Source organism: Mesorhizobium sp. M0139, from assembly GCF_040322455.1.
Lineage (GTDB): Bacteria > Pseudomonadota > Alphaproteobacteria > Rhizobiales > Rhizobiaceae > Mesorhizobium.
The window spans coordinates 447,259-504,929 of sequence record NZ_JAMYTN010000001.1 but is presented as its reverse complement, the minus strand read 5'-3'; the positions used below and the strand labels follow the sequence as shown (position 1 = coordinate 504,929).

Below are 57,671 nucleotides of genomic sequence, written 5' to 3'. Positions count from 1 at the left end.
GAGAGCGAACTCACTTCGGCTGCCCTCTCATTTCGGCTCTCTTGTCAGCCACAGCTGCACCAGCGTGATGGCGATGGCCAGCCCCGCCATGGTGTAGGCGACGGCCGAGGCGTAGCCGAAATTGAGCGAGCGAAAACCCTGGCGGTAGAGCAGCAGGCCGAGCGTCTCGGTGCCGCCGCCGGGACCGCCGCGCTCGGTGATCAGGAACGGCTCGGTGAAAAGCTGCATGGTGCCGATGATCGACAGCACGGCGCAAAACACGATGACCGGCTTGAGCAGCGGCAGCGTTATGTAGAAGAACTGCTTGAGCTTGCTGACGCGGTCGAGCGTCGCTGCTTCATAGACATCCTCGGGGATCGACTGCAGGCCGGCGAGCAGGATGATGGCGTTGTAGCCGGCCCAGCGCCAGGTCACCGCGATCATGATCAGCGCCATGGCCGGGGTGACGTTGGAGAACCAGTCGATCTTGGCCAGGCCGATGCCGGTGAGCAGCTTGTTGATGATGCCGAAATCGAGATTGAACATCAGCCGGAACACGGCGGAATAGGCGACCTCGCCGACCACCACCGGAGCGAAGAAGGCGAAGCGGTAGAGGCCACGTGCTTTCAGCAGCGGCGAGTTCAGCAGCACCGCCATGATGATCGCCAGCGAGATCATCACCGGCACCTGGATGACGAGGATGAGCAGCGTGTTCTTCAGCGCGTTGAAGAAAGCGGGGTCGCCGATCAGGCGGCCCCAGTTGAATGTCGGCGCAAAGCGCCAGGGCACCGTGCGCGTCGCCTGGAAGGAAATCATGAACGAGGAGATGATCGGCCACACCCAGAAGATGGCGAAGATCAGGAGGTAGGGCGTGAGGAAGCGATAGGCCGTGGCGTTCTGGTAGCGCATGGTTCCTCCTCCTTCCTCTTTCCCGGCTGATATCCGGCGTGTTGTTAGCCGGCGGACGCCGCCGGCAATTGGCGATCTGTTGGGCGAGAGCGTCCCTTTCCCCGCCACTATACGGGGAGAGGATGCCAGGCAGGTGAGGGGCAGCGCCAACGGTCCGGCAAATTGCCCTATATCTGGCCCGCCAGCATCACCGCCTTGGTCACTTGATCGGCAGTCCCGTCGCCGAAGCGATCTGGCTGGCGGCGTCGTCGAGGGCGGCCTTGGCATCGGGATAGCCGCCGCCGAGATATTTGGTCTGCACGGCGCGCATGATGATTTCGGCGTCGCTCTGGAACGGCGTGCCGCGGCTCGGCACCACCTTGGGCAGCGTGGCGAGAATGTCCTTCCACACTGCCTGGCCGCCCCAATAGGGCAGGCCCTGCGAGACGTAGGGGTCGTCGAGGGCCGAGATCAGTGACGGCACCAGGCCGAAATCCCTGAGCATGGTGATCTGGCCTTCATTGGTCTCGAGCGTGTATTTCAGATAGGCGTAGGCGGCCTCCTTGTTCTTCGAGGCTGAGGTGATGGCGAGCGACGAGCCGCCGAGATTGGCCGCGCGCGGGCCGTCGGCGGTCAGGCTCGGCATTAGGTAGACACCCCATTTGCCGTTTTCGCCGGCGGATTCGGTGCGGATGGTGCCCTCATACCAGCCGCCATAGACCTGGGTGGCGACGGTGCCGGCGGTGTTGTTGGTGATCTTGGTGCCCCAGTCGGCCGACGAGATGATGCCGGCGTCCTTCATGTCCTTGATCTTGGCCAGCGTGTCGACGCATTTCGGCTGGTTGACGGTGATCGACTGCCCATCGGCGGCGAAATAGCCGCAGCCCTGTTCGTTGGAAATCATGCGGAAGAATTCGGTGTCGCCGTTGAAATCGGCATTGGTCATGGTGACGCCGGGATTGGCGGCCTGGACCTTCTTGCCGGCGGCGATGAAATCGTCCCAGGTCTTGATCGAGGCCGGATCGACGCCGGCCTTCTCGTAGAAGTCGCGGCGGTAGAAGGCGGCGACCGGGCCGGAATCCCACGGCATGGCATAGGCCTTGTCGCCGACCTCCAGTTCGGTGCGCTTGAAATCCGGGAATTTCTTCTGGTCGTCGGCGGTGTAGCCCAGCGTGTGCAAATCGACGAAGCAATCGGGGAACTGGCTCCAGTAGTTCTCGGCCTCGCCGTTTTCGATCGAGACGATATCGGGCAGGCCGACGCCGCCGGCCGCGCAGCCGGCGATCGACTTGTCATAGGTCGGCTGGTTGCCGAGATCCTGAACGGTGACCTTGACGTCGGGATGCTGCTTGTTGAAGCCGGCCACCGTCGCCTTCAGCGACGAAGCGGCGATATTCCAGCTCCAGATCGTGATTTCGCCGGACTGCGCCAAAGCCGGGGCTGAGCCCAGGCCAAGCGCCAGCGCGGCACAGATCAGTGTCGTGCGCATTGAAATCCTCCCATTTCATTTGCTCTCTCTTCGCGAGCATGGCTAGACTAGGCGGCGCGGAAGGCTTGTCCCTGACAACGGGAATAAAAGATGGGCGGAAAGTAAGATGCCGGAACGGCCGTTTTACCAGCCTGGCGCCAGCAGCGTCGAAGGCCTGCCGATGGCTTTGCAGATGTTTCACAACCATCCGCTGGTGATGCTGAAGCCGCACTGGCATGCCCAGGTCGAGGTCAATTTCATCGTCCGCGGCAGCGTGCACTACCGCATGAACGAGCACGAGATCGCGCTCACGGCGGGCGACATGTGCCTGTTCTGGGGCGGGCTGCCGCACCAGATGGACGATCTCTCCGACGACGCCATCTATGCCGGCGCGCATCTGCCGCTGGTGCATTTCTTCCGCCTGCACCTGCCGACGGATGTCCGCCACCGGCTGATGACCGGCGCCACGCTGGTGACATCGGCGACCGACCAGGCCGACCATCACAATTTCGAACGCTGGAACCGCTATTTCCGCTCGGGCGATCCGGCGATAACCGAGCACGCCGTGAACGAGCTGCTGCTGCGGTTGGAGCGGGTGCGCTTCGAGCCCTACCGGCTGGTGCCGGAAACCGCCATCGGCCAGGAACCCGGCGGCCCGTTCGACCAGCAATCGCTGCGCAATGTCGGGCGCATGTGCGACTTCATCGCCGAGAATTTCCTCTACGACATAGACTGCGTCGACATTGCCGCTGCCGCCGACATCCACCCCAAATACGCCATGAGCATTTTCAAGAAATCGACCGGCATGACGCTCAACGAATATATGAATCTGCTGCGGCTGAGCTACGCGCAGGCGCTGCTGATGCATGAAGACGCCAATGTGCTGCGCGTCGCCATGGATTCAGGCTTTGGCTCGCTCAGCGCCTTCAACAAATCCTTCCGCAAGCTGGCAGGGATGTCGCCCTCGGATTTTCGCCGGGGTGCGGTGGGCCGATAGGTTCAACGGTCATCTTGATCAACCCGCAGCCGTTCCGGGTGGAAACATGTGCAAGGCTAATCGCGACCGCCTTTGTCGGATGCGATCATCAACTTGGAGAAAGTTGTCAGCGACTTGGCGTTTCATGAGCGCCTTCCCCCACTCCGTCGCTGCTTCGCTCGACGGAGTGGGGTCGACCTGGCTCTGGCGTTGTCATTTCAAGCCGGGACCGGTGCCCTCCGCCCGAGGAAACCCGACAATTACCGCCAGCCCAGGCCGGCGATCCTCCAGCGCAATCGTTGCACCATGCAGGTCGGCGATGGCCCGCACAAGGCTGAGGCCCAGGCCGCTGCCGGGCGTGGTGCGGCTGGAGTCCAGCCGGTAGAGCCGCTGGAACACTTTTTCGCGCTCCTGCGCCGGGATGCCGGGGCCATTGTCGGCGACCTCAGCCAGAATGCGGTCGCCTTGCCGCCGCACCGATAGAAGGATTGCCGTGCCATCGGGGCAATGCCGCAGCGCGTTCTCAACCAGATTGGCAAACAATTGCGTCAGCAGGTCGCGGTCGCCGTGGACCAGGCATGGGGTGCCGTGGACGATCGTGGCCGACAGCGACTTGCCGTCATCCTCGGCGACACCGGCGTAGATTTCGGCAATGGCATCGATGACGCCGGTGAGGTCGAGATCGACAAAGCGCGCCTTGCGAGCGCCGGCCTCGATCTGGGCAATACGCAACAGCGCATCGAAAGTATCGTTGATCTGCAGGCTTTCCCCACGTGCCTCCGCCAGCTCATCGGCAACGGCCTCACCCCGCGCGGTTCTGTCGGCCGCAGCTTCCAAAATCATCTGCAGCCGGTTGAGCGGCGTCTTCAGATCATGCGCGATGTCGGCGCTGACCTGGCGCATGCCGTCCACCAGCGCCGCCAGCCGCTCCAGCGCGGCGTTGACCTGGCGCGAGACGCCGTCAATGTCGTCGCCATTGCCGAGCAGTGGAATGCGGGCGTCGAGCCGGCCGTTGGAGACATCGTCCATGGTGGTGGCAATGCCGTCGAGGCGACGCTGCACACGCGACGCCAGCAAGGCGCCGCCAGCCACCGCCAGCCCTGAAATGATCAGGGTGGCCCAGCCGAAGCTCATCAAAACGATGCGTTCCAGCTCCTCGGTTTCGGAGAGCGAGAAGGCGATTGTCAGGCTGTTGGGCCCGACCGAACCGGTCCAGGCGCGGTACATAGTGTCCGGCGCAACGCCTGGCAGGGAAGCGGCAAAATCCGAAAAGCCATCGGGAAGGTCGGCGGCGGTGAAATTCCCGGCCAGGCGATTGCCGGCGGGATCGGTGAGCGAGAACAGCTGTTCCTTGCTCGGGCTGAGCGCGGCGTGGCTGTCGACTGCCGAAACCAGATCCTCCCGGTCGTTTCCGGCATAGGTCACCGCCACGACCGAATAGGTCTCCTTGACCGACTGGTCGAGCTGCTCGGCAAGATCCGCGCTCATCAGCTGGTAGACGATGGCGCCTGACAGGATGAAGGCGAGCACGAACAGCAAGGCGAAGGTCAGGGCCAGCCGAAACGGCGTGCTGCGCAGCAGGCGAGAGCCTGTCTCAGTCATAGTGCGTTTCAGTCATGGCAAGCTTCAGTCATGGCAAGTTTCTGTCATGCCGCGCCTCAGTCGTGAACACTGTAGCCAGTGTTGCGCACGGTGTGGATCAACGCGGTTTCGAACGGCCTGTCGATCTTGGCGCGCAGCCGGCTGATATGGGTTTCGACGACGCTGGTCTTGGGGTCGAAGTGAAAATCCCAGACCCGTTCCAGAAGCATGGTGCGGGTGATGACGCGGCCCTCGCCGCGCATCAGCACTTCGAGCAGGCTGAATTCGCGCGGCTGCAGGTCGATCGCCTGGCCCTGCCTGGTGACGCGGCGCTGGATCAGGTCCATTTCGAGGTCTGCGATGCGCAGCGTCGTCTTCAGCTCCTGCACCGCAGGGCGACGGCCGAGCGCGTTGATGCGGGCGAGCAGTTCGGAAAAGGCGAATGGCTTGACGAGATAGTCGTCGCCGCCGGCCTCGAGCCCTTCAACCCTGTCGTCGACGCCGCCGACCGAGGTCAGAAAGATCGCCGGCGTGCGCACGCCCGCCGCCCGCACCGCCTTGATCATCGACAGGCCGTCGAGGCCGGGCAGCATGCGGTCGACGACGATCACGTCATAGGCGTCGCTTGTCGCGGCAAACAGCGCGTCATGCCCGTCGCGCAGCAGATCGCAGACATGCCCGGCTTCGCTCAGGCCCTTGACGACATAGTCTGCGGTCCTGGGGTCATCCTCAACAAGGAGAAGTCGCATCTCTGTTCCGGTCTGTTGCCGAGGCTTTGCCAGAGCGGCATGCTAGCACCGGCGGCGGTCCGTTCCTAGAATATCCGCCGGCGCCTGGTCGCTCGTGGTCGTTGCACATGTCCATAAGTGTCATCCGACCGGATCGCGCGCAGGGACAAGCATCCTGCGCAGCACGGCGTCTTTCAGAATAAAATGATGGAAGAGTGCCGCACCGGCATGAATGCAGATCAGAACGATGAATACCGGCTTTGCCCAAGTATGGACATCGCCCAAGGCAATCGTGGTGGTTTGCAGACGGACGCCCAAATTGTCGACCAGATTGTCGGTGATCAAGGTGCCGACGACGCTGATCAGCACCACCGCCAGCCAATAGGCATGGCACATAACGCTTCTGCGCGAATTGCAGCGCCAGCGCGACGACAAGGATGCCGGTCATGATCAGCGAGGTGACGGTCAGTCCGAAGCCAAGATTGACGGCCAGATAGTCGGCCGCCGTCTCGCTAGTGGGTGGCGAGACACCGGCGCTATGAGCCCTGCCGGGGTGCAGGAACTATGATGAGCTACGCTCCCCCCAAGCCGGCAGCGAAGGCGTTCGACCAGCACAAGCGCCTGCTCGTCATACAAGTGGCGGCAGCCCTCGCCGTCATGCTGTTGCTGTTCACCAAGCCCTTTCTCGTCGAAGGCTCGGACGGGCACGAATACATTGAGGCGCTGGGCATCGGCTTCGTGCTGGTCTGCTTCCTTGGCCGTCTGTGGAGCATTCTCTATGTCGGCGGAAGGAAGAACGACGAGCTGGTCACCATCGGCCCGTTCTCGATGAGCCGGAACCCGCTCTACTTCTTTTCCACGGTCGGCGCGGCGGGCGTCGGGTTGATGTACGGCTCGGTGCTGGTGGCGGCGGCGCTGGCTCTGGTGAGCTACCTGGTGTTCCGGGTGACGGTGCGCAAGGAAGCCGAGTTCCTGTTTGGAAAGTTCGGCCCCGCCTACAGCGTCTATGCCGAACGCACGCCGCCTTTCTGGCCGAACCCGCTGCTGTTTCACGATCAAGCCGAACGCCGGTTCTCGACAAAGGCGTTGCGGCGGACATTCACGGACGGGCTCTATTTCCTGGCGCTGTTCCCGGCCATCGAGACGATTGAGCAGTTGCGGATCAGCGGCATGCTGCCGGTGTTTTTCACCCTCTACTGACCGGAGCGCCGTGCCGCGCGGCGCACGCTGTAGAGCAGGATGACGAGGCAGCCGGGCAGAAGCAGGACGCCGCCGGCAAGCGGCGGCAACGCCAGCAGCTTCACTGCCGCGGCAATCGCTACGATCAACAGCAGCGCCAGCGTCGCAAGGCTGCCGTCGTCGATGAACATGCCGACGAGCTCCTTTAGAATGAGGCGGACGACGTTCATCGAGCAACTCCTTGTGCAGCCTTGGGGTAGCTGGCGCGCAACCAGCGCACCATGGCGAAGCACGCGACGGCGATGATTGCGAAGATGGCCAGCAGCGCCAGATCGGCGCCCGGCCAGTCGGTGCCCAGGCCTTCGCCGGTCCAGAAAATGCCGAAGCTTGTCAACATCAGGCCGACGGCGAATTTGAGCGCGTTTTCCGGCACCCGCGCCAGCGGCCTGTGCACCGCAAGGCCGATGATCGTTACCAGGACGAAGGCTGCCAACGCGCCAAGGCTGGCATAGAAGGTCTGTGCATGCGCGGCGCCGACGGCAATGACGATGAACACCACCTCGACACCTTCGAGCAGCACCGCCTTGAAGGCCGCGAGCCCGGCCAGATAATCGGCGCGGCGGTCATTGGCCTGCTGCTGCAACGCGGCGGTTTCCTTTGAAAAGGCCGCGTCCTCGTCATGCAGGGCGATGACGCCGACACTGCGCAAAATGGCCTTTCTCAACCAGCGCATGCCAAACAGGACTAGGAGCACGCCGACGACGAACTGCAGCACCGCAATGGGAATCAGCGCCAGCAGCGGTCCGAAGGCCAGCACCAGAGCCGCCAGCACCGCCAGCGCCAGCGCCGCGCCTGTCAGCGCTGGCCGCCAGCTGCGGGTGACGCCTACCGCCAGCACGATGGTGAAGGCCTCGACCACTTCGACGAAGGAGGCAAGGAACGAGGCGGTCACGGTGGAAAGTATGGGCGTCAGGCCATTCATGAAGGTTTCCTGTCTGCGGGAATCACTGGGCTGAGAAGGATACAGCGCTCCGGCGGAAGGGAGAACGCGCCGGCATCGTCGCCATGGTCTATCTGTTGCGTCAACATCGGTGGCCCGGTCGCCGGCGTTCGCTACGAGCTGCTCGGCGTCGGCGACAATTTTCAAGCCGATCGTGCTAGGCCTTGTCATTGTGCTTGCCGTCATCCTGGACGCCTATCGGGAAAAGCTGTTGAGGGTGATCCGATAAAGCGCGTCGCGCTTTTTGGTTTTTGTTTTATGGATGTCATTTTCCCAGATCCGCCGGACACTCCGGGCGACATGCACTAGGGGACAAGAAATGACGACGATTGCCGATGTCGCGCGCCATGCCGGAGTGTCGGTCGCAACCGTCTCGCATGTGATGAACCGCACGCGCCATGTCGAGCCTGAGACGGCCGAGCGCGTGCATTCGGCCATCGCCGCCTTGCGCTACAGCCCGAACACGCTGGCGCGCAGCCTGAGGCGCGGCGAGACCAAGACCATCGGCCTGCTGCTGCCGGACAATTCCAACCCGTTCTTCGCCGGCGTGGCGCGCCAGATCGAGGATGCCGGCTTCCTTGCCGGCTATACTGTGATCCTGTGCAACTCCGACGGCAGCGCCGAGAAGGAGGAGCGCTACCTCCAGGTGCTGATGGCCAAGCAGATCGACGGGCTGATCTTCGCCGGCTCGTCGGATCATGCGCGGGTGTTCTCCAGCCTTCTGCCCGGCGTCCCGGCGGTGCTGCTCGACCGCGAGATCCATTCGGTCAATGTCGATTCGGTGCTGGTCGATCACGATCATGGCGGCTATCTCGCCGGCCGCTATCTGGCCGGGCTCGGCCACGAGAAGATCGGCGTCATCGGCGGCCCGCGCGATTCCAGCTCCAGCCCGGCCCGCCTGCGCGGCTTCGCCAGGGCGCTGCAGGAAGCCGGCCTCGACCTGCCGCCGGCCTCGGTGGTGGATTCCGACTACCACTTCGCCGGCGGCCGCACGGCGATGGAGCGGCTGATGGCGCAGGCGCCGGGGATCACGGCGCTGTTTGCCTGCAACGATCTGATGGCCATGGGCGCGCTGACAGTGCTGCGCGGGCGCGGATTGCGGGTCCCCGGCGACATGTCGATGATCGGCTTCGACGACATCCCCTATGCCGTCACCACCTGGCCGCCGCTGACGACGATCGCACAGCCGGTCGAGAAGATCGGCACCCGCGCCGTCAGCCTGCTGCTCGAGCGGGTTGCCGAGCCTGCGGCGCATTCGCGCCGCGAAGTGCTCACCCCGGTGCTCGTCGAACGGGAGAGCTGCGCGCCGTTGAGCGGCTGAAGTCCCTCAGGCGGCGGCCGGCTGCAGCGCTGCCCTGAGCAGCATGCCGAAGAGGTCGCGCGGCTCGTCGGGATCGGCGAGCAGGTCGAGCTCCTCGTAGAGGCCGGTGGCCTGAAGCTGGTCTCTGACATAGCGCAGCGCGGAAAAATCCTCGGTGGCGAAGCCGACGGAATCGAACAAGGTGATCTGTTCCGCCGTCTTGCGGCCTTCCGCCTTGCCGGTCATCACCTGCCACAACTCGGTCACCGGATGGTCGGCGTGGAGCTGCTGGATTTCGCCCTCGATGCGCGTCTGCGGCGAGAACTCGACGAAGATGTCGGAGCGCAAAAGGATGTCGCGGTGCAGTTCCGTCTTGCCGGGGCAGTCGCCGCCGACCGCGTTGATGTGCACGCCGGAACCGACCATGTTGTCGGTCAGAATGGTGGCGGACAGCTTGTCGGCGGTCACCGTGGTGATGATGTCGACGCCTTCCACAGCATCCTGGCCGGTGGCGCAGATGGTGATGTCAAAGCCTTTGCCGGCGAGGTTGCGGGCGCATTTCTCGGAAGCCGAGCGGTCGATGTCGTAGAGCCGCAGCCGGTCGATGCCGAGCAGCGCTTTGAAGGCGACAGCCTGGAATTCGGACTGGGCGCCATTGCCGATGATGGCCATCGAGCGCGCGCCTTTCGGCGCCAGATATTTGGCCGCGACAGCGGAGGTCGCCGCGGTGCGCAGCGCCGTCAGGATCGTCATTTCGGTGAGCAGCATCGGATAGCCGGAGCCGACATCGGCGAGCACGCCGAAGGCGGTGACGGTCTGACGGCCTTCCCGCATGTTCTTCGGATGGCCGTTGACATATTTGAAGCCGTACATCTTGCCGTCGCTGGTCGGCATCAGTTCGATGACGCCGTCATGGCTGTGCGAGGCGATGCGCGGCGTCTTGTCGAACAGCTCCCAGCGGCGAAAATCCTCCTCGATATAGGCGGCGAGTTCGGTGAGGAACCGCTCGACGCCGATGGTCAGCACCAGCTTCATCATGCGGTCGACGCTGACGAAGGGGACGATGGCAAGGCGGGAAGGCTGGGTCATGCAATGCTTCCGGAATGGCTGCGGGTCGGGCGGTCCATGATGCGCCGGCCCATCAGGCTGGCGGCGAGGTCGACAATCAGCGTGGCGGTGCGGCCGCGCTCGTCGAGGAACGGGTTGAGCTCGACCAGATCAAGGCTGGAGACCAGGCCGCTGTCGGACAGCATCTCCATCACCAGGTGCGCCTCGCGGAAGGTGGCGCCGCCGGGCACGGTGGTGCCGACGGCCGGCGCGATGGAGGGGTCGAGGAAGTCGACGTCGAGGCTGACATGCAGCAGGCCGTTTTCCTTTTCGACGATGGCCAGGAAGGCGCGCAGCAAAGGTGCGACGCCGTGCTCGTCAATGGTTCGCATGTCGTGCACGGTAACCCCCGCTTCGCTCAGCGCCCGGCGCTCCGCCGGATCGACGCTGCGCAGGCCCATGACGCAGATGTGGGCAGGGTCGACGGCGACAGGCAGGTCCGGGAAATAACCGTTGAAGCCCGGCCGGCCGCTGGCATAGGCGAGCGGCACGCCGTGCAGATTGCCGCTGACGGTGGTATCGAGCGTGTGGAAATCGGGATGTGCGTCGAGCCACAGCACGAAGAGCGGCCGGCCGCGTTCGGCGGCGCGGCGGGCTATGCCCGACACCGTGCCGGCCGATATCGCGTGGTCGCCGCCAAGGAAGATCGGCATGGCGTTCCGCGAAGCCGCATAGGCGGTCTCGGCTATCGCCGCCGTCCAGGCGGAAATCTCCGGCAGGGCCTTCAGCGCGAGATTGCCATGGACGATTGCGCGCACGGCGGCCGGTTGCACCGCGCCCCAGTCCTCGACCTCGTGGCCAAGTTCCGACAGCACCGAGACAAGCCCGGCCGTGCGCAGCGCGCTTGGCCCCATCTCGCATCCCATCCTGCCGGCGCCGTCCTGCACCGGCGCGCCAACGATCCTGCAGCGCATGTTTCTTGTTGTCCTTGTAAATTGATTGGGCGGTTGATGCGTGGAATGAACCATCCCGGCCCGGCAGTATGAACAGGCGAAATTGGCATTTCGAGAAGAATGATTTATCAATCCGATAAGTCAGTTTGGTCAAAGTGGATAGAATCATGGACTTGCTCGACGAAAGGCTGGTCACGCTGCTCAGGCATGATGCCCGGCGCAGCATCTCCGATCTCGCGGTCGATCTCGGGGTGTCGCGCGCCACGGTCAGGGCGCGCATGGAGCGGCTGGAAAAAACGGGCGAGATCATCGGCTACACGGTGGTGCTGCGCGCCGACGCGGTCGACCAGCGGATACGCGGCGTGATGATGATCGAGATCGAGGGCCATGCCGCCGACCGCGTGGTCCGGGCGCTCGGCGGCCTCGCCGAGGTTTCGACCATTCACACCACCAATGGCCGCTGGGACCTGGTGGTCGAACTCGGAACGGCGTCGCTCACCGATTTCGACGCGGTGCTTAGGCGGATACGGCTCATCCCCGGGATAACCGGCAGCGAGACAAGTCTGCTGCTGGCAACGCCGAGGACGACAAGGGCACGGCTGGCTTAGCCGCCGTTCCGGCCGGCGTGTTCACGCAAAGCTTTGGGCGGAACTGGCGAATGGGTCGCCTGGCCGACGAATCTCATTGGGGCCGCAGCTATCCTCCACATGACGGAGGAAGCCGGCATGACGCGAGATTGCACCAGCTTCAACGGTGCAAGGACCGGACGCTTGCCACAGGCCAAGGCTGATGGCAGGATAAAAGGCCGCAACGTGCGGCCTCTGGCGGCCGTTGTGTTTCGATGGATTATGAAGCATTTTCCCAAGGTGCGGGTTCTCCTCACAATGTGCGGCAGCCTCATTTCGCCTTGGTCGCCCTTGATTTTTCGCAATGTTCGCTTTGCCTGCCTCAGGCCGCAGGGCATTTAATTCCACGGGGTCAAGCCTCATGACAGAGATTTGTGCTCGGGCCGTCTATCATCGGCGAAGACAAGGCATGGCGCCACAATCAGCGCCCCCTGGCATTCGTGCCCAGGTGAAGAATGCCGTTGCGTACCTCTCGCCCCCATGTTTCAAAACAGGTCGTTAGACCCGCGAGAATGGTTTCGAAGCCTGCGGGGTTGCCCACGGTCCGGCGAGAATTCTAAAAGACGTTCACAATGACACAGCACGCAAAAGACGCACGAATTCTCATGTACAGCCACGACACGTTCGGGCTCGGCCATTTGCAGCGCTGCCGAACGATCGCGCATTCGCTGGTCGGGGATTTCCGCGGTCTTCAGGTGCTTATCATTTCGGGCGCGACCATCGCCGGCGCCTTCGACTACCGCGCCCGCGTCGACTTCGTGAAGATTCCCAGCGTCATCAAGCTGCGCAACGGCGAATACACCTCGCTTGAAAAGGACATCGATCTGCATGAGACGCTAAGGATGCGGCAGTCGATTATCCGCCACACAGCCGAGAGCTTCCGGCCGGATATCTTCATCGTCGACAAGGAACCGCTGGGGCTGCGCGGAGAGATCGAGGATACGCTGTCCTACCTCAAGACGCGGGGCACCACGCTCGTGCTTGGCCTGCGCGAGGTGATGGACGCGCCGCATTTGCTCGAAGCGGAGTGGGCACGCAGGGATGTGATGCGCAAGATCGGCCTGTTCTACGACAAGGTCTGGGTCTATGGCCCGCCGGATTTCTACGATCCGCTGACCGGCCTGGAGGTGCCGCCGGCGGTCAGGGCAAAGATGAAGTTCGTCGGTTTCCTGCAACGGAGCCTGCAGCAGAACCAGTTGCCCGGCCACCGGCCCGAGGGCGACTATATCCTGGTTACCACCGGTGGCGGCGGTGACGGCGCCGACCTGATCCACAACGTCATCGAGGCCTATCAGCAGGATCCGCGATTGCAGCACCGGGCGCTGATCGTGCTTGGGCCCTACATGCCGGCGCGCAAGCGCAACAAGCTGGTCAGGAAAGGGGCCAAGATCCCCTACGTCAAGATCATCGAATTCGACAACCGCATGGAAGAGCTGATTGCCGGCGCCAAGGCGGTGGTGGCGATGGGCGGTTACAACACCTATTGCGAGATACTGTCTTTCGACAAGCCGGCGCTGATCGTGCCGCGCGTCACGCCGCGCGAGGAACAGCTGATCCGGGCACGGCGCGCAGCCGAACTCGGCCTCATCGAGATGCTTTTGCCCGAGGAGGCCGAGGATGCCCAGCGGTTTGCCGATGCGCTGCAGGTTTTGCCGGGCCGGCCCCGCCCATCGCAGAGCAATGCGCATCTGACGCTGGAAGGGCTGCCTCATATTTCCGAAATCGTCGCGGAACTGCTCGACCGGCGGGCCGGCCATCACCTTTCGGTCATTGAAGGCATGAACTGAGTTGCAACACCGCAAGATCGTCGTGGTTCTGAAGGGCTACCCGCGGCTGTCGGAAACCTTCATCGCGCAGGAGCTGCTCGGTCTGGAGCGTGCGGGGTTCGACCTGATACTTTTCGCGCTCAGGCGGCCGACCGACGCAAAACGTCATCCCGTGCATGACGAGATCAAGGCCCCCGTCCATTATCTGCCGGAATATCTGCACAGAGAGCCGCTGCGCGTGGTTCGATCGCTGTTTGCCTGTCTGCCGCGGCCTGGCTTCTGGCGCGCGCTCAAATCGCTCGCTGCCGATATCCGCCGCGACTTTACCCGCAATCGCGCGCGGCGCTTCGGGCAAGCGCTGGTGCTGGCGGCCGAATGGCCGCAAGATGCCGGATGGCTGCATGCCCATTTCGCGCACACGCCGGCATCGGTGACGCGCTATGCCAGCCAGCTTCGTGGCTTGCCCTGGAGCTGCTCAGCCCATGCCAAGGACATCTGGACGTCGGCGGACTGGGATCTGGCCGGCAAGCTTTCCTCGGCGCGCTGGACGGTCACGTGCACGAAAACCGGCTTCGACCATCTGAAAAAACTCGCCAACGGCAGTTCGTCCGTGCATCTGAGCTATCATGGGCTCGACCTTGACCGCTTCGGCAGTTTCGGCGAGGCGCGAAAACAGCGTGACGGCTCGGCGCCGGCCGAACCGGTCATGATCTTGAGTGTCGGACGCGCCGTTGAAAAGAAGGGCTATGATACGTTGCTGGAGGCTCTTGCCCTCTTGCCTGGCGATCTGGCGTGGTGTTTCGAGCATATCGGTGGCGGCGAGGAACTGAAACGGCTGAAGGCGCTGGCGCAAAGGCTCGGGCTGGAGGGGCGCGTTTCCTGGAAAGGCGCGCTGGCGCAGGAGGAGGTGCTTGAGCACTACCGCAGCGCCGACATTTTCGCTTTGGCCTGCAGGATCACCGCGGATGGCGACCGGGACGGCCTGCCGAATGTTCTGGTGGAGGCGGCCAGCCAGCGGCTTGCCTGCGTGTCGACCGATATTTCCGGCGTGCCGGAGCTTTTGTCGTCGGATGAAACCGGGCTGCTGATTCCCTCGGAAAACCCGACTGCCCTGGCACAGGCGCTGGAGCGCCTGATCCGCGATCCCGTCCTCCGCGCCCGTCTCGGCGACGCCGCGGAGCGGCGCGTGCGAAGCAATTTCGATCATGTGGCAGGCATTGGACAGCTCAAGGAACTGTTCGAGCGGGAGTGGCGGGCCGCCGAATGAAGCGGCTGCGCGCTTTCTTCTATGTTCAGCACCTGCTCGGCATCGGCCATCTCGCGCGCGCCAGCCGCATTGCGGCGGCTCTGGTCGATGACGGGTTCGACGTCACCGTCGTGACCGGCGGAGCGCCGATCGCGGGATTTCCGGGATCGGGTGTAAAATCCGTGACCCTGCCGCCTGTCACCTCCGGTGACGAAGGATTTTCCGGACTTGTCGACCTGCAGGGCAAAGCCATCGACGATGATTTCAAGACGCGGCGCTCGGAGATGCTGCTGCAGGCTTTCCGGGATTACAGGCCCGACATCGTCATTATCGAGGCGTTTCCCTTTGGACGCCGGCAGATGCGTTTCGAACTCTTGCCACTGATCGAGGCCATCGAAGCGACATCGCCCAGACCGCTGCTGGCGGCGTCCGTCCGCGACATCCTTCAGGAGCGCGTGAAGCCGAGCCGAAACGAAGAAACGGTCGATATCGTCAACAGGCATTTCGATCTTGTCATGGTCCATGGCGATCCGGCTTTCGCAACCATCGACAAGACATTTCCGCTGGCTGGGGCGATCAGGGCCGAGGTCGCCTACACCGGGCTCGTTGCCGCGCCGCCGGCGCAAGCGGCCTCAGAGCGCTTCGACGTTCTGGTGTCGGTTGGCGGCGGGGCGGCCGGAAAGAGCCTTGTCAGATCCACCGTCGCGGCGGCGCGAAGTGCCGATAACGCCTGGACATGGTGTTTGATCACCGGCCCAAACCTGCCGAAGGACGAGTTTGACGCGATTTCACGCGATGCCTCCCCACGCCTGTCCATCTTCCGGTTCCGCGGGGATTTCGCCAGCCTGCTGACCGGCGCCCGCCTGTCGGTCTCGCAGGCGGGTTACAACACGGTCTGCGATGTCATGCGCGCGGGGTGTCGCTCGCTGCTCGTTCCATTTGCAGCCGGCGGGGAAACCGAGCAGACGCGTCGCGCTCTGATGCTCGAAGAGCTCGGTCTTGCAACGGTGCTGACGGAACAGGACCTGACGCCTGAAGGTCTGGCGCATGCGATCGAGCAGGCGCTTGCCGGACCGCCGCCAGCCGCGCATCGTCTCGATCTGGAAGGGGCGCGGCGCTCGGCGCAAATCCTGCGCGAGCGCTTCAAACAGCTCCGATCAGCATGAAGCGTGTATAATTTTTTGTCGGCAATTCGCCGGAGAACCTGATCTGCCGCAGCGCCGCCATGGCTTCGAAGGCCGCAAGTGACGCCACGCAGTTGATGTGCGTCGGCTCGCTGAAATAATCGTTCGACTGCAGCAGCACGTTCGTACCCCGCGGAAGCAGGGCAAGCCAGGCGCTGAGATCGGCTATGTGTTCGCAGCTCGTATTGACCACCAGGTCAGGCCCGCCGGCGGCATAGTCGAGTGTGTACATATCTGCCGTCAGCGCTTGAAACCGCTCGCCGGCTTGCCGGTTGAGTGTCCGGGCGACCGCGCCGACTTCGGGATCGATGTCGATGCTGTCGATCGCCGCGATGTCGAAGCGGGCGTCGTTGAAAAGCATCGCCGGCAATACGCCGTACCATCCACCCAGAACCCATATGCGTTCGAACCGGCCGCCGTCGCTTTCGAACAGCCTGTCGAGCGCCCACATCTTGCAGGCGACCTGCTTGTGGTTGAAGGCATTGGCGATATCGGCCTGCGGATGCTTGGCGATGACGCGCGCCAGCCCGGCCACGAGAGGGTGGTCGACGTAGGCGGCAATTCCCCGCGTGAGGTCCAGGGCTTGCTCATGCCCACCCATGCCGGCATTGCGTGGTTGCGTGACATCCATCATATTCGTCTTCTATGTTGGGATTTCCGGCGACACAACGCAATCTTGCCTCTTGCCTGTTCGACTTGCGGACGCGACTGTGCCGCAAGCCGTTTCGCCATTGCCCGGAGGAGGCCGATTGAATTTGTCCGGACCATCGGCGCCCATCCGCCTGGCGCGCAGCTGCCGCTTTGAGCTCGTCGTTGGCGGCGAAGACATGGCCGATACACCATTTGCCAGCAGGTGCCTTTACATTCCGCATCCTTCAAACTGACAATCGCATATGGAAACCAGCCTAGCCCGCTATATCTGGACGCACACCAGGAAGCAGCAGCTCTGGATATTGATGATCGTCGTGCTTTCGATGGTCCCGTATTTCATGTCGTTCGACCTGCCGAAGCTGATCGTCAACGGCCCGATCCAGGGCAAGGGGTTCGAGCAACCGGGCGCGACCCTGCCATTCATGCGGTTGCACTATAACCTGCCGTTCATCGGCGAGGTCCAGTTCTTCTCCGGTTTTCAACTGGACCGCACCTCGACCCTGCTTGCGCTCAGCCTTGTGTTCCTCTTGCTGGTCGTCATCAACGGCTTGTTCAAGCTCTACATCAACACTTACAAGGGCCGGCTCGGCGAACGCATGCTGCGGCGTATTCGTTTCGATCTGGTCGATCGTGTGCTGCGGTTTCCGCCGGTTTACTTCAAGCGGGTGAAATCCGCCGAAGTGGCGACCATGGTGAAGGACGAGGTGGAGCCGCTGGGCGGCTTCATTGGCGATGCCTTCCTGCAGCCGGTGCTGCTCGGCGGCCAGGCGCTGACGGCCATGCTGTTCATCATGGTCCAGAACGTCTGGCTCGGAATGATAGCGGTCGTGATCGTGGCGATCCAGATCGTGCTTATCCCGCGAATGCGGCGGCGGCTGCTCGTGCTCGGGCGCCAGCGGCAGTTGACGGCGCGCGCGCTTTCAGGCCGGGTTGGCGAAATCGTCGACGGCATCGGCGCGGTTCACGTCCACGATACGTCGAACTACGAGCGCGCCGACATAGCAGCCCGGCTCGGGCTCATCTTCAAAATCCGCTTCGATCTTTACCAATGGAAATTCATGGTAAAGTTCCTCAACAATTTTCTCGCGCAGCTCACGCCCTTTCTGTTTTACATGATCGGTGGCTATCTGGTCATCCAGGGGCGGTTGGATGTCGGCCAGCTCGTGGCCGTGATCGGCGCTTACAAGGACTTGCCCGGACCGATGAAGGAACTGATCGACTGGGATCAGGACCGGCAGGATGTCCAGGTCAAATATCAGCAGGTCGTCGAACAGTTCACCGTCGAGAATATCATCGCGCCGGAAATCGGAGCACTGACGGTCGACGATCCCGATCCGATGACCAAGCCGCTGTCGGCGGTCAGCCTGTCGATAGCAGACGATGGCGGCGCAATGCTCCTCAATCGCATCTCGCTCGAGGTCAAGCCGGGTGAGACGGTGGCGCTGGTCAGCACCGCAACAGGGGGAGCGGAGGCGCTTGCGGAAGCCTTTGCGCGGCTGACCTGGCCGGACAGCGGAAGGATCGTTTCGGGCTCCGATGACTTGCTCGATCTCCCCGAAGCCGTGACCGGCCGGCGCATGTCCTACGCTTCGTCGGATGTTTTCCTGTTCCAGGCAAGCCTGCGCGACAATTTGCTCTACGGGTTGAAGCATGCGCCGCTGACATCGGTGACATATGACGGCGCCGCGGCGGACCAGCACCGTTGGAATATCGACGAGGCGCGCCGGTCGGGCAATCCGGATCTCGATATCCGCAGCGATTGGATCAACTATGCCTCCGCCGGCGCCACCGGCCCGCACGACCTCTTCGAAGCCGTGCGCCGGGTGCTCGACGCGGTTCTTCTGTCGCGCGACATTCTGGATCTAGGCTTGCGCTCTTCGGCCGACCTCAAGCGCCACACGAAGCTTGCCGGGCGGATCGTCGAATTGCGTGCGGCGCTGCGAACCCGGTTGGAGGAAGAAGGCCTGAGCGCGCTGGTGGTTCCTTTTGAACCGGGCGCCTACAACAAGGAAGCGACGATCGGCCAGAACCTGCTCTTCGGCGCTGCGGCCGGCCCCGAACTGGCTCACAAGGCACTGGCGTCCAATCCCTATTTTGCTTCCGTGCTGAAGCAAGCCGGCCTCGACCGCACGCTCTACGAAATGGGCATGGAGATCGCCGAACAGGCGATCGAGCTGTTTGCCGACCTGCCGCCCGAACACCAGTTCTTCCAGCAGCTCGCCTTCATGAGCGCCGAGGAGATACCCGCCTACGAAACCTTGCTGCAACGGCTCAAGAATCGCCCCTACGATGCGGTTTCGGAGAACGACCGCGCCATGATGGTCACGTTGAGCTTTGCCTATATCGAGCCCCGGCATCGCTTCGGCCTCTTGACCGACGAGCTGATGAGCAAGATCATCGCTGCACGCAACCAGTTCTATGAAAACCTGCCGGCCGAGCTGGAGAAAGCTGTCGAACGGTTTGATCCTGCCAAATACATCGCCGCGGCCACCGTCATGGACAACGTCCTGTTCGGGCGTGTCGGCAACAACCATCCCGACGCGCCGGACCGTATTCGCTCCATCGTCTATGATATTCTTGACGAACTGGGACTTTATGCCGAGCTTCTGGATGTCGGCCTGGACTTCAACGTCGGCGCCGCCGGCAGGCGGCTGACCGGCGGACAGCGACAGAAGCTCGATGTTGCCCGCGCCTTGCTCAAGCGTCCCGATTTCCTCATTCTCAATCGGCCGCTGTCAGCGCTCGACCAGCGCGTGCAGGACAAAGTGTTGCGGAATGTGCTCGACGAAGCCAGACGCGACGGCCATTCGCCGGCAATTGTGTGGGTGGTGACGAATCCGGCAATGGCGGCGATGTTCGATCGGGTTGTGGTCTTTGACTCAGGCCAATTGGTGGAAGACGGAACACACGAGACACTCTTGGCGGGAAACGGTATCTTCAAGGAACTTGTGTCATAGTCTGGCAAACGCGAATTCAGGAAGGTTTGCGACAATGCTGCTCAAGGATGAAGTTGGAATGCTGCAACGCGTTCCCTTGTTCTCTGGCATCGAGCCGACAAAGCTCAAGCTGCTCGCGTTCACGTCCGATCGCGTGAACTACAGTGCCGGCCAGATTCTTTTCCGGCAGGGCGACGAGGCAGACGCGGCCTATGTCATCCTTTCGGGCAGCGCGGATATTCTGGTCGATTCCGACAATGGGCCGATCAAAGTTGCTGAATTGCTGCCAAATTCGATCGTTGGCGAGATTGCCATATTGTGCAACAGCTCCCGTACTGCCACCGTCAAAGCGGCAAGTGAGCTGGAGGCCTTGAGAATCCGCAAGGACCATTTCCTGAGGCTTATGAAGGAGTTTCCCGAAATGACCATCGAGATATTGCGGGTTCTTGCCGATAGGCTAAGCAGTACGACCGCGGACCTGATCGACGCACGAACGGCCGAGAGCGATTCACAGTTGCACTGAAGCGGCGAGCCGCTCTGTTTCTTTGTTTTGATGCAGTTTCCGGAACCGTGTCACACCTTTCCTGGAACGACTCTGGCAGCAGTTGGTTGGCTACGATGGGCGAAAGGGTGCATGGACGACGATTTCTTCCTTGTCAGGTTTTGGGGCGTGCGCGGCAGCATTGCGGTGTCGGGGCCAGAATTTGCTCGCTATGGCGGCAACACGATCTGCATCGAGATGCAATGCGGCAAGCATACGCTTCTGTTCGACGCGGGCTCCGGCCTGCGGCCTGCCGGCAGGACGCTTCGAGCGTCGGGCGTCACCGATTTCGACCTGTTTTTTACCCATTGCCATTACGATCACATCATCGGGCTGCCGGCTTTCAAGCCTATTTATGAACGAGGCATCAAAGTTACGCTTTGGTCCGGGCATCTCGCTGGACGCATGACGACGCGGCAGATGGTCGATGAATTCATTCGGCCGCCATGGTTTCCGGTGACACTCGGTGTCTGCAAGGCGAGCCTCGACTGCCGCGATTTCGCATCCGGAGACCTGCTTCGGCCACGCGAAGGAGTTGTTGTACGAACCGGTAGTCTTACCCATCCGGGCGGCTGCATCGGCTACCGGGTCGAATGGGGGGGCCGCGTCGTGGCGGTCATCACAGACACCGAGCACGAGCCGGGCAAACTCGACCAGGCGGTGCTCGGCCTGATCAGAGATGCCGACCTCGTCATTTACGACTGCACCTACACCGAGGAGGAAATGGAGCGCTACCGCGGCAACGGGCACTCGACATGGCAACAGGGCGTCAAGCTCTGCGAGGCGGCCGGCGCGCGCGGGCTTGCGCTGTTTCACCACGATCCGGCACGCACCGACGATGAGCTGGACGAGATGGAGAAACTGGCCAAGGACAGGTTTGCCGGCGCTTTTGCGGCGCGGGATGGCCAGACGCTCACATTCCCAACTTCAGTGAACAAAAAGCGCTGAGCTATTTTCCGGCGCTGCGTTCGGTCAATGTGCTGATCGGAAGCCATGCGCAGGCTTCGGTCCGCGCGGTGATCGTGAACAGCCGTTCGAGGAAAAGCCATGCCGATTCATCATGGACGAGATGGTGGGTGAGCAGGCCGACCGGTTCGCCGCCGTCGAATGCACGCTGCAATTGCGCGACGATGGCCTGAACCAACAGACCATGATCGCGGCAGCCGCGCGTGCCATGCCAATCCATGATGTCGACATTGCTGTTGATGACCGCCAGGGAAGCCGGCCTTGACGGCCCGAACACCGACAATGTCGCAAATCCTATCGATCCGAGGTCGGGTACCAGGCCGGCGTCGATCCGGTTCCAAGGCGGCACCAGCATCGGAACCGCACGTGCGCCGTGCAGGCCGGTTACACGCGACAGCCCGCCGGCCAGCTCATCCAGCACCACCTCGCGTGGCCGATGCGCGCCGAGCTCCTGCTTTTTTTGACCCTCGGGCGCATGATTTCGGTGCGCCCAGCCATGAATGGCGACCGTGGCATGCGGCGCCGCGTCAAGCCGGACGACAAGCTTCCCGTTGGTCTGGGCCGGAATGACGGCCAGAGTGACCGGAACCGCGAAGTCACCGGTGAGGTCGAGCAACCGATCGAGCGCCGGCGTCGGATCCACGGCGTCATCGTCGCGCAGCCAGAACTCTGCCTTGCGGCCCGCCCGTTGCCGGTGCGCCAGCTCGTCCACCAGGGGCTGCCAAATCGGGTCGGATGTCATGACAACGGGATCATCTTGAGAAGTTCCGCCAGACGGGCCTTTGCAGCACCGAGAGAGCGTTCTTCGAGAACGAAACGTCTGGCCTCTGCAGCCATGATGGTTCTTTCGTCATTCTTGGCCAGAAGCCTTGCAATTGCGGAAGCGAACGCCGCCACATCGCCCGGCGGGGTGAGAAACCCGGTCTGGCCATGCCGCACAACCTCCGGCACGCCGGCAATGTCCTGAGCCACCACCGGAAGGCCGGCGGCCTGTGCTTCAAGGTAGGCAATGCCATAGGCCTCGCCGTAACCCGGCCAGACGTAGATTCCCCCGCGATAGAGGACATCCGGGACGGCGACCGGCTCAATCGCGCCAAGCCATTCGATACGGTCGGCGGGCAAGCCGGCGAATTGCGCCTTTACCTCGTCACGGGCAGGTCCGTCCCCGACGACCGATAGTGTCCAGGGGAGATGGCCGATCAACCCGAGCGCCTGCGCCAGCATGCGATAGCTCAAGACCTTGTCGCCCGGGCGCATCATGGCGACGGTAACGAGGCGCGTCGGATAATCCAGTACCGGCATTTCGTGGAATGCCGATGTGTCGATGAAGGGTGAAAGCATACCGAGAGCGGCGTGGGGAACAGCATCCGCCAGCCCCTGGCGATCCCTTTGCGTGAAGCAGATGTTCAGCGCCGCCTGTTCGATGGCTCGCGCCACCAATGCTTGGCTATCGGCCCACGTACCGGCGTTGCGCCGTTCGGAATAGGAGGCTTCGGCCGTCACATAGGGGACGGCAAAGGCCAACGCCAGCTCGGGCCCGATCAGGTCGGGCGCCTTGTAGTAGGGATGATAGGAGAACCAGAGATCGGGCTTGCCGTCACGGTCCCAAAGCCTTGTCAGTCGCGCGGCTTCGTCCCGGGCCTCGATCATGAGCGCATCGAAACTTTTCGGTTCCGGCTGGCGTAGATAGAAGCGCAACTCCGATGCCAGTTCGACGCTATGCCCGCCATGCTGCAGCGCCTGGACCAGCATCCGTGCCATCTGGCGGTCGCCGGAGACAACAGGATGATTGGGCGACTTCAGCGGGGCGTAGAAGGCAATTCGCATCGCGCGATCCTATCATCGCAAAGCCTGCCCAAGTCAATTTCGAGGCATGATCGACTTCACCTTCAAGCGCTGGAATGTGCTATCTGATGCTTATGGAAACAGCTGTCGCGTCCGACCCGTTCGTCGCTTCTTTGCCGGTCTTCGCAAAGTTCGAAAGCGTTGCCGATATCGACAACTATCGGCCTCTCCCCGATGGCTGGGCGCTGGCCACCGCCGACATCGTCGGCTCGACCAAGGCAATCGAAGCCGGGCGCTACAAAACCGTCAATATGGCCGGCGCCAGCGTCATTTCGGCGCTGCTCAATGCACTGGGCCGGCAAGATCTTCCCTTCGTCTTCGGCGGCGACGGCGCGCTCGTGGCGTTTCCCGGCTCGGCGCTGGAGATCGCCCGTAACGCGCTGGCTTCTGTCCAGAGATGGGTGGCGGACGAACTGGACCTGACCTTGCGTGCCGCAATCGTGCCGATAAAGGACATAAGAGCGCAAGGCCTCGACGTTCGCGTGGCGAGGTTCCAGGCCTCCGAAGCAGCCTTCTATGCCATGTTCGCCGGCGGCGGCGGCAGTTGGGCGGAAGCCGAAATGAAAGCCGGGCGCTACCGCGTCGACCCCGCCCCGGCCGGCGCGCGGCCGGATCTGACCGGCCTCTCCTGCCGCTGGAACCCGATCGAAGCCCGGCATGGCGAAATTGTCTCGATCATAGCCGTGCCCGGGGCATCGCGCGACTTGCGTGGTTTCCAGTTTCTGGCTTCCGACATCATCACCCTTGCCGGCAGGCAGGAGCGCGATGGCCACCCGGTGCCGGTGGACGGTCCGGCCTATAGTCTCTTGCCCGCCGGTCTCGATGTCGAGGCACGGGCCACGGCGCCGCCGGGGCGGCGGTGGCTGGCCAAGCTGTGGGTGATCTTCCTGATGACGCTTACGGCCGTCACCGACAAATTGGGCTGGACGATCGGCGGTTTCGATCCGAAGGTCTACAAGCGCGAGGTGGCCAGCAATTCGGATTTCCGCAAGTTCGACGACGGCTTGAAGATGACCATCGACGTCGACGCGGATGTGTTGCAGCGGATTGAGAACCGGCTGAAACAAGCGGAAGAGGCCGGCATCTGCAACTATGGCCTGCACCGCCAGAAGTCGGCCTTGATGACATGCCTCGTCATCTCGCCGCTGCAGCGCGATCATGTTCACTTCATCGATGGCGCCGCCGGCGGCTATGCAATGGCTGCCGCAAGCCTGAAGGCGAAGGCGCCGGTCTGATGACGGCTTGGGGAATCGATTTTCCGCAATGCGCCGCGGCCATGGTTCTTGGGACCCGGCGAGCCCAACGGTGCCTGAGCCGACCAATTATTTTCGCGATGTCAGGATCGGGATTGCACTTCGCCGGCAGCCTCGCCACATAGTGTTGCAGGTGATTTGTGCGGTCGACGTCTGCTTGCTTCCTGCAAGGACAGTCATTCGGGATATTCTTCGCCGGCTTCTGCCCCCGAAGCCGGCTTCATTGACTTCGAGAATTTTGCGGATCAAAGGAGATGGCTCGTCTTCGACGGGTTTCGAGATAGCATGAGCACAGCGCAAGCAGAAATTTCCAACATTCTCATGGATAAGGTTGCCGATTGGCTGACCCAATCGGCGCTGGCGGGCGACGACCTGGAAACATTGGTCAAGGGTTTTTGTGAACGCCTGGCTGCTGCCGGCCTGCCGCTGAAGCGGGTGCATTTGAGCTTTTCGATGCTGCATCCGCTTTATGACGCGCTCGGTTTCACCTGGATTCGCGGCCAAGGCCTGGAAGTGGAAGGCTTCCGGAGTGAGAACGGCGTCCATTCCGACAGATTCCTGACCAGCCCATACTACCATCTGCTCAGCAACAAGCTCGACCATCTGCGGCGCCGGCTCGACCCGTCGGTGCGGTCGGAGTTTCCTGTTTTCGATGAGCTCAGGCTTATGGGCGTCACCGATTACATGGCTTTCGTCCATCCCTTCAACGGCGATACAAGTCAGGGCATGTTGGGGTCCTGGTCCACCGACAGTGCTTCAGGCTTCAGCGACAGCATGATTTCGGCGCTGCTGCGGATCCAGAACCATCTCGCTATAGCAAGCAAGATGGCGGTGCTCACCAAGCTCGCCGACAACATGATGACCACGTATCTCGGCGGTGACGCCGGCAGGCGCGTGCTGGACGGCCAGATCAAGCGCGGCGAGGGCGACACAATCCGGGCCGCGCTGGTGATGGGCGATATGCGCGGGTCGACAAGGCTCGCCGAAACCTCCGGCCGCGAAGTCTATATCGATACGCTGAACCAGTTTTTCGATGCCATCGCAGCACCTTTCAATCGCAAAGGCGGGCAGATCATGAGTTTCCTGGGGGATGGATTCATTGCCGTCTACCCCTGCGAAAGGCACCGCGCGCAGTCAGAGATCGCCTGCCAGGCTGCTCTTGCGGCTGCGCACAAGGCCAGCATGCGCATGATGGAGCTCAATCTGCGCAGAAAAGAGCAAGGACTGGGCGACATAAAATTTGGTATCGGCCTGCATGTCGGCAATGTGATGTTCGGCAATGTCGGGCTTACCGACCGACTCACATTCTCCGTCTTCGGCTCGGCTGTAAACGAGGTCCAGCGTCTCCAGACCCTGACCAAGAAATATCCGCACAGCGTTCTCGCCAGCAAGGACTTCGCCGGTTATTGCGGGGCCAACAGTTGGCTGACGCTCGGCGAGGAGGAACTGGCGGGCAGCAAGCAGAAGCTGACGGTGCTTTCACCCGATCTGTCGGGTGCTCTCGCACTCGATGAAGACGCTGCGCTGCAGCCGTTTCACGATCGGATATCGGACGCCGAGCAGGTCATGCTACTTCATCGCGATGCCGCGCGGCTGTCGGCGGGCGACCGGAGGAAGCTCCAGTAGTCACCACCATCCGATCTGGACGCCCTGGTATGCTGTCCGGCCGCCGGTCGCCGGGGAATTCGTTTCGAATCCAAGTTGCTCTGCGCTGACAATGCGCTAGTCTTGCTTTTTGGGGCCGGTCGGGAGGCGCCAGATTGGGGCTGGTGTGGGAATGGATGCAGGCGTTGATCTGCTGCGGATCGAGGATGTTGGCATCTCTTTTGCCATTGTCGGGGGACCGTTGCATGCCGTCAGGCGGGCAAATCTTCGCGTCCTGCCCGGCAAGGTCACCGCACTTGTCGGTGAGTCCGGTTCCGGAAAATCGGTTCTCAGCCAGGCGGTGATGGGCATCTTGCCGAACACGGCCCATGTTCGCGGCCGTATCCTGTTTTCCGATCCCAAAAAGCCCGGCACGACGCAGGATATCCTGCAGATGCCGCGAGACGGACCCGAAATCCGGGCGTTGAGAGGCAGCCGCATCGGCAAGATCTTTCAGGAGCCGATGACATCGCTGTCGCCGCTGCACACGATCGGCAACCAGGTCAGCGAATCCCTGCAGATTCATACGCACATGGATCGGACGGAGCGCAAGGCACGGACCGAGGAAATGCTCGGCCTCGTCGGGTTTCCCAATCCCAAGCGCGCCTACGACATGTATCCATTTGAACTTTCGGGAGGATTGCGGCAACGCGCCATGATCGCCATGGCGCTTATCTGCCGGCCCGCTCTGTTGATCGCCGACGAGCCAACGACGGCGTTGGATGTCACCATCCAGGCGCAAATCCTGCAATTGCTTCGTGGGCTCCAGACCAAGCTCAACATGGCAATGCTGCTGATCACGCACGACCTCGGCGTGGTCGCCAATGTCGCCGACGAGGTGGTCGTCATGTACCATGGCGAGATCATGGAAGCGGGCCCTGTGGAGGCAATATTCCGCCGGCCAGGCCACCCTTACCTGAAGGGCCTCATGGCAGCCGTCCCGCATTTCGACCTGAAGCCTGGCGAAAGGCTGAAGGCGCTCCGCGAGGTGCCGGTGAATGTCGGGACCCTGCTGGGCAAGCAGACGGCGCCGGAAGCGAAGGGGCCGGACGACATTCTGCTGTCGGTCAGGGATCTGAAAAAGGTCTACACCATCCGCAACTCCGGATGGTTCAGCGGGAGCCATCAGACCTCTGTTCGCGCCGTGGACGGCGTCAGCTTCGACATCAGGCGAGGTGAGTGCCTGGGCCTGGTTGGCGAAAGCGGCTGCGGCAAAACCACCGTCAGCAAGATCCTGATGCGGGCCGTCACTCCTACCGGCGGCTCCGTGATCTTCAACGGCCGCGACGGACCGATCGACGTCCTGGAAGCCGAGGGAGACGCCCTGCGCTTGCTGCGGGCGAAACTCCAGATGGTTTTCCAGGATCCGGTCTCGTCGCTTTCGCCTCGCATGACCGTGGAAAACATCTTGAGCGAGCCGCTGGAAATCCATCAACGTGGCAATGCCGCGTCCCGGCTAGCCACAGTCAAGAGCCTGATGCAGGCAATCGGGCTCGATCCGCGCTTCATCCAGCGTTATCCCCACAGCTTCTCCGGCGGGCAGCGTCAGCGTATCGGCATTGCGCGCGCCTTGGCGCTGGGGCCTGAACTGCTGATCTGCGACGAGCCGGTTTCGGCGCTCGATGTCTCCGTGCAGGCGCAGATCCTGAACCTTCTGAAGGACCTGCAGAAGGAACTGGGCCTGACCTACCTGTTCATATCCCACAATCTGGCGGTGGTGGACTACATGGCGGACCGCATCGCGGTGATGTGCGGCGGGCGTATCGTCGAGCTTGCACCGCGCGAAATTCTGCTCAGGAAACCGATCCACCCCTACACGCGCTCACTGCTCGCCGCAGTCCCCTTCCCCGATCTCGACCGGCCGATGGATTTCAAGACGCTGAAGCTCGGCGGCGCTTCCGACACCAGCGCATGGGGCCCGCAATTCCGCGACGAGGGCGAAGAGGATATGCTGTCGCCGCTCGATCTCGGCGGCGGCCATCTCGTGCTGGCCCGACGTTCGGCCGATGTCAGCGAGTTACGCCATTGATCAGCCGCCGCACTGTCCTTGGTCTCATGGCTTCGGCATTTCTGCCGGGCACGGCGCGCGCCGGCGATCTGGAGCCGGATTTTCTTCAGCCGCAGCTGAAAGCCAGGGCTCTGCCGCCACTCGCGGATCGCCTGCCCAAAAGCCCGCGCGCGTTGAACCTCGCCGCGATGGGCCGGCAGCCCGGCCAGTATGGCGGCACGCTGCGTACGATCATCGGCAGCCAGAAAGATATCCGGATGATGACGATCTACGGGTATTCCCGGCTGGTCGGCTATGACGAAAAGCTTAACTTTCAGGCCGACATTCTCGAAAGTTTCGACGTAAAGGACGATCGCGTCTTCACGTTCAAGATTCGGGAAGGCCATAAATGGTCAGACGGCAGCCTGCTGACGCCGGAGGATTTTCGTTATTGCTGGGAAGATGTCTGGCTGAACGATGAGCTTTCGCAAGGGGGGCTCGCCCCTGCCCTGCTGGCGGACGGCAAGCCGCCACGTTTCGAGATCGTCGATCCGTTGACGGTCCGCTACAGTTGGGACGCGCCCAATCCCGACTTCCTGCCCAAGCTTGCCGCTGCTTCGCCGACACCGCTTGTTTTGCCGGCCGCCTATCTCAAGCAGTTCCACAAGAAATACCAGGATCCATTCCGGCTCGCCGGCCTGATGAAGGAGAACCGGACCGCGAAATGGACGCTCCTGCATATCCGCATGTCGCGGCAGTATCGCCCGGAGAACCCGGATCTGCCGACGCTCGACCCCTGGCAGAACCGGACCAAGCCGCCGGCCGAGCAGTTCATCTTCGAGCGCAACCCGTTCTTTCATCGAACAGACGAGAACGGCCGGCAACTGCCCTATGTCGACCGGATCATCATGAATGTCAGCTCGTCGGCGATCATCTCCGCCAAGACCGGTGCGGGCGAGAGCGACCTGCAATGCATGGGAATCGACTTCAGCGATTACTCCTTCCTGAAGGACGCGGAGAAGCGCTACCCGGTGAAGATGCATCTGTGGAAACGCACACAGGGTTCGCGGCTGGCGCTCATGCCCAATCTGAATTGTGCCGACCCGGTGTGGCGTGGCCTTTTGCGTGACGTGCGCGTGCGCCGCGCCCTTTCGCTCGCTGTGGACCGGCGCGAGATCAACATGGCCGTCTTCTACGGATTGGCGCAGGAAAGCGCCGATACGGTCTTGCCGGAGAGCCCGCTCTACCGGCCGGAATTCGCGAAAGCCTGGGTCGCCCACGATCCCGACCAGGCCAATGCACTGCTTGACGAGGTCGGGCTTCAGGCCCGTGACGATGACGGCCTGCGGCTACTTCCCGATGGACGCCCGGCGCAGATCATCGTGGAAACGGCCGGCGAAAGCACGCTGGAAACCGATGCGCTCGAACTCATCACCGATCACTGGCGCAAGATCGGCATCGCTTTGTTCATCCGGACTTCGCAGCGCGACATCTTCCGCAGCCGCGCGCTGGGCGGCCAGATCCTGATGTCGATGTCGTCGGGCATCGACAATGGCGTGCCGACCGCCGACATGAATCCATACCAGTTGGCCCCCACCATCGACGACCAGCTGCAATGGCCGCTCTGGGGCGCTTACTATCTGTCGCATGGCAAGATGGGTGAGGCGCCCGATGTTCCTGAAGTGGTCGAGTTGATGGCTTTGCTCAAGCGCTGGAACGGATCGACCCAATCCAGCGAGCGCGCCGAAATCTGGAACTCGATGCTGTCGATCTACACCGATCAGGTGTTCTCTATCGGTACGGTGAACGAAACACTTCAGCCGATTCTGGTATCCTCGCGGCTGCGCAACCTGCCTGACAAAGCACTCTACGGCTACGACCCGACCTCCTATTTCGGTGTCTACATGCCGGACACATTCTGGCTTGGAGGCTCCTGAGCGTGCTTCGATATCTTGTCTGGCGCATCGCTGTGATGGTTCCAACGCTGCTGGTCATATCGGCGCTGGTGTTCACCATCATCGAACTTCCACCGGGCGACTATTTCGACAGCTATGTCGCCGAGCTTCGGGCCCAGGGCGAAGCGGTGGATTCCGACCGCATCCAGATGATGCGCAAGGAATATGGTTTCGACCAGCCGCCGGTCATTCGCTACTTCTACTGGGTGGGCGGGATGCTGCACGGCGATTTCGGCTATTCCTTCGAATATGAGCTGCCGGTTCGCGACGTCGTCGGCGACCGAATGTGGCTGACCGTGCTGGTTTCCTTCGTCACGATCATCTTCACCTGGCTCATCGCCTTTCCGATCGGCATGTACTCCGCCACGCATCAATACAGCTGGGGCGACTACGGCCTGACTTTCTTCGGCCTTCTCGGCCTTGCCATTCCGAATTTCATGCTGGCGCTGATCCTGATGTATTTCGCCAACATCTGGTTCGGCACGTCCATCGGCCACCTCATGGACCAGCAATATCTCGGTGAGCCGATGAGCTGGGCCAAGGCGAAGTCGATCCTCGCCCATCTCTGGATCCCGGTCCTGATCATCGGCACCGGCGGCACGGCGAGCATGATCCGGCGGCTGCGCGCCAATCTGCTCGACGAACTGCACAAGCAATATGTCGTTACGGCGCGCGCCAAGGGCCTGCATCCGTTCAAGGCGCTGGTCAAATATCCGCTGCGCATGGCGCTCAATTTCTTCATTTCCGACATCGGCTCGATCCTGCCGGCCATCATCTCCGGCGCTGAGATCACGGCTATCGTTTTGTCTTTGGAAACGACCGGGCCGATGCTGATCAAGGCGCTGCAAAGCCAGGATATGTATCTGGCAGGGTCATTCCTGATGTTCCTTGCCTTCCTGACGGTTATCGGCGTGCTGATTTCCGACCTGGCGCTGGCGCTGCTTGATCCACGAATTCGTTTGCAGGGTGGCAGCACCAAATGAAGCAGGACTCGCCGCTGCCCGCTCCGGGTGCTCCACTGCAACACTACATTTCCGGCGCGCCCTTCGACCTGCAGTCGGTCGAGGCGATGACGCCGGAGCAATCGAAGGTCTTTCAGGCATCGCAGTTGCGGCTGATGTGGTGGAAATTCCGCAAACACCGGCTTGCGCTTATATCCGGCATATTCCTGGCAGTGCTGTATTCCGGGATACTGATCTGCGAGTTCCTGGCGCCCTACAATCTGCACTCGCGCAACATGGACTACATCTATGCGCCGCCGCAGCACGTGCACCTGTTCCACAATGGCGAGTTCGTCGGGCCGTTCGTCTATGGCCGCCAGATGACGCTGGATATGGACACGCTCAAGCGGAACTACATCGAGAACCACGACGATGTTCAGCGGCTCCGTTTCTTCTGCAAGGGCGACACTTATCGGTTCTGGGGCCTGATCGAAGGTGACAGGCATTTTGTCTGTCCTGCCGAAAACGGGCAGCTGTTTCTGGCCGGCACCGACAGGCTGGGGCGCGACGTGCTCTCGCGCATGATCTATGGCGCACGCATTTCACTGACTATCGGCCTCGTCGGCATCAGTTTCAGCTTCCTGCTCGGCATCGTCATCGGCGGACTGGCCGGCTATCACGGCGGTATCTTCGACCTGATCGTTCAACGAATAATCGAAGTCCTGCAATCGATTCCCAGCATTCCGCTATGGCTGGCCCTGGCGGCGATCATGCCGATAACCTGGAGTCCGATCCTGATCTATTTCGGCATCACCGTCATCCTCGGGCTGCTCGACTGGACCGGACTGGCGCGCGCCGTGCGTTCAAAGCTTCTGGCCTTGCGCGAGGAGGATTACGTTCTGGCGGCGCAATTGATGGGCGCCGGAAGCAGCCGCATCATCAGGCGGCATCTCATTCCCGGCTTCATGTCGCATCTGATCGCGACGGCGACGCTCTCCATCCCTGGCATGATCCTGGGCGAAACGGCGCTGAGCTTCCTCGGGCTCGGCCTGAGAGCGCCGATCACCAGCTGGGGCATCCTGCTCACCGAGGCGCGCAGCGTCAGCGTGATCGCGTTCTATCCATGGCTGCTTTTGCCGATGCTGCCCGTCATCCTCGTCATCATGGCGTTCAACTTCCTCGGCGACGGCTTGCGGGACGCCGCGGACCCCTACAAGTGAGATCGCCATTCCGCCACGCATAGTGCCGCCGACGCCACCCGGAATGTCGCTTGCCGGCCTCCTGTACGGTTGTTGCACTGTTTATTGTCCGCCCCTATATGTGCCGACTCGCAATCGAGCTTAGCGCGTCAGCTTCGGGATTCACCCGTGAACAGTTCTTGTCGCGGGCGTTACCGATCTCTTGATCTGGTTCAGGACACACAATCGCATATGAGTCGCCTCGATAATTTCATCAGCAGGATGACCGCGCAGCGCGACATTCTTAATCGAATCTGCCCCGAGGTGGCGAAGATGGAGGGGCTTGTGCTTGAGCTCGGCCTCGGCAATGGCCGGACATTCCACCATCTGCGCGAGCTTCTGCCCGGGCGCCGGATCGTGGTGTTCGACCGCGAAGTTGGCGCGCACACTAGCTCAATTCCCGAAGCTGAAAACCTCGTGCTCGGCGAAATACGCGAGACGGGCCGCAAGTTCATTGGCATCGAAGCCGCCCTTGTTCATGCCGACATTGGCACCGGCTATGACGATCGCGATGCAGTGACCGCTACCTGGCTTCCCGATCTGATTGCGAGCCTGCTTCGCGTCGGCGGCTTCGCGGTCAGTGGCACGCCGCTCGATCACCCGCTGCTGCAACATCTCCCGGCGCCCACTTCGGAGCCCGCCGACCGTTATTTCCTCTGCAAGCGCGTGTGAGCGGTAGAGAACTCTTCAGGGGATCGTATAGACCGCTATCTCCCGCTCGATGCCGCGCAGCGAGACCTCGTGCGGCACCGGCGTCAGCGCGTTCCTGTGCAACAGATCGGCGGTGAGATTATCGTCGACCACCGCACGCGTGGCGAAGATCGCCTGTGCGTTGGCGAGGTTCTGGACCCGCGAAGCAATGTTGACCGTCTGGCCGAAATAATCCTGCCGCTCGTTCATGGACACGGCTATGCAGGGGCCGGCATGAACACCGATCTTGAGCAGAAGGTCCTCGCGCCCGCTTTTGTCATTGAGCGCCCGCATGGCGTCGCGCATCCGCAGCGCCGCGGCAATCGCACGGTCAGGCGTCGCGAAGGTCGCCATCACCGCATCGCCGATCGTCTTCACAACCGCGCCTGCCTCCGCCGCGACGATCTCGTGCAGAACCTGGAAATGCTCGCGCACGAGATCGAAGGCTGAAAGATCGCCCACCCGCTCGTAAAGCTCGGTCGATCCGCGCAGATCGGTGAACAGGAAGGTCAGGCTGGTGATCTTCAGGCGCTGGTTGATGTCGAGCGTATCCGTGCGATAGAGATCCCGGAACGTCTGGTTGGTGAGCAGGCGCTTGGCGGTCACGAAGGGCCGGCGCTTGCCCAGGAAATCATGCAATACCGGGCAGGCGATGAAGACCGTCGGCAGCACGCGCGTGTCGGTCCTGTTTTCCAGCGAAATGCGCAATGGGCCGGGCTGCATCTCCAGCGTCTGGCTCTGGACATGGTCGCGGTCGAAGGCCAGAGAGAGGTTTCGCCGCTCTTTTGCCGGTTCGCCCTTCGCGTCGATGAACTGGGCCGAATGCGTGACCGGCTCGAAGACGATGATAAATTGGGGCGGAAGCTGGATGTGCAGAACCGCCTTTTCACCGGGCGCAAGCTCGATATCTTCCAGCGAGAACGCTTCCATCTTTTCCGCCAGATCCTCGTCCGGCAGATCGGCCCCGGACGCCCAGTAGATCTGGCGGTAATATTCCACCAACGGCAGTTCGTGTGGATTGTGGGCGGCAATCCTGCGCACACGGGGACTGACGGTGAATGTCACCTCGACCATCTCGTCGAGTGTCGGCGAATAGCCCTGGGAGCACAGCGCGCAGGTGTATTCGTCCTTCTGCATGGTTTTCAGCGTGGCGTTGGTGTCGAGCACGCCGCCACAGCCGGGGCACAGAACATTCCAGGAAATGTCGAAGATGCCCACCCGCGCCGCATGGAGAAAGGCGCTTATGGTGCATTCCTCGTCGAGGCCATGCTTGCTGGCGAAGGCCAGCGCATTGATGCGGCAAAGTTCGCGGTCCTTGCCCTCGGCGATGGTTTGCCGGATTGCGTCGATTGCCTGCGGATCGACATCGGTCGATTGCCGCAGAAGCGAGAACAGATCCTGAGCTTCGGTCATCGTGCAGGCTCCGGAAATTGCGCCGTTAGGGCATGATGCCGAAAAGTGTGAAGCGGTTTTCGGACGACATCATGCTCTATTTCCTGATTTAGAGGCGGATTCAGATTTCAGGTCGGACAGACCTGAAATCATCCGGCTCTAGGCGTGTTGGCCGGACCGATCTTCGACCCGAACGCTCCATCATACTGCGAAATGGACCGTACGGCCATTCGAATGGACAAGCCTGGTGACAGGTCAATTTCCATTTGTTGAATTCCAAACTATGATAGCCCATGGGGCATTCATCTCTGGGGTTTTCTCCATGCCGACACGCGACAACCCGCCGTTTCCGGCGGCCCTGCGCCTTTTCTCGGCGGGGGTCATCATCGTCCTGATCGTCGGGGCCGGCCTGTTTTTCGCGCCCGCGCTGGTCAAGCCGCGCTGGCCCTGGGCCGTCACGCCGTTCAATGCCCGCTTCCTCGGCGGCTTCTACACCGCCGAAATGGCAGTGATGGCGGCGCTGCTGGTCTGGAATCGCTGGTCGCCCGGCAGGCTCGTGCTGGTCATGGCCTTCATCTTCACCGTCATCGTGTCGGCGGCTTCGTTCATCAACCTTGGCTATTTCAACTTCGAGCGCAAAGCCCCCTGGCTCTGGTTTCTGGTCTATCTTGCGTCAGCCGCGGTATCCGGGCTGTTCCTGTGGCTGGCAAGGGCTCGCCCTTCTGCAAAAGGCGTGATCTTGAACTCCGCATGGCGCGCCTACCTACCGGCGGAAATGGCAGTCCTGGGGCTCTACGGCGTCGGCCTGTTGCTGTTTCCCCTGACATTCGGTGGCTTCTGGCCATGGCCGATCGATGCTTTTCACGCCCAGGTCTACAGCGCCATCTTCCTCGCCGGCGCCGGCGGCACCTATCTCGTCTGGAGAAGTGCACCGCGTGAGGAATTGCTGGTGCTCGGCCTGGCGCAGTTTCTGGTTGGCCTGCTTGCTGTTCTTGGCCTCTTCATCACCGACGCTGCCGTGCACCGGATCGACTGGACGGCGGCCGGGACATTGTGCTGGCTCGCCCTTTTCGGCTGGATCGGCATCAGCGGTATCCTCAAACTCTGCGCCGCCCCCCGGCATTTTGCCGCGCAATCGGCATAGGTCGCAGAGACGGCTGGATTTTCAGGTGACGTCCGGTGCATCGTGCCGGGCATATTGCCTCTGTCGCTTTGTTCTGACGCAATTCCGGACGGAAAACCGCTCACACTTTTCCTGAAATTGCGTTAGGCGGGAAAGCCATGACCAGCACGACCTCCTTATCCGAGAAAATCCAGCCGCAGCTCCGGGCCGTCCGGCCAAGCGATGCCGAGGCGCTGTGCGCTATCTTCAATATGCCGGGGTTCCGCTGGGGCACGCTCAGGATGCCGTTCGAGATGGTGGAGCAGGTGGAGCGGCGCATCGCCAAGTCCGGCCCGGAAACCACCTGGATCGTTGCGGAGCTGGACGGCAAGGTTGTCGGCCATGGCAGCCTGGTCGCGCAGGGTTCGCCGCGCCGCTCGCATATCGGCGAGATCAATATCGGCCTTGACGATGGCTTTGTCGGCAGAGGCATCGGCTCTGCCATCCTTGGCGCGCTGCTTGACGTGGCCGACAACTGGCGCGCCCTGAAGCGGGTCGAGTTGACTGTCTATGCCGACAACGAACCGGCCATCCGTCTCTACACAAGCCACGGCTTCGAGGTCGAGGGACGGCATGTGAAGGCCGGTTTTACCGACGGGCAGTACCACGACCTCCTGAGCATGGCCCGGCTGCGGTTCTGATGACCGCCGTCCCTGCCCCTGCGCCTCCGGTGGACATTTTGGCCGTGCTGTCGCTGCTCTGCCCGGAGGTCGTGCGTGACATCGAGCAGAACTGGAATGCGCCGGTTTCCGATTATGCCCGCCATCTGTGGCGGCCGGTGGCAAGGCCTGGATCGGCCCCGTCGATCGCTGCCCGCTCGATCCTGCGCGACGTCCTGCAGCAGCGCCTCGGTGCGATCATGCAGCCCGAAGCGATCGACAAGGCCCTCGACGAATTCGACCACAGACCGGTTATCCAGTCCGGCCTGCACTGCCTGCTTCTGATGGATCGCATCACCTTCGATGCCCTGCTGCTTGCCTGGCTCGGCGCGGTCGAAAACGGGCTGTCGGCTTTTTTCGGCTTCATGGGAACGACGATGACCATGGAGACAACCGGCCGGGAGGGGCCGGGATGGCTCGATGTCGGCGACGACAAGGTCAATTTGTTTGGCATGGGGCGCCACAAACTGTGCCGCAAAAGCGCCTGCGCGGCCGGTCCCGTTACCCTCAACGGGCGCGCGCTCGAAACGGTGGGCAATGAGACGGATGCCAGAAGCTGGCTGGGCACGCTGCTTGCCAGCCAGGGCAAGGTATTTGCAACAGCCGCCGATGCGCTGACAGAACTCAACGAGGATTTGGTCGCCGATTGGGATCGTTCCGGCATGGCCCGGCCGGTTTTCGTCGATGATAGGCTGGCCGCGACTGTCGTGGCGCGGCATCTGGAAGATGAAGGCAGCCTCCTTTCCAGGCTGCTCCTCGAGCCCGCAAGGCGCCGGCGTCTCGACCATGCCTTGCAAGAAGCCGCATCGGGCCCATTTGGCAGGTTCCTGCCCAATGCCACGGCCTATTTCTGGGGCATCCGCGAGCAGCGCGTGCGCAAGCTCGTCCTCGAGAACGGGCGGCTGATCGAGCCTGACAGGCCGCATGGTCTTTCCATCCCGTTCGAGCGGCCGCATCTCCAGCAGGCACTGCTGGACGGCATGCTTTTGCCGGACTTGTTCCTGATGTTCCTTGCCCTTGCCATATTGCCGCGCGTGCGGGTTGTGGGCGGCCTGAGACAGATTGGCTATGTCGCGCTTTTCCACTCGATCCTGCTGGCTGCGCTGGATGAACACGCGCCAGAAGAGCGCGATCTGGCCGCCGAGCTGCAGGTTCGGGAAAATGCCTGGGGCATGCGGGTCATCGATGAAAAGATCTCGGTCCGCGAGCAGCTTGCCGGCCTGCCGGAAGGGGCGCTCTTCCCGGACCTGCTCCGGCAATACCGGTTGCGGACATTTGCCGAGACGACCGACGACCTGAAACCGGTTCGCGAAAACCCCCGATGGCGCAAGATCGGCCGGGCCTCACGCCTCTGATCCGGCCGGGCTTTAGCCCGTCATTGCACCACACCGGCCTTGCGGAGCCCCTCGACCATGAGTTCGAAATCGGCAGGGTTCTTGTAAGGCAAGACCTTGCGGCGGTGTTCCAGCGAATAGGCGGGATTGACGCGAAGCAGGTCCTGCCATGCCGTATGGGCCTCCTCCAGACGGCCCAGATGGCCGTAGGTGGCGGCCAGAAGCGCGCGCGAGAGGTCGGTGACAGCGTTGCGAGCCAGCCGTTGCAGCAAGAGGTCGACCGCCTCTTCGTACCTTCCCAGTTGAAACGATGCCAAAGCCTGGAAGTGCAGAAGCACATCCGGGAAGTATGGATTCAAGGTCTTTCCCCGGGCGAAACTCTCTAGCGCCTCCGCGGGCCTACCCGAATAATACAGCGCCTCGCCGCGGGCGACGTGCGCTTCGGCGAAGTTCGGATTGAGGGCTATCGCGCGCTCCACCTCGCCAATGGCCTCATCGTGCCGTCGTGTGTAAAGCTTGGCCGATGCCAGCGCCCAGTGCGCCCAGGGATCGCTGTCATCCAGCGTTACCGCTCGCGTTGCTGCCTCTTCCGCTTGCGCCATCGAGTCCGACGCACCCCACCTGTTGAGGTAATCGAGCCCGTACGTGAGGGCTAGGAAAGCGTGGGCAGAGGCAAATTTCGGGTCCAGTTCGATGGCCCGCTGCAAGAGCTCGCGGGCCGCGACGTTCGTGTCCTTCGTCAGCCGGTGCCATAGCTCCCGGCCCCGCAGGAAACAGTCATACGCCTCCGGGTTGCGCTGGTGTTCGGGCGCCAGCCGCAGACGGTCATCCTCGGTCAGATTGAGCGCCAGTGCACCGACGATGTGCTGCGTCACGTCATCCTGCACGGCGAAAATGTCGGTCAGATCGCGATCGAACCGCTCCGCCCAAAGATGGCCGCCTGAGATTGCATCGATGAGCTGCGCGGTGATGCGTACCTTGTTCCCCGACTTGCGTACGCTGCCTTCAAGGACATAGCGCACGCCGAGCTTCGTGCCGACATCCTGCACATGGACGTTCTGGCCCTTGAAGATGAAGGACGAATTGCGAGCGATGACGAAGAGCTGTGACAGTTTGGACAGCGCCGTGATGATGTCTTCGGAGATGCCGTCGGCGAAGTAGTCCTGTTCGGCATCACCGCTCATATTGGCGAACGGCAGCACGGCGATCGACAGTTTCGGCGGCGCTGCCGCAGCCGGAGGGCTCGTCGGGGTTTGCGAGGTCGCGGCCGCCTTGGCCCCGGCGCCGACCTGCAGCGAATACACCCGGATCGGCTCGGCGATGTTCTTGAGCTGTGTGCTGCCGAGATCGCTGACCGAGAGGTCAAGCCTGGCCTTGACCTGGCGATAGGCATCCTCGGACAGGCAGATGGCGCCGGGCGCCGCAACGCCCTCCAGACGCGAGGCGATGTTGACGCCGTCACCCATCAGGTCGCCATCGCTCTCTTCGACCACGTCGCCCAGATGGATGCCTATCCTGAACTCGATGCGGCGCTCCTGCGGTACGCCGGCATTGCGCTCAACCATACCGTTTTGAATCTCAACGGCGCAGCGCACGGCATCGACCACACTGCGAAACTCAACCAGTGCCCCATCTCCGGTACGCTTGATAACCCGCCCGTGGTGCACTGCGATGATCGGATCGATCAGGTCGCTGCGCAGTGCTCGCAACCGCGCCAAGGTACGATCTTCGTCCGCGCTCGCGAGCCGGCTGTATCCGACCACATCTGCAGCCAGGATTGCGGCCAGCTTACGGTTCTCGCTCATGGGTCGCCTCCTCATCTCCATCATAGCAGGAAGACGGCGGGACGAGGGAATTTTCGCAAATCACGGCCACGCAGCCGCCCGTATCGGCAGTGCTCCACCGCCAACCCAGACCGATGCCCATTTGTGCTGCCGCTTGCCGGTTGACGACTATCGGTTCATCCTTGTGAATACCCCGGCCGTGACGAGCGTGGCGAGATCACGGGTCATGGCCCAAGGTCAAAGAGATAGAGCATGATGTCGTCCGAAAACCGCTTCACACTCTTCGGCATCATGCTCTGGTGAGGTGTCCATGAACTGCTCGGGCTGCGGTTTCGAGATCGAGGGCGGTTACGCCTTCTGTCCGAAGTGTGGCCGCCGCCAGCCCGTGCCATGCGCCAGTTGCGGCTACGCCTGCGCACCTGATTTCGAGTTCTGTCCTAAATGTGGGGCAAGCGTCGGTGCGTCCGCAAAAGCTGCCGAACGGCCTGCTCCGACACCAAGCCGCACCATTGCGCAGCCCTCTCGAGCTCCGTCGCCGAACATCGAAAGCGAAGAGGGGCCGCATTCCGTCTCCGACGCCGATCGACGAACGGTAACGGTGCTGTTCGCCGATCTCTGCGGCTTCACGACACTCAGCGAGCAGCTCGACCCCGAGGTCATGCAGGCGCTGCAGAACGAACTGTTCAAGGAATTGACGGCGGCCGTGCAAGGCTTTGGTGGTTTCGTCGACAAATTCATCGGCGACGCTCTGCTCGCCTTGTTCGGTGCGCCGGTCGCGCATGAGGACGATCCGGAACGTGCGCTTCGAGCCGCTCTCGACATGATCGCCCGGACGGCGCGGCTCGGTGAAAGCACCCGCCACTCCGGCTCGCCGCTGCTGCTCCACATAGGCATAAACACGGGTCCGGTCGTTACTGGCGGATTGGGCATCGGCACCGCCAAATCTTATTCGGTGACCGGCGACACGGTGAATACGGCGCAACGCCTGCAATCGCTGGCTGCACCGGGTGAGGTGCTGGTGGGCGAACTCACGCACAGGCTGACCCGGCATGCCTTCTCGTACGAGTCGCTGGGCGATGTCGTGTTTCGCGGCAAGGCTGGCAGTGTGCTCGTCCACCGACTGGATGCACCGCTTGCGGCGCCGCGTGCAGCGCGCGGGCTCGAGGCGCTCGGCCTCAGTGCGCCCATAATAGGTCGTGATGCGGAGCTCAACAGAATGCTGGCGAGCCTTGACTTGGCGTGCGGCGGCTCGGCCCAGCTTGTCCGCATCGTCGGCGAAGCCGGTATCGGGAAGTCGCGGTTGGTGAAGGAGTTCGTCGCCCGCGTCGGCGACGAGGATCGTTTTCGCAACGTCGCCGTGCGGCAGGCCACGTGCTCACCGCTGGGTGAACAATCATTTGGCGCCCTGGGTGCAGTGGTGCGCAGCGCTGCCGGGATGATGCAAAACGACAATGGGGACGAAATGCGGGGCAAGCTCGCAGCCTTGCTTGCCGATCTCGGCCTGCAGGGCGAGGAGGCGAAGCGGCTGATGCCTTTGCTCTACCATGTGCTTGGCCTCGGCGACCCCGATGCCACCTTGCAGCATGTCGAGCCCGAGCAGCTGCGGCGGCAAATTCTCTACGCGGTCCGCACAATCATGGAATGGCGGCTTGCGTTGTCGCCGCTGTTGATTGTCGTCGAAGACCTGCACTGGGCCGACTCCGTCTCGCTCGAGGCACTGCGTTTCGTGATGGACAGACTGGAACGCACGCGGCTGATGTTGCTGGTCACGAATCGTCCGGCGTCGGACAACGACCAACTCGACTCAAGTCGGGTCAGCCACACAGCGCTCAGGCTTTCGCCGCTCGACAGCGATGACGGACGCCGCCTGGTGGCGGCGCTTTTCGGCGAGAGCTGGGTAAACGCCGCAGGAGGGCTTCTCGACCAGATCCTCGAGCGCGCGGGCGGCAACCCGCTTTTCTTGGAGGAGATCGTTCGCGGCCTTATCGATCGCGGTGTATTGGTGCGCGATGGCCAGCAATGGCGGACCGTGGCAGGCGAAGTCGCAACCGGCATCCCCGCCACGATCCAGGCAATGTTGCTTGCTCGCGTCGACCGGCTGCCGCAAGAGGTGCGCCGGTTGGCCCAGGAAGCCGCGGTAATCGGCCCGCGCTTCGATGCCACGCTTCTGAAAGCCGTGGCAGCCGACCCCGGCCGACTGGAAGCGGGCTGCGAACTGCTTTGCGATGCGGAAATCATCGAGGAAGTTGCCGGATCAGGCTCGGTCTCGTCGCAAAGCTACCGCTTTACGCAAACATTGCTGCAGGACGTGATCTACCAGAATCTGCTCCTGCAACGCCGGACCGACATCCACCGCCGGGTAGGTGCCGCCCTGGAGCAACTGTGCGGCGACAAGCCGGAACGGTTCGAGGATCTGGCCGTGCTCGGTCATCATTTCGCTCAGAGCGCCGAGCGGGAGAGGGGCGCGCATTACCTGCAGGCGGCGGGAGATCGCGCTCGCATGATATACGCCAATGACGACGCCCTTCGTTTCTACGAGCGAGCACTGACTGCGTTGGGCGCGATCGGGCAAACACCGCTCAAACTGGCAATTGCAGAGCGCATTGCCGATTTGAGCGGCCCGGCAGGCCGCCGCGAGATTGCACACCGCCACTACGAGGCGGTGCTGCAGGCCTATCGCGAGTCAGCCGATCGTGTCGCGGCGGCGCGCGTTTTGCGCAAGATCGGTCGGCTGTTTTGGGACGTGGGCAAGCGGGACGACGCGGAATCGCGCTACGCTGAAGCGGCAGCGCTCCTCGATGGAGCGGATGCCCCGATCGAGCAGGCGCATCTCTGGCAAGAACGTGGCCGACAGGCGTTCCGCAGCGGAGATCACACTCTCGCGGCAAAATGGGCAGACGCGGCGCTGGATTGCGTACGCTCTCTGACAACGGAACATGTCTCCGATGATGCCACCCTCGTGACCGCCGAGGCACTTAATACCAAGGCTGTTGCGCTGGCTCGCCTTGGGCGAAACCATGAAGCCGTGCGTGAGGTTGAGCGCAGCATTGAATTGGCCGAAGCCGCCGGTCTGCTGGGCGCGGCCTGCCGCGGCTACACCAATCTCGGGGTGCTCTACACGACCATCGATCCGGCGAAGGCGATGGAGGTCTGTCGGCGCGGTCTTGAAGTGGCGCGCCGTATTGGCGATTTGGGTTTCCAGGCGCGCCTCCTCGCCAATCTGGCGGTAGCTTGTTGTACTTTCACGGATCGCTGTCCAACGGAGGGCGTGCCTGCTGCCGAGAAGGCCATCGAGATTGACCGGGCGCTCGACCAGCGCGAGCACCTGCCAGTGCCGTTGATCGTGCTTGGGCAGATCCACCAGTGCAACGGCCATCCGGAACTGGCGATCGGCTTGTTCCACGAAGCACTGGAGGTAGCCCGCGAAACGGGCGAGCCCCAACTTCTGTTTCCGTGCTATGATGGACTCGCAACGCTTAATCTCGACCTCGACAATCTGGCCGAGGCCGAACGCTACTTTTCCCTGGCGCAGGGTATATGCGCCCAGCACGGGCTCGACCCGGAAGCGCCGAACCTGATACTCGACGCCATTACCCAGGAAGGCAAGATTGCGCTTGACGACTTTCGCGGGCAAAAACCGGTGCTGGTCGGCCTGTTTCGAGGTCTGCATTGTGCGTTTTGCCGGCGCCACATCGCCGCTCAGGCGCGTCTCGATCCGGAGCTGCGCGAAAAGGGCGTGGAGAGCCTGACGGTGGTCAACACGCCGATCGAACGGGCGCGGCTCTATTTCCGCTACCATCCAATGCCGAACCTGCTTGCGGCGTCGGACCCGGAACGCGCTTCACATCGTGCTTTTGGACTGCCCAATCTCGAATTCACCGAGAACGAGACGAACTGGCCGTACAAGGTCGCGATGGCAGCGGCACAGGACATGCGGGTCGACATACCTGGCGAATTGCCCGGTCCCATGGATCCGATGACAGCCGCCGCAATCCTCGACAAGAAGGACCACTACGAACTGACCGAAGCCGACGAGCAGATGATGGCCACGGGACACGGACAACTGGTTGGTCAGTTCCTGCTGGACCGGCAGGGGATCGTCCGCTGGAGCTTCACGGAGGTCCCGGAGGGTGGGCGATACATGTTTGGCGCCCCAAACCCGAAGGAGCTGATGTCAGCCGTGTCGCAAGTCGCCCAATAATGAACTGACAAGTTCACCGTTTATCCGAGCACGGCCTCGACAGTGGCGACAAAGTCATCGAGCGAGCGGTCGCCGCGAATCTCGATGCGCGGAAGGTCGATGAGATCGCTATGGAGGTCCGCCGGCCCGTGCCTGCGGCCGAAGCCTACTCGATAGCCGCACTCCCTAGCCAGCCGGCCAAGCCGTCGGTCGGTGACGGAGAAGGGGGCCGCGAACGCCCTGGTTGGCCGGCCGGTCCAGCGTTCGATGAACAGACGAGAGCGCAGGAGCTCGGCGGCCAGGTCAGCGCTCGACAGACCATCTATGGCGCGATGCGTCGCCATGTGGCTGCCGAAGAAGGCGCCTTCGGCAGCGAGGCGTCGCACCGTCCCGGCGCCCATAAGCGGCGTCGGCGGACCGATGTCGGTGTCCCACTTTGCACTTTCGCCCACCAGGTCCGTCACCAGGAACACTTCCGCGGTCAGGTCGTTGGCGCGCAAGATCGGCCAGGCACGGTCGGCGAAGTTCTGGAAGCCGTCATCGAAGGTGATGAGCACCGGGCGGCCGACGAAAGGCTGACGGTTGGCGATGGATGCTTCCAGCTGCTCGGAGCCAATGGCGTGAAAGCCATTGGCGCGCAGCCATCCCATCTGGCTGGCGAATGCGGCGGGCGTGAGCCGAAAGCGAGCGAGCGCGGCCGGACCTTCATCGGCAACGCCGTGATACATTAGGACAGGGATATGCCGGCGCTGCTCGTTACGTGCGACGTCGCGGCGCAAGGCTCGCGCCCCACCCCAGACGATATTTCGCGCGACGCCGATTTCGATGGGCGCGCGGATCGGCACATGATCGATCACCGGGTCCGTCGCCACATCGCCCGGCGACAGGCGGCGGAAGCGGTCTATGCGGTAGAGCTCGGTCTGGATCGATTGCTCGAGGACGAGGCCTTCGGTCGCCGCCAGCGTCTCGGAGATCGCCTGGGCGCCGAATGTATTCCAGTCGAAGCCGGTCTTTTCGACATTGTCACGCAGCACGAATGCGTGTGCGCTGATGAAGCTGCCGCCAGGCGCCAACGCCTCGGCGAATTTCCTGGCGATGCGCCGTAGCTCGGCGAGATCATCGAGGTAGTAGAGCACTTCCGAACAGACGATCAGATCCATCTCACCCGGCAGCGTGTCGGCAGCGAAATCGAGTACGCCGAACTCGACATTCGGCTGATCGTTGCATCGGGCGCGGGCTCGCCCGACGGCTATGGCGGAAATGTCGGTTGCGGTCAAATGGCCGACGCGAGGCGCCAGCTGCCGCGTGAAGTGGCCCTCCGCGCAGGCCAACTCGAGCGCCCGCCCGATGGGACCGGGAGGCAGGATTTCGAGCTGGCGCTCGTATTTTTCCTGCTCATAGGACGAACCGTAGTTCCACGGATCCTCGGTCGCGAAATAGCTGTTCCAGAACGCCGTGCGATCCTTGTCGTGCTTGTCCGCGACCCGTGCGCGGCGCGGCGCAACAGGCTCTGACGGTTCAGCGCTCGACCGAACCAGGTCATGCGCCTGTGCGGCCAATTGCGCGAGTTTGCCGAAGTGGCTGTCCTGATCGGGCTCGCTTCCCGCCATGGCAAACGATGCCTCGGCTGCAGGCGTGTTTGACGTGGTCGCGCCGGCGCCCTTTTGCGGTGCAGGCGATCCTCCCGCAAGCCGCTCAGCAGGCACTACATCCAGGATCAATTCAATCCAATGATCGCTTGTCACCGTCCCGAGTGCACCGAACTGCACGACAGCCTCGATCCGGCCATCCAGCATCAGATGGGCATAGATCTGATCGATGCCTTCCGGCAGTTCGGTCGCGGTCGGGTTGCGAGCGTCGACGCGAATTCCGAGCGTTCGCGCCAGCCTGCGCGGCGTGGCAAGATCGTCGGATTCGAGAAGCATTTGCTCAAGCTGGTACTGGACGCGGCGAGCCGCTGCGGGATTGTCCCAGATCTTGCCGAGTTCGATGATCAACGCGGTGGTTGCGCTGCCGAACCTCGCCCATCCGGCAGCCAATTGCGCCGGCACCGACAGGCTTCCTGCCATGAGGCCATCGAAGATCACCTTGGCAATCTCATGCGCCCACTTGCGTCCCGCCGGGAGCGCGCGCAGGGGCCGCGGGTCGATCAAGCGCGAGCCTGAGCCGCATTCGGACGCGGCGTTCCGCAACGCCAGCCAAGCAAGCGCTTCGGATGCGGTGCCGCCTTTCGCCGAAATTGAACCCGAGGGATTGTGCGCCACGCCGTCTTACCTGCGCCTGGTTCTGAGGGAGAACAAGTGTCCCGCAACGCGCTTACATCGCCGGTCTGGAAAAAGCAAAAGGCGCCCCGAAAGGCGCCTCTTCATCGCTTGATTCCCCTAGAGGAAACTGGAGCGGGTGAAGCGATTCGAACGCTCGACCCCAACCTTGGCAAGCCACAAATTACGCCGTTCAAGTGGTTCATAGCAGTGCGCTGGATTTCGCGCAAATGCGCGCCGGAAGGCGAATCGCTGGTCGTTGAATCTTTAGCACTGACGAACCCCGATGGACTCTGGTGAATTTCAGTGCACGCTAGAGACAGTAACCGCGCGGTGACCTCATAAGAATTGCCGAGCAGCAGGCGCGGATAGCGAAGAGGCTTGCTGAGACAATGAATAGCCTGAAATTTGATACCATCGCCCGTGTTGAGGAAATCGTCACGGACGTGCTTGCCATGGATCTCTTGCACAGCTCTCAGGCCTTCTTCTCGAAAGTGCTAGCGGTCGCAGGTGAACCACCAGACCTGAAACCAGTTTCCATACGTCGCTCGGTCGCGGACACCTCCCTTGGTGAGACAGACATTGAGGTTGTCGCCAGCGGACCGAATGGCAGTTGCGCTATCCTGATCGAGAACAAAGTCCGAGCGCCATTGATGGACCGCCAGTTCGCTAGATACCGCATGCGGGGGGAGGCAGGCGTCCGAGCAGGTAAATGGGGGCGCTTCAAGGTTATCCTGATGTCACCTCGAAGCTATTTTGAGGCTCTCGACGCGGAGCATTCTTTGCACATCGACGCAAATCTATCCTACGAGGAGGTGGTAGCATTCCTCAACGGGTTTCCCGAGTTCACATTCAAACGACACGTTTTTGAAAGCGCGATCACGGATTTCCGGAAGGGATACGTGAAGTCGGCCGACGTGGCCATGATGAACTTTTACAAGAACTACTGGTCGATGGCCTCCTCGGAGTTTCCCCAACTTCGAATGCCGAAGCCGGACATCGTGGGTAAGGACGGAAGCTGGATCTATTTCCCCGGCTTGTATTCGGGAAACAGCGTTCGATTGATTCACAAATTCAAGGGTATCGGCTGCGAGCTTGCGATCGCAACTCGGAACGCCGAAGCGCTCGGGGAGGCCCTGCTTCCTTACCTGGAACCTGACATGGTCGTTCGACCCACAAAATCCATGGCATTCGTCAACGTCAGGACGCCCGTGATCAACCACACACTCGATTTCGAGCAAATCAGGCCGGAGGTCGTTCACAGCCTCCGGACACTCGAGCGCCTACGGAAATTCGCATTGAACGAGGATGTCCGTCGATGCCTGGTGGTGGTTCTTTGACCGCTAGCCGAGACTTGGGCGTCTCCTACCAGCTTGGCGAAGGTCAGTAATCGTTCGGTCAGCTTGTCTTCAGTCGCACCATGACAACCTTCTGTTCACCGACACGCTCCACGTCGAGAATGCCAGAAGCGACCGCTAGATCGCTTAATCGCGCATAGCCGTAGTTTCTAGCGTCGAAATCTGGAGACTGTTTTGACAGATGAGCGCCCACGCGAGCGAGGTTTGCACGACCTTCGTCGTCTGCCGATGCCTTGACTGCATTTTGAAGCATGCCGAGAGCGACTTCGTCCAGCCTGCCACTCGCCGCCCCACCCGGCGCTGACCGACCTTGTTCCGGTTTGACGGGTATGGTGGGAGCATTCGCTGGCTTTCCTACGACCTTCTCTGGGGTGATTGGGGTTGCCTGCGGCTCTGGTGCCGCGCCGCCGAGCACATCGAAGTATATGAACTTGTCGCAAGCCGTAATAAACGGTCGCGGCGTCTTACGTTCACCGAATCCGTAAACGGTTATACCCTGTTCGCGGATGCGTGATGCGAGCCTTGCGAAATCGCTGTCGCTCGAGACGATGCAGAAGCCGGAAAACCGCTCGGTGTAGAGCAGGTCCATTGCGTCGATGATCATCGCACCGTCGGTCGCATTCTTGCCTGTCGTGTAGGCGAACTGCTGTACGGGTTGAATGGAATGCTCGAGCAGGCACTCCTTCCAGCCGTTGAGGTTTGGCTTCGTCCAATCACCGTAGATCCGCCTGACGCTAGCCGTGCCGTAGTTGGCGATCTCCGCGAGGAGCCCCGAGATGATCTTTGGGGACGCGTTGTCGCCGTCAATTAAAAGCGCAAGTGGATCGCTGTTCATCTCGCAAATCTCCCCCTTCCTGTCACCAGGATAACATTGATTTTCGGCCGCTTTTCGAGAACCTCCCTTCAAAACGCGCTTGCTGCTTGAACGATGTGCTCATCAGGCTTTCGATCGAATTGACGAATACTACTCGCCAAAACAGCGGCTTTCGGGTCAGGGACGCTGTAGACGGGAAACTCACTTGTGAGTTTCGCAAGATGGCGACTCCAGGTGGAGACCTGTCGTTCGAAGTTTCCCGTGCTGACCTCGGCCGGGAATATCAATAGCCGCGGCATCGGATCGACGACAGGAAGTTCGGCTCCCGAGGCTATCCTGGAAACAAGGTTGCCGAGCGGCGGCAGAGATGTTGCTCCAGGAAGGTGCGTTGCCATCTCGTGGAAGGTCTTCAGAAGCTTGCACGTCTCTACATAGGCTGCGCAAGCCGCGTCACGGTAGGGGGCTCGATTGAGATACTTGTTATAAACCTGTAGCTGCCGGATGACCTCCGGAGTGCTCCTGCTTCGCAGTCTTTTGTCGCCCAGGGTCTTTGCCTCCCAGAAAACGATGTTGATGAGGCCCCGTGGACCATCCTCCAAAGCTATCATGTCCATACGTGGAGCGTATTTGCCGGTCCGTTCCGGTGTACTGGCATCGACTGCCTGCTCTGGCCACCAAGGGATCCCCATCTCCAGATCTATAACATCTTCATTCGCCGCAACGATGCATTCCACACCCGACTTTTCATAGCCCGAATACGTATTTGCGCGCTTGATCCATGCCGTCATGGTTTGGATCCCTTGGTAAGGGGCTTCCCGCTCGGCTGTCGACTTGTAGCGAACGGTTTGGTCAGACAGGGACATGTAAGTTTGGCCGGACACATCGTCGAAAACGTACTTGTGGTGCACCTCCAACTTGGGATGTCCTCGCCTGTCCAGCGACACTCGCGCGAGTGACTGACCGCAATGATAGAAGTTGAGGTATTCATCGCGGAGAGCCAGCCGTAGCTGTCGCTGTCCCTTCAGCGGCGATCCGGACGGCGCCCAGGATCGCAGGAGGTCCTGCCACCAATTTCCTTCCGGCCGCTTTGTCAAAGCCCATAAGGCATTGATCTTCTTTTCACTCATACCACGCATAAGCACGCTCGGACCTTTTTCCAATCAGACCTCCTGCCAAACCTAGGCTCAGTAAGTGCGACGTTTCGGAACAACACGATCGTGTCCCGCGGCGTGGTGTAGCTGGCGGCATTAGTCGCCGTGCTCTCCGGCATGAGCCGGGCTGATCAGCGCGCCACGGCTGGCAGGCTTATCAGGGGATCATCGCTCATCTGGCTGATCGTTTCCAGAGTCATATATCTGGCCCGCTGCACTGCCCATTCATCGTTCTGTTCGAGCAGGATTGCGCCGACTAGGCGCACGATCGCATCGTCGTTCGGGAAGATTCCGACGACCTCGGTGCGCCGCTTGATCTCGCCGTTGAGACGTTCGATCGGATTCGTCGAGTGGAGCTTGGCGCGATGTTCCTTGGGGAAGGTCATGTAGGCCAGCACGTCGGGCTCGGCGTCGTCCATGATTGTCGCCAGCTTCGGCACCTTCGGCCGGATCTGGTCGGCGACGGCGCGCCATTGTACGGACGCGGCCTCGGGCGTTTCCTGGGCGAAAGCGGTGGCGATGAAGGCTGAGACGACCCTGCGGCCGCTCTTGCCGGCATGGGCCAGCACGTTCCTCATGAAGTGGACGCGGCACCTCTGCCATGTCGCGCACAGCACCTTGGTGACGGCCGCCTTGAGGCCTTCGTGAGCATCGGAGACGACGAGCTTGACGCCGCGCAGGCCGCGACGTGTGAGCTTGCGCAGGAACTCTGTCCAGATCGGCTCGGCCTCCGAGGTGCCAATCTCCATGCCCAGTACCTCGCGCCGGCCGTCCGCGTTGACGCCGACGGCGATGATAACGGCGACCGAGACGATCCGCCCACCGCGGCGGACCTTCAGGTAAGTGGCGTCGATCCATAGGTATGGCCAATCGCCCTCGATCGGCCGATCGAGGAAGGCCTTCACATTCCCGTCGATCTCCTCGCACAGCCGCGAGACCTGGCTCTTGGATATGCCGCTCATACCCATGGCCTTGACCAGGTTGTCAACCGACCGGGTCGAGATGCCTTGCACATAAGCTTCCTGGATGACGGCGGTTAGCGCCTTCTCGGCCATGCGGCGCGGTTCGAGGAAACCTGGAAAGTAGCTTCCCTTCCTGAGCTTCGGGATGCGCAGCTCGACCGTGCCGGCCCGCGTCTCCCAGTCCCGGTCGCGGTAGCCATTGCGCTGGGCGAGCCGCAGCGGGTTCTTCTCGCCATAGCTGGCGCCGGTGGCCGCGCCCACTTTCCATCAGTCGCTCGGCGGCAAAGCCGATCATCTCCCGCAGCAGATCGGCATCCGGGGTCTTCTCCACGAGCGTGCGCAGGTTCATCATGTCGTCGGTCATCGGTGGTCCTTCCGAAATGGGTGGCGTCAACAACCAAACCCTACCGGAAAGCGCCGATGACCACCCACACGCCGCTCGCTCGCTACGAGCGCTACTAACGGCGCGCTCGTGAGCGGCTTCGCTACCGCCGAGCTACACCACCTGATGGGGCACGACCAACAACACCTATTCTTGCCATGACAAACACGAGGAGCCAAGCAGCTTCCTCCTGGTGCCCAGTGTTGAAATGTGATGTCCGGAATCTCTAATTCAGGCTATGCTTATATTGACTGAGTGTCAGGGTGAGGTCTGCTGGATGATCGACGGAGACGTATTTGATTTTGTCGAACGCTGCAGGAAGCACTCGGCGACGGGGCCCCTTCTGAACGATCTTCTTGAAACGGTAAGGAATCTCGGCTTCGAGCATCTAATCATGAGCGGCGTTCCGCTCGGGGGTCAGAAGCTCGCGCCGATGGTGGAATTGAACGGCTGGCCAGCAGGCTGGTTCGAACGCTATGTCGAGGCCGAGCATGCAGCTGTTGACGGTGTTTGCATCTACTCAGCCAAAACTCTTAGGCCGTTCCTTTGGGCTGATGTCCCGGCAAAATGGTCGGGTACCGAAGGCTCCCGACGCGTTGCGAGAGAAGCGACGGAGTTTGGTATTTGCAGCGGCTTCGCCGTGCCGATGCTCAGCGTCCACCACTGGCAGTCAGTCCTATCATTCGCCTCCTCTGCGAAGTCCTGCAAGCTGTCTCCTCGCCAGCAGGTGCAGTTGGTCACCATGGCGGTATACGCCGGGATGTCGATTCAGGCGTTGTCAAATGAGGATGACGGTGACGAAGGTCCGCTGACTGATCGGGAAAGGGAGGTTCTTTTGTGGGCCGCAGCCGGCAAGACGTCCTCGGAAACCTCCCAAATTCTCGGTCTGACCGAACGTACTGTCAAATGGCACTCGACGCGAGCGCGCGAGGCCTTCGGCGTCGCCACGACGACGCAGGCCGTCGTCGAGGCGGTGCGCAGGCGCTTGATCCATCCTTAGGTGTCAACTGTCCGATCGGACAGGTGACGTCCATTAGGACGACTGCAACTATCCCCCGAAGAACGATAGGGGGATCGCGCTATGATTACGGCCCATGTCGTCAATGCGCAGAACAAACATCTCTACGAAACTGAGTTCGACGAGTTTTTGCGTCGGCGGCACGACTTCTTCGTGCACCAAAAACGCTGGCGCCCTTCCAGCCCGGACGGCCGCGAACTAGACCAGTTCGATACTGAGGCCGCGACCTACCTGCTCGGCATCGAAGAAGATCGGGTCGTGACCTCTGCTCGATTGATCCCAACGACCGAGCCGCACATGGTGTCGGAGGTCTTTCCTCACATGTGCGAGAAATCAGGAGTCCCGCGACGCCCAGACTGGGCCGAATGGACGCGCACATTTGTTGTTCCTGACAAACGCTCCGGGCTGCGTGGCACGTTGACGCAGCTGTGCTGCGCGGTGATGGAATACGCACTCGAGGAGGGCCTCGCCGCGGTGGGCGGCATCCAGGAAACCTACTTCATGCCCCATCACGGCGCGCTGAAATGGCTGGCCGAGCCGATGGGTATGGCCAGGGAACAAGACGGCGAGTGGTACATCGTCGCGTACATCGAGGTGAATGAGGCGGCACTTGCGAGTGTCCGCAAGATACTCCGCATCAACCACTCGCTGCTCGTCCGGCGCGGAGCCCAGCCTCCATTTCTCCGTTGGCCTCAGAAGCGTTTGAAAGTCGCCTGATGAGCTTCATGGGCGCGATCGCGTAAAAATCTTTCGCACCTACAACGAAGGCCCACTACAAGCTCAAGCTGGTTTAAATGTCGAGGCGGCAAGTATCTTTCAGGAAGTTGTCCAACCAGTGCGCTGCGCCATTCGATGTCAAGAGTTTTTATTGCGCAGAATGATCAACGCCAAAAGAGATACAACACAACTAAGACGAAATTGTACGCAATCTTAAGATCGTAAGGGGGGCGTTCCTGTGGCTTCAAAGCTTACGCTTTTGTTTGTACTAGGTCTAGCTGTAGCGTTGGCAGGGTGCGATCCAGTGGAAAAGGTGGTCAACGACAGATTCCCCCCCGTTTCGCCGGAGCAGCATCGAACTGAAGCCATATCTACGGCTATGTCGGCGCTAGCTGGTATGAAGGACCCGAATATAGCCGTCGGCCTGAGTATATCAGACGCTGCCAAAATCATTAATTCGAGCGAACTTAAGAGTAGATTCGGAATTGTGAACGTTACCCTTCGGGGAGATCAGCAAATATTATTTGCCGACGTATCTCTCGACAAGCAATTCTCAGATGTTGATTTTCCGGCATTAGATAATGATACACGTACAACGTTAAATAGTTGGAGGCCTCATTTCAAAGGTACGATAACATTTGGGCTCGGCGTCACCAGTGCTAGTGCGCAGAGCGAGAATGGAAATCTAAATCTGAGTTTCCACCTGCTGCCCCTGTTCAAGAATATTCATGTCGACAAAATTGATTTAGCCGAAAAAATTGATCTTACTGCCGCAGCGGACATGTTAATACCGCTTTTAAACGATTATGCTGACAACATTTCCGGCGAACTGAGCCGGGCCGACTTTGCCAAAGTGTCGTTTCCAGCCATTCCCATTGATCGGATGGATCCCTCCCGGTCAATATCTCTCGACGGTCCTGAGGAGGCGGCAGCAAAAATCACGATCTCCGGGAATCCGATCTCGTCACCGGTTTATATAAGGTCAGTTGTTTGGTTGATCGATGCAGATAGCTTTGCTGCAATAGCGGAACTTGCGGCCGTTGGGTCAGAACCTGTCGCTGCCGCAGATGGTGCGGCCGGCGCCGTTGATTTCTCCCGTCTCGACGTCGAATTTACGCAAAGGCTGTCAGCTGGTTTGTCCCTTCCGGAGGCGATAAAGGGCGAATGGATAGCAGTCTCCAAATCGCTCGTGGCGGACGTAGTCAACGCGGTAGTTACCCAGGCAGATCTTTGCATTGGAGCGTCGGCTTCGATCCCCGATCAGTCGTTTAGCAATAAGATAGAAATTCCCGACGAAACGTCGATCGATTGTACTCCTAAGATGGACTGTACGCCTACGAAGGACTGCACACCAACGGCTGACTGCACCCAAACACAAGATTGTTCACAGACAAGAGATTGTAGTCAGCCACACGACGAACGGAACTGCCATGCTTGCCTCCTTAGGGCGCCCAGAGTGTGCTTTTTCGGAAGTTGCTCTGGCGGCCAATGCATCAAGGAAGGGAACGATCCATTTTGTGAGGCTCAGAAGGCGGCTCAGAACGATGCCTACGCTGGATCAAGGCTTAAGTGCGAGGCTGAAAAAGCCGCAGCTAGAGGTGAATGCGAAGCCGCCAAATCAGGCAGGAAGTTTGATTGTGAAAAGAACAAAGCCGCTTCAAAGGTGCAATGCGAAGGACAGAAGGAGGCTGCCCGGCTAGCCTGTGAGGCTGAAAAGACCGGCAAAAAAGCTCTGTGCGAGACTGCTAAAGAAGGACTGAAACGCATATCGCGACTGGGAAACGTAGCCAATGTAGACGGCAAAGTAGGTGGATCGGGGACACTTAGCGTCTGCATAAAGAAACTATCGCTGTCACACTCGCTCGACAACCTAAGCGCTTCTCTGTCGGTGAGTGGTCAGGCTTCGGCAGATTTCGGTATTAAGTACGTGCCGCTCGACATAGCGGGATATTTGGTCTGCCAAGTTCCTTGGACTGAGAACAAGCACCTTGACGTACGTCTTCCAACTCAGGAGTTGGGACTGAGTTCGCAAATCTCATTAGACATGACAACCACCCCGCCAAAACTGAAGGCCGTTTTTAAAACGTCGGCATTGGCCGTTAAGATGCGGCCCGGGCCAAGGGACTTAATTCTGCAGAGCTACAACATGAGGCTATCCTGTCTGCCAGTGAATGGCCTCCTTGACCCTGTTGTTGTAGAGGCGTCGAGGGCTATCCCGGAACTTAACGGCGATTTTGAATTGGCGGGTCAGGAGCGCGCCTTCGAACTCGTGCTGACCCCAACCACCTTTGAGATAGAAGGAACGTCGATGTCTGCGACGACCAGCTACCAGGCTACCGAAAAGGCTTTGGTTGTCGGCGGCGCTTTGTCTCCGACCAGCCCCTAGCTGCAATGAGGTCGCGCGTGGGTGAAGATTTTAGCCGAATGTTTTCCTGGCGGCGATGGGCCCTAGCATTGTCGACTTCAGCGTTACTTTTTGGGTTCCCGTGCCGCGCGCTTGCGGCGGACTATGAGACGGTGTGGGTCGAACCTGGGGCAGCTGTGGATGTATATTGGAGCATCAACCTTTCGGGAAAGGTGCACCTGGCAGCGGACATCGATGGGGAACCAGCTTGTCTGGACTATTGGTGGATCGTCTGGCCGTTTACCCAGATTAAGCAACTGGGTCATTTCTGTGGCCGGGTAAGTTTTGACCTCCCTGGGCTGGGGGACTTCGCCATAGGAGGGAAGCTCCGAGCGGGCGGTGCAACAACCCGCACTAGGCTACGTGGAACATCCGACGAAACGGTGGCTCACCGTTTTCCGGACATTAGGTTCTAGATCGAAAAAACCGGTTCTTAGAGGACCTGAGATGAAGCCCCTCGCGAAGCTGTGGACTTGGACCGGTCACTCATTTATCCCCATCGCGGTAGGTTGGGCGGTTTATGTTCGTGGCGGCCTAAATGGAGAGACGGCGTCTCTTGGTGTGCTTGTCTCCCGAGGTTATTGGGGGCTTCTTTTAACGCTCGGCGCGGCAAATATTCTGGCATGGACGTTCGCGCTATATATGCGCGCGGCCAAACGAATAGGGATGCGCCTCGTGGTGCCCCCGAATACTACGTTCGAGAGCAGTGACTCTAGGAGCCGCCTGATTTCTTGGGGCACAGCTGTCGTTTATGCGGCTACGATCATGGCGGCGCTGGTCATCTTCGGTGTCAGATATTCTGAAAGTCGCATCTATGTTTGGAACGACATGAGCCCGCTCAATGTGGGGTTCATGAGTAGCAGGCTCACGGCTCATAGCCGTGCGTGCAGCCACCAACCCTGCTTCGCTGTGGGGCCAAGATTTAACGACGCCGGTAAGCCGCTTTCGGGCGTCAATGAGTACGTGCAATATTTTACTGATGGTTTGTTGCTTGTGTCGGCGGCCGCACTGCTACTGGGCCTCGGCTATATGGTTATCATTGGAATGGAGGTCGGCCGAGATCGAGTAAGCCCGAGGTCCGACGACCTCCCTATGACGTGATCTGAGACCCGCGGAATAATTCCACGAACAGCGCGTCCATTAATCGATTATCAGGTGTTGCTGGAGGAAACTATGGCCAAACGTGCGTTTATCGCCATCATAGCAGTCACATTACTCGCGATCCTTTCTACAGCGGGATCCGCGCAGGGGCTGCTGACGGCCGCAGGGGTAATCGAGGGCCTGAACCAAGCGCTCGACGGAATGCGCAGCGCCCTCAACGAGGCGACCAACGACGCCAAGAGCGTCGGGAACTCGTACCAAGCAAACGCCCAGAACGTCATCAGCGACATAAATAAGGCGTTCACCGACAACTTGAACCTCGCTGCTGACAAGATGTCGGAGCAGCAAAGACAGCTCGTGGGAAACGGCGAGCGACTCATCTCACTTACTCAGGAAGCCACTGAAGAGCTCACCAAGAAGAACTTCGAGAGAGCCAGATCGCTTATGATTGAGGGTGATATCGTAGCCTACAATACGAGCTATTCGCTACCGTGTCGCACGACGAAGCCGCGGGTAATGCTCGTCGATCCGGTCGCCATCCAGGCCGATCAGGAAGCGCCGATCATTCACGTCCGCGGTAACTTCCTGCTTCAGGGGAAGGAGTTTTCAGTAAAAATCGGCAAAGAGGAGGCGCAAATCCTTCAGCGCAGCGATACCGAAATCGACTTTGCCGTCCCTCCCACGGTGCTGCAGGATGCGAAGGCCAAGCAGGTTGCCGTCAGTGCATCCATAGTCGGGCTTAAGACCATCACAAGGAAGATCAGGTTCATTCTTGGCTGCTCCGAGAGGTTCAGCAATCTGGACGTTACTCCAACCGTGCAGTTCCTAATCGATCCACCCATCACCTATCACTTAAAGGGTACCCTCACGACGAGCCATTTCGTTCCCAGCGTCATTGCCGATCTGAAGGGGCATTTCGAAAGCACGGGGAATAATCACTGCGATGATTCCTATTCCGCCGACCAGAATCTCTGCCTTGTGCAGAAAAGCGGCACGATCGATCATGTCGAACTTTCTAACCAGTCGGCGAACTGTGGAAGCGGAATCGGACCAGTTAATCCATCCGGAGACCATTGCGTCTTTGTCGGCGGCCACGTCCAGGGCTGTGGGGCCAATAGAGGCCCATTCCACACGTGGCTCGGCTGTAAGGGGCGGGGGTGGGTGAAATACGATTATCAACTCTATCGAAAGGAGTTAGTCCAGGAGGAAGCTGACCACGTCGACATCGAAAAGGAGGGTGTAACTGGCGAGACGCTTTTCTCCTTTCCGTTCCCATCCGCCTCGGGCGACAAGCAGTATACCTTTACCGTCGTGGTCCAGAAGCTGAGAGGCGATAAGGTGCTGGAGCAAGGAACATTGTCGCAAGCCAATGCTACCCACGGCACATGGCGGGCAGACGTCAAGGACGGGCAGTTTTCCTTAACGCTTCAATAGGAGACATCGCATGGGCGCGGGGCCGCAAATGATGCTTGCGATAGCTTTCTGCCTCTTAACGCTCGGCAATCGAGCGATCGCCGATGACCGAGACTACACAAACCCCTATCCGCAGCAGAAAGAAGTTATTGACCGGTGGCTAGCCGATTCGGTGATGGGAAAAGTTTGTGGAAGTTGGTTGGCGAGGAGGTCGTCAAAATCCCGCCACGACCGTCACAGGAACTGCATCCGCAGAATAGCCAAGCGAGCGCCAAGGAAATCGCAGCTTCTATGAAATTGGCGCGCGATCCAAACGACCACCACCCCGGTCGCTATATTCGGATTGGTCAAGGAGGAATAGCGATGGCGTTCTCGTGGCCGCGAGCAAACTCCAGAAGGTATGGACCTTCTCGAACTGATGCCCGACGAGTACAGAGCTAAATGGGGGGTTGAAGTCGGACTACCCCATGGTGGACCTATCGAGACGGTTCCGTCGTGGAAATACACTCAAGACCAACTCGGTGACGTTTGCGGGAAATACGCGGCAACATCCTATTCTCGGCGTCCGATCTCATACGTTTCATGGGTTGCGCCCATGCGACGGCGCTCGACCTTGCACGGCTGCGCGGTAAAGGGCCCCAGCCGCGAGAGGACAGCCAGGATGCGGCGCTATCACAAAAGCTTGGCGATGCTCATGAGGTTGCGCATCTGGCGCAGCTGAAGGGGACAGGGCGTGAGGTCGTGGAAATCGAGCGAGGCGATCTGGCAGCAAATGCAGAGGTCACCCGAGCTGTCCTAGCATCGGGCGCTGAGGTGGTCTTTCAGGGCGCGTTTCTCTCGGGCAACTGGGGGGGCTGGTCTGATTTTCTGGAACGGCTGACTCTACCCTCGACGCTAGGCCCGTTCAGTTATGAGGTGGCCGACACCAAGCTCAGGCGCCGCCCTCACCCCAAACATGTGCTGCAGCTTGTGCTCTATTCTGACCTGCTGACGGATATTCAGAGCGTGGCG

The 57,671-nt window shown here is 61.1% G+C and carries 47 protein-coding genes and 4 pseudogenes (2 of these 51 only partly in view); 32 read left to right on the top strand and 19 right to left on the bottom strand.

Annotated elements, in window-relative coordinates:
- The 3 genes from NKJ58_RS02430 to NKJ58_RS02420 all read right to left on the bottom strand — a co-directional run.
- A protein-coding gene (locus NKJ58_RS02430; protein WP_023742035.1) for a carbohydrate ABC transporter permease crosses the window boundary here: on the bottom strand, positions 1-14 show its 5' portion. 823 nt of this gene lie to the left of the window's left edge; the window shows 14 of its 837 coding nt (coding positions 1-14); it begins with the start codon at positions 12-14; its stop codon lies beyond the left edge, outside the window.
- A 13-nt stretch (positions 15-27) separates the two neighbouring features.
- Positions 28-888 carry a carbohydrate ABC transporter permease gene (locus NKJ58_RS02425; RefSeq protein ID WP_352852753.1) on the bottom strand — a complete coding sequence of 287 codons (861 nt, stop codon included), beginning with the start codon at positions 886-888 and terminating at the stop codon, positions 28-30.
- 199 nt (positions 889-1,087) lie between these two features.
- Entirely contained in the window at positions 1,088-2,356 is a 1,269-nt protein-coding gene (locus tag NKJ58_RS02420; RefSeq protein ID WP_023698110.1) for an ABC transporter substrate-binding protein, read from the bottom strand.
- A 106-nt stretch (positions 2,357-2,462) separates the two neighbouring features.
- Between NKJ58_RS02420 and NKJ58_RS02415 the strand changes: the two genes are divergently transcribed.
- Entirely contained in the window at positions 2,463-3,332 is an 870-nt protein-coding gene (locus NKJ58_RS02415) for a helix-turn-helix domain-containing protein (protein ID WP_023706782.1), read from the top strand.
- Between the two features lie 192 nt (positions 3,333-3,524).
- Here NKJ58_RS02415 and NKJ58_RS02410 read toward each other — a convergent pair whose 3' ends face one another.
- From NKJ58_RS02410 to NKJ58_RS02400, 3 genes and pseudogenes are all read right to left on the bottom strand, one after another.
- Positions 3,525-4,913: a HAMP domain-containing sensor histidine kinase gene (locus NKJ58_RS02410; RefSeq protein ID WP_023736720.1), complete on the bottom strand. Its 1,389-nt coding sequence runs from the start codon at positions 4,911-4,913 to the stop codon at positions 3,525-3,527.
- Between the two features lie 56 nt (positions 4,914-4,969).
- Positions 4,970-5,641 (bottom strand): winged helix-turn-helix domain-containing protein, encoded by a 672-nt coding sequence (locus tag NKJ58_RS02405; protein ID WP_352852752.1) that lies wholly within the window; start codon positions 5,639-5,641, stop codon positions 4,970-4,972.
- Positions 5,642-5,761: 120 nt separating this feature from the next.
- Positions 5,762-6,131, bottom strand: a pseudogene (locus NKJ58_RS02400) (hypothetical protein); the annotation flags it as partial.
- Positions 6,132-6,187: 56 nt separating this feature from the next.
- Here NKJ58_RS02400 and NKJ58_RS02395 point away from each other — a divergent pair.
- Complete coding sequence (locus tag NKJ58_RS02395; protein WP_023715721.1) at positions 6,188-6,820, top strand: methyltransferase family protein; 633 nt, start codon at positions 6,188-6,190, stop codon at positions 6,818-6,820.
- Here NKJ58_RS02395 and NKJ58_RS02390 read toward each other — a convergent pair.
- Positions 6,814-7,029, bottom strand: a complete 216-nt coding sequence (locus NKJ58_RS02390) for a hypothetical protein (RefSeq protein ID WP_023672157.1) — start codon at positions 7,027-7,029, stop codon at positions 6,814-6,816. The genes NKJ58_RS02395 and NKJ58_RS02390 overlap by 7 nt on opposite strands.
- Positions 7,026-7,781 carry a COG4280 domain-containing protein gene (locus tag NKJ58_RS02385; protein WP_023692903.1) on the bottom strand — a complete coding sequence of 252 codons (756 nt, stop codon included), beginning with the start codon at positions 7,779-7,781 and terminating at the stop codon, positions 7,026-7,028. Before NKJ58_RS02385 ends, NKJ58_RS02390 begins: the two co-directional genes overlap by 4 nt.
- A 59-nt stretch (positions 7,782-7,840) precedes the next feature.
- On the opposite strand from NKJ58_RS02385, the pseudogene NKJ58_RS02380 reads away from it, so the two are divergent.
- Both NKJ58_RS02380 and NKJ58_RS02375 read left to right on the top strand, forming a co-directional pair.
- A pseudogene (locus tag NKJ58_RS02380) lies at positions 7,841-8,028 on the top strand (ABC transporter permease); the annotation flags it as partial.
- 90 nt (positions 8,029-8,118) lie between these two features.
- Positions 8,119-9,120, top strand: coding sequence for a LacI family DNA-binding transcriptional regulator (locus NKJ58_RS02375; RefSeq protein ID WP_023742039.1), 1,002 nt, complete (start codon positions 8,119-8,121; stop codon positions 9,118-9,120).
- 6 nt (positions 9,121-9,126) lie between these two features.
- Here the strand turns inward: NKJ58_RS02375 and ocd are convergent, their stop codons facing one another.
- The gene (ocd, locus tag NKJ58_RS02370) at positions 9,127-10,188 is read right to left on the bottom strand and encodes an ornithine cyclodeaminase (protein WP_352852751.1); all 1,062 of its coding nucleotides are present in this window, start codon (positions 10,186-10,188) and stop codon (positions 9,127-9,129) included.
- Positions 10,185-11,120, bottom strand: a complete 936-nt coding sequence (rocF, locus tag NKJ58_RS02365) for an arginase (RefSeq protein ID WP_023754932.1) — start codon at positions 11,118-11,120, stop codon at positions 10,185-10,187. Before rocF ends, ocd begins: the two co-directional genes overlap by 4 nt.
- 146 nt (positions 11,121-11,266) lie before the next feature.
- On the opposite strand from rocF, the gene NKJ58_RS02360 reads away from it, so the two are divergent.
- From NKJ58_RS02360 to NKJ58_RS02340, 5 genes are all read left to right on the top strand, one after another.
- A complete protein-coding gene (locus tag NKJ58_RS02360) occupies positions 11,267-11,707 on the top strand; it encodes an Lrp/AsnC family transcriptional regulator (protein WP_023685065.1) in 441 nt (146 codons plus the stop codon).
- Between the two features lie 99 nt (positions 11,708-11,806).
- A complete protein-coding gene (locus tag NKJ58_RS02355) occupies positions 11,807-12,067 on the top strand; it encodes a hypothetical protein (protein WP_023732834.1) in 261 nt (86 codons plus the stop codon).
- A gap of 230 nt (positions 12,068-12,297) precedes the next feature.
- Positions 12,298-13,512: a glycosyltransferase family protein gene (locus NKJ58_RS02350; protein ID WP_023672150.1), complete on the top strand. Its 1,215-nt coding sequence runs from the start codon at positions 12,298-12,300 to the stop codon at positions 13,510-13,512.
- A gap of 1 nt (position 13,513) precedes the next feature.
- Positions 13,514-14,758, top strand: coding sequence for a glycosyltransferase (locus tag NKJ58_RS02345; protein WP_023827410.1), 1,245 nt, complete (start codon positions 13,514-13,516; stop codon positions 14,756-14,758).
- Positions 14,755-15,903 carry a glycosyltransferase family protein gene (locus NKJ58_RS02340; protein WP_023824401.1) on the top strand — a complete coding sequence of 383 codons (1,149 nt, stop codon included), beginning with the start codon at positions 14,755-14,757 and terminating at the stop codon, positions 15,901-15,903. Before NKJ58_RS02345 ends, NKJ58_RS02340 begins: the two co-directional genes overlap by 4 nt.
- Here the strand turns inward: NKJ58_RS02340 and NKJ58_RS02335 are convergent.
- A complete protein-coding gene (locus NKJ58_RS02335; protein WP_081731654.1) occupies positions 15,881-16,552 on the bottom strand; it encodes a class I SAM-dependent methyltransferase in 672 nt (223 codons plus the stop codon). The genes NKJ58_RS02340 and NKJ58_RS02335 overlap by 23 nt on opposite strands.
- Positions 16,553-16,814: 262 nt before the next feature.
- Between NKJ58_RS02335 and NKJ58_RS02330 the strand changes: the two genes are divergently transcribed.
- From NKJ58_RS02330 to NKJ58_RS02320, 3 genes are all read left to right on the top strand, one after another.
- Positions 16,815-19,529, top strand: a complete 2,715-nt coding sequence (locus NKJ58_RS02330; protein WP_023710306.1) for an ABC transporter transmembrane domain-containing protein — start codon at positions 16,815-16,817, stop codon at positions 19,527-19,529.
- Between the two features lie 34 nt (positions 19,530-19,563).
- A complete protein-coding gene (locus tag NKJ58_RS02325; RefSeq protein WP_023672144.1) occupies positions 19,564-20,031 on the top strand; it encodes a cyclic nucleotide-binding domain-containing protein in 468 nt (155 codons plus the stop codon).
- Positions 20,032-20,142: 111 nt separating this feature from the next.
- Positions 20,143-20,997, top strand: coding sequence for an MBL fold metallo-hydrolase (locus NKJ58_RS02320; RefSeq protein WP_023685072.1), 855 nt, complete (start codon positions 20,143-20,145; stop codon positions 20,995-20,997).
- A 1-nt stretch (position 20,998) separates the two neighbouring features.
- Here the strand turns inward: NKJ58_RS02320 and NKJ58_RS02315 are convergent, their stop codons facing one another.
- Both NKJ58_RS02315 and NKJ58_RS02310 read right to left on the bottom strand, forming a co-directional pair.
- Positions 20,999-21,757, bottom strand: a complete 759-nt coding sequence (locus NKJ58_RS02315) for a polysaccharide deacetylase family protein (RefSeq protein ID WP_352519412.1) — start codon at positions 21,755-21,757, stop codon at positions 20,999-21,001.
- Complete coding sequence (locus NKJ58_RS02310) at positions 21,754-22,842, bottom strand: glycosyltransferase family 4 protein (RefSeq protein WP_352852750.1); 1,089 nt, start codon at positions 22,840-22,842, stop codon at positions 21,754-21,756. The genes NKJ58_RS02315 and NKJ58_RS02310 overlap by 4 nt, the downstream gene beginning before the upstream one ends.
- 74 nt (positions 22,843-22,916) lie before the next feature.
- Here NKJ58_RS02310 and NKJ58_RS02305 point away from each other — a divergent pair, with 74 nt between their 5' ends.
- The 7 genes from NKJ58_RS02305 (at position 22,917) to NKJ58_RS02275 (ending at position 32,550) form a co-directional block, all read left to right on the top strand.
- Positions 22,917-24,095: a DUF3095 domain-containing protein gene (locus NKJ58_RS02305; RefSeq protein WP_027050460.1), complete on the top strand. Its 1,179-nt coding sequence runs from the start codon at positions 22,917-22,919 to the stop codon at positions 24,093-24,095.
- Between the two features lie 303 nt (positions 24,096-24,398).
- Positions 24,399-25,739 (top strand): adenylate/guanylate cyclase domain-containing protein, encoded by a 1,341-nt coding sequence (locus NKJ58_RS02300; RefSeq protein ID WP_023672139.1) that lies wholly within the window; start codon positions 24,399-24,401, stop codon positions 25,737-25,739.
- Between the two features lie 151 nt (positions 25,740-25,890).
- Positions 25,891-27,786 carry an ABC transporter ATP-binding protein gene (locus NKJ58_RS02295; RefSeq protein ID WP_023672138.1) on the top strand — a complete coding sequence of 632 codons (1,896 nt, stop codon included), beginning with the start codon at positions 25,891-25,893 and terminating at the stop codon, positions 27,784-27,786.
- A complete protein-coding gene (locus tag NKJ58_RS02290; protein ID WP_023816109.1) occupies positions 27,783-29,681 on the top strand; it encodes an ABC transporter substrate-binding protein in 1,899 nt (632 codons plus the stop codon). Before NKJ58_RS02295 ends, NKJ58_RS02290 begins: the two co-directional genes overlap by 4 nt.
- Positions 29,682-29,683: 2 nt before the next feature.
- A complete protein-coding gene (locus NKJ58_RS02285) occupies positions 29,684-30,682 on the top strand; it encodes an ABC transporter permease (protein ID WP_023672136.1) in 999 nt (332 codons plus the stop codon).
- The gene (locus tag NKJ58_RS02280; RefSeq protein WP_031198424.1) at positions 30,679-31,860 is read left to right on the top strand and encodes an ABC transporter permease; all 1,182 of its coding nucleotides are present in this window, start codon (positions 30,679-30,681) and stop codon (positions 31,858-31,860) included. Before NKJ58_RS02285 ends, NKJ58_RS02280 begins: the two co-directional genes overlap by 4 nt.
- Positions 31,861-32,070: 210 nt before the next feature.
- Positions 32,071-32,550 (top strand): class I SAM-dependent methyltransferase, encoded by a 480-nt coding sequence (locus tag NKJ58_RS02275; protein ID WP_023672134.1) that lies wholly within the window; start codon positions 32,071-32,073, stop codon positions 32,548-32,550.
- Positions 32,551-32,565: 15 nt separating this feature from the next.
- Here NKJ58_RS02275 and NKJ58_RS02270 read toward each other — a convergent pair whose 3' ends face one another.
- Complete coding sequence (locus tag NKJ58_RS02270; protein WP_023824393.1) at positions 32,566-33,981, bottom strand: adenylate/guanylate cyclase domain-containing protein; 1,416 nt, start codon at positions 33,979-33,981, stop codon at positions 32,566-32,568.
- Positions 33,982-34,282: 301 nt separating this feature from the next.
- Between NKJ58_RS02270 and NKJ58_RS02265 the strand changes: the two genes are divergently transcribed.
- The 3 genes from NKJ58_RS02265 to NKJ58_RS02255 all read left to right on the top strand — a co-directional run bounded on the left by NKJ58_RS02265 (position 34,283) and on the right by NKJ58_RS02255 (position 37,136).
- Positions 34,283-35,104: a hypothetical protein gene (locus NKJ58_RS02265; protein ID WP_023824392.1), complete on the top strand. Its 822-nt coding sequence runs from the start codon at positions 34,283-34,285 to the stop codon at positions 35,102-35,104.
- A gap of 137 nt (positions 35,105-35,241) precedes the next feature.
- Positions 35,242-35,763: a GNAT family N-acetyltransferase gene (locus NKJ58_RS02260; protein ID WP_023685080.1), complete on the top strand. Its 522-nt coding sequence runs from the start codon at positions 35,242-35,244 to the stop codon at positions 35,761-35,763.
- 29 nt (positions 35,764-35,792) lie between these two features.
- The gene (locus NKJ58_RS02255) at positions 35,793-37,136 is read left to right on the top strand and encodes a hypothetical protein (protein WP_023824391.1); all 1,344 of its coding nucleotides are present in this window, start codon (positions 35,793-35,795) and stop codon (positions 37,134-37,136) included.
- A 20-nt stretch (positions 37,137-37,156) separates the two neighbouring features.
- On the opposite strand, the gene NKJ58_RS02250 is transcribed toward NKJ58_RS02255, so the two are convergent.
- Entirely contained in the window at positions 37,157-38,920 is a 1,764-nt protein-coding gene (locus NKJ58_RS02250; protein ID WP_352538738.1) for an adenylate/guanylate cyclase domain-containing protein, read from the bottom strand.
- 289 nt (positions 38,921-39,209) lie between these two features.
- Between NKJ58_RS02250 and NKJ58_RS31470 the strand changes: the two are divergent.
- Positions 39,210-42,461, top strand: a pseudogene (locus NKJ58_RS31470) (adenylate/guanylate cyclase domain-containing protein); the annotation flags it as partial.
- Positions 42,435-43,100: a redoxin domain-containing protein gene (locus NKJ58_RS02240; protein ID WP_502902263.1), complete on the top strand. Its 666-nt coding sequence runs from the start codon at positions 42,435-42,437 to the stop codon at positions 43,098-43,100. The pseudogene NKJ58_RS31470 and the gene NKJ58_RS02240, both read left to right, overlap by 27 nt.
- Positions 43,101-43,120: 20 nt before the next feature.
- Here NKJ58_RS02240 and NKJ58_RS02235 read toward each other — a convergent pair whose 3' ends face one another.
- Positions 43,121-45,343, bottom strand: a complete 2,223-nt coding sequence (locus NKJ58_RS02235) for an SAM-dependent methyltransferase (RefSeq protein WP_352519406.1) — start codon at positions 45,341-45,343, stop codon at positions 43,121-43,123.
- A 36-nt stretch (positions 45,344-45,379) separates the two neighbouring features.
- On the opposite strand from NKJ58_RS02235, the gene NKJ58_RS02230 reads away from it, so the two are divergent.
- Entirely contained in the window at positions 45,380-45,640 is a 261-nt protein-coding gene (locus NKJ58_RS02230) for a hypothetical protein (protein WP_352538737.1), read from the top strand.
- A 92-nt stretch (positions 45,641-45,732) separates the two neighbouring features.
- Positions 45,733-46,680, top strand: a complete 948-nt coding sequence (locus NKJ58_RS02225) for a hypothetical protein (RefSeq protein WP_352538736.1) — start codon at positions 45,733-45,735, stop codon at positions 46,678-46,680.
- Positions 46,681-46,738: 58 nt separating this feature from the next.
- Here the strand turns inward: NKJ58_RS02225 and NKJ58_RS02220 are convergent, their stop codons facing one another.
- The 3 genes and pseudogenes from NKJ58_RS02220 to NKJ58_RS02210 form a co-directional block, all read right to left on the bottom strand.
- Positions 46,739-47,533, bottom strand: a complete 795-nt coding sequence (locus NKJ58_RS02220) for an NYN domain-containing protein (RefSeq protein WP_352538735.1) — start codon at positions 47,531-47,533, stop codon at positions 46,739-46,741.
- 68 nt (positions 47,534-47,601) lie between these two features.
- On the bottom strand, positions 47,602-48,672 hold the full coding sequence (locus tag NKJ58_RS02215; protein WP_352538734.1) for a hypothetical protein: 1,071 nt from the start codon (positions 48,670-48,672) through the stop codon (positions 47,602-47,604).
- Between the two features lie 122 nt (positions 48,673-48,794).
- A pseudogene (locus tag NKJ58_RS02210) lies at positions 48,795-49,989 on the bottom strand (IS256 family transposase).
- A gap of 295 nt (positions 49,990-50,284) precedes the next feature.
- Here NKJ58_RS02210 and NKJ58_RS02205 point away from each other — a divergent pair.
- The 6 genes from NKJ58_RS02205 to NKJ58_RS02180 form a co-directional block, all read left to right on the top strand.
- Complete coding sequence (locus NKJ58_RS02205; RefSeq protein WP_352538733.1) at positions 50,285-51,007, top strand: LuxR family transcriptional regulator; 723 nt, start codon at positions 50,285-50,287, stop codon at positions 51,005-51,007.
- Between the two features lie 81 nt (positions 51,008-51,088).
- A complete protein-coding gene (locus NKJ58_RS02200) occupies positions 51,089-51,742 on the top strand; it encodes an acyl-homoserine-lactone synthase (RefSeq protein ID WP_352538732.1) in 654 nt (217 codons plus the stop codon).
- A gap of 304 nt (positions 51,743-52,046) precedes the next feature.
- Positions 52,047-54,128 carry a hypothetical protein gene (locus NKJ58_RS02195; protein WP_352538731.1) on the top strand — a complete coding sequence of 694 codons (2,082 nt, stop codon included), beginning with the start codon at positions 52,047-52,049 and terminating at the stop codon, positions 54,126-54,128.
- 465 nt (positions 54,129-54,593) lie between these two features.
- Positions 54,594-55,247 (top strand): hypothetical protein, encoded by a 654-nt coding sequence (locus tag NKJ58_RS02190; protein ID WP_352538730.1) that lies wholly within the window; start codon positions 54,594-54,596, stop codon positions 55,245-55,247.
- Positions 55,248-55,319: 72 nt separating this feature from the next.
- The gene (locus tag NKJ58_RS02185; protein ID WP_352538729.1) at positions 55,320-56,681 is read left to right on the top strand and encodes a hypothetical protein; all 1,362 of its coding nucleotides are present in this window, start codon (positions 55,320-55,322) and stop codon (positions 56,679-56,681) included.
- 507 nt (positions 56,682-57,188) lie between these two features.
- On the top strand, positions 57,189-57,671 hold the 5' portion of the coding sequence (locus NKJ58_RS02180) for a TM0106 family RecB-like putative nuclease (protein ID WP_352538728.1). 2,787 nt of this gene lie beyond the right edge of the window; only the first 483 of its 3,270 coding nucleotides appear in the window; it begins with the start codon at positions 57,189-57,191; its stop codon lies beyond the right edge, outside the window.

Coding starts and splice junctions, on each gene's coding strand:
- NKJ58_RS02340 (WP_023824401.1), top strand. CDS start 14,755: ATGAAGCGGCTGCGCGCTTTCTTCTATGTTCAGCACCTGCTCGGCATC.
- NKJ58_RS02320 (WP_023685072.1), top strand. CDS start 20,143: ATGGACGACGATTTCTTCCTTGTCAGGTTTTGGGGCGTGCGCGGCAGC.
- NKJ58_RS02315 (WP_352519412.1), bottom strand. CDS start 21,757: ATGACATCCGACCCGATTTGGCAGCCCCTGGTGGACGAGCTGGCGCAC.
- NKJ58_RS02185 (WP_352538729.1), top strand. CDS start 55,320: ATGGCCAAACGTGCGTTTATCGCCATCATAGCAGTCACATTACTCGCG.
- rocF (WP_023754932.1), bottom strand. CDS start 11,120: ATGCGCTGCAGGATCGTTGGCGCGCCGGTGCAGGACGGCGCCGGCAGG.
- NKJ58_RS02325 (WP_023672144.1), top strand. CDS start 19,564: ATGCTGCTCAAGGATGAAGTTGGAATGCTGCAACGCGTTCCCTTGTTC.
- NKJ58_RS02425 (WP_352852753.1), bottom strand. CDS start 888: ATGCGCTACCAGAACGCCACGGCCTATCGCTTCCTCACGCCCTACCTC.
- NKJ58_RS02310 (WP_352852750.1), bottom strand. CDS start 22,842: ATGCGAATTGCCTTCTACGCCCCGCTGAAGTCGCCCAATCATCCTGTT.
- NKJ58_RS02270 (WP_023824393.1), bottom strand. CDS start 33,981: ATGACCGAAGCTCAGGATCTGTTCTCGCTTCTGCGGCAATCGACCGAT.
- NKJ58_RS02305 (WP_027050460.1), top strand. CDS start 22,917: ATGTGCTATCTGATGCTTATGGAAACAGCTGTCGCGTCCGACCCGTTC.
- NKJ58_RS02420 (WP_023698110.1), bottom strand. CDS start 2,356: ATGCGCACGACACTGATCTGTGCCGCGCTGGCGCTTGGCCTGGGCTCA.
- NKJ58_RS02360 (WP_023685065.1), top strand. CDS start 11,267: ATGGACTTGCTCGACGAAAGGCTGGTCACGCTGCTCAGGCATGATGCC.
- NKJ58_RS02205 (WP_352538733.1), top strand. CDS start 50,285: ATGATCGACGGAGACGTATTTGATTTTGTCGAACGCTGCAGGAAGCAC.
- NKJ58_RS02395 (WP_023715721.1), top strand. CDS start 6,188: ATGAGCTACGCTCCCCCCAAGCCGGCAGCGAAGGCGTTCGACCAGCAC.
- NKJ58_RS02415 (WP_023706782.1), top strand. CDS start 2,463: ATGCCGGAACGGCCGTTTTACCAGCCTGGCGCCAGCAGCGTCGAAGGC.
- NKJ58_RS02375 (WP_023742039.1), top strand. CDS start 8,119: ATGACGACGATTGCCGATGTCGCGCGCCATGCCGGAGTGTCGGTCGCA.
- ocd (WP_352852751.1), bottom strand. CDS start 10,188: ATGACCCAGCCTTCCCGCCTTGCCATCGTCCCCTTCGTCAGCGTCGAC.
- NKJ58_RS02300 (WP_023672139.1), top strand. CDS start 24,399: ATGAGCACAGCGCAAGCAGAAATTTCCAACATTCTCATGGATAAGGTT.
- NKJ58_RS02220 (WP_352538735.1), bottom strand. CDS start 47,533: ATGAACAGCGATCCACTTGCGCTTTTAATTGACGGCGACAACGCGTCC.
- NKJ58_RS02265 (WP_023824392.1), top strand. CDS start 34,283: ATGCCGACACGCGACAACCCGCCGTTTCCGGCGGCCCTGCGCCTTTTC.
- NKJ58_RS02295 (WP_023672138.1), top strand. CDS start 25,891: ATGGATGCAGGCGTTGATCTGCTGCGGATCGAGGATGTTGGCATCTCT.
- NKJ58_RS02280 (WP_031198424.1), top strand. CDS start 30,679: ATGAAGCAGGACTCGCCGCTGCCCGCTCCGGGTGCTCCACTGCAACAC.
- NKJ58_RS02385 (WP_023692903.1), bottom strand. CDS start 7,781: ATGAATGGCCTGACGCCCATACTTTCCACCGTGACCGCCTCGTTCCTT.
- NKJ58_RS02275 (WP_023672134.1), top strand. CDS start 32,071: ATGAGTCGCCTCGATAATTTCATCAGCAGGATGACCGCGCAGCGCGAC.
- NKJ58_RS02250 (WP_352538738.1), bottom strand. CDS start 38,920: ATGAGCGAGAACCGTAAGCTGGCCGCAATCCTGGCTGCAGATGTGGTC.
- NKJ58_RS02405 (WP_352852752.1), bottom strand. CDS start 5,641: ATGCGACTTCTCCTTGTTGAGGATGACCCCAGGACCGCAGACTATGTC.
- NKJ58_RS02190 (WP_352538730.1), top strand. CDS start 54,594: ATGAAGCCCCTCGCGAAGCTGTGGACTTGGACCGGTCACTCATTTATC.
- NKJ58_RS02330 (WP_023710306.1), top strand. CDS start 16,815: ATGGAAACCAGCCTAGCCCGCTATATCTGGACGCACACCAGGAAGCAG.
- NKJ58_RS02200 (WP_352538732.1), top strand. CDS start 51,089: ATGATTACGGCCCATGTCGTCAATGCGCAGAACAAACATCTCTACGAA.
- NKJ58_RS02390 (WP_023672157.1), bottom strand. CDS start 7,029: ATGAACGTCGTCCGCCTCATTCTAAAGGAGCTCGTCGGCATGTTCATC.
- NKJ58_RS02335 (WP_081731654.1), bottom strand. CDS start 16,552: ATGGATGTCACGCAACCACGCAATGCCGGCATGGGTGGGCATGAGCAA.
- NKJ58_RS02355 (WP_023732834.1), top strand. CDS start 11,807: ATGACGGAGGAAGCCGGCATGACGCGAGATTGCACCAGCTTCAACGGT.
- NKJ58_RS02225 (WP_352538736.1), top strand. CDS start 45,733: ATGAATAGCCTGAAATTTGATACCATCGCCCGTGTTGAGGAAATCGTC.
- NKJ58_RS02350 (WP_023672150.1), top strand. CDS start 12,298: ATGACACAGCACGCAAAAGACGCACGAATTCTCATGTACAGCCACGAC.
- NKJ58_RS02410 (WP_023736720.1), bottom strand. CDS start 4,913: ATGACTGAGACAGGCTCTCGCCTGCTGCGCAGCACGCCGTTTCGGCTG.
- NKJ58_RS02260 (WP_023685080.1), top strand. CDS start 35,242: ATGACCAGCACGACCTCCTTATCCGAGAAAATCCAGCCGCAGCTCCGG.